Consider the following 57,671-nt stretch of genomic DNA (forward strand, 5'->3'; position numbering starts at 1 on the left):
GTCGCAACCGCGCTCGCCGTCGTGATCGCGTCGCTCGCGCTCGACCCGGCCACGCAGGCTGCGCCTCGGGCGGTGGCGGCGGCAACCACGGTGACGACGCCGACGACGTCGAATGTACGCGCATCGCACCCGCGGTTGATGGCCGACAGCGCTAGGCTCACGCAGCTGCGATCACAGGCGTCCATAGATCCGACGAGCAGGAAGCTGGTCGACCGGGTCCTGTCCGAAGCGTCCGGTCTCAAGACCGCGCCGCGGCTCACATACAAGATCTCGAGCGGACAGATGGACGGCTCCCCCGCTGAGCTCGTCGATCGTACGTACACGCTCATCACGGCGTGGACGCTCACGCAGGACAGGAGCTTCCTCGAGCTTCTGTGGAGAGATCTCGGGCCGGCGGCCACGCTGACTTCTTGGAACCCCGACAATATGCTTGACAGCGCCGAGCTGACCCACGCCATGGCCATCGCCTACGACTGGGCATACGCCGCCTGGACGACGACTCAGCGCTCACAGATGCGCGATGCCATCATCAGGCTCGGCCTCACCCCCGCCTTGACGATCTACGCGTTGACCGAGGAAGCCAAGAGCCCCTACGAGTTCCTCGGAAACTGGCGCCAGAAGCCCGTCAATGTGAACATCATCATCAACTCAGCGATGATCATCGGAGCTCTCGCCGTCGCAAAGGACTCGACGAGCACAACAGTCCAGAAAGTCCTCAGTGGCGCGACATCCAGCATCCGCTACGGCTTGTTGGAGTATGAAGCTGACGGCGGCTTCTCGGAAGGACCTTCATACTGGGCCTGGGCAACCCGCGCGGCGACCGCTGGGCTCATTTCGCTCAAGACCGCAACGGGGTCTGATTTCGGACTCTCTTCAGTCGGCGGCCTGTCGCGGACGGCGACGTTCGCGTTGGACTTGCGGGGCGCGGCCGACACAATCTACAACTTCGCAGACTCGAACTCGTTGCCGGGCGTCATCAACCTTCCATTGGCAGGGCTGGCGCGGCTTTACGACTCACCCGCCATCGGAGCAGCAGCTGCGGTAGATGTTCCCGGCGCGTACACTCGCGCGGCGCAACAATTGATCATGCGCGATCCAGCGTGGAGGAGCGCTGTCGCGTCGACCGGCGGGATGGATGCACGGTACGCCACAGGCATTGTCACGGCGCGCTCGTCGAGAACCAGTCCTGACGCCACCCACGTCGCCTTTCGATCTGCAAGCCGCTTCGACAACTTCCACCAGCACATCGACGCGGGCGACTTTCAGTTGTCGGCGCTCGGAGAGGAGTGGGCGACTGAGCTTGGGACGGAGAAGGCGACTTACGACATCCCAGATCGAGCGACATCGTCCGCGCGATGGACTTACTACCGAACCTCGACGATCGGCCACAACACGCTGACTATCGACCCTTCTCGGTCGGATGCGACGAAGCCCATCCCAACCAAAGCCGGCCTCTACTCCTCCAGCCCGGATGAGTTCTTCGCCACCACGGATGCATCAGCCGCCGTGACCGATACCGTAAGCAGTTGGAAGCGGGGAGTGCGCCTTTTCGATGGTCGGACTCAGGTGCTCGTGCAGGACGAGATAGCCAGCCAGCGAGCTACCGACGCTGTCTGGGCCATGCACACGACCGCCCTCATCGACATCGCCTCGGATGGCCGGTCCGCGATGCTGACCCAGAACGGCAAGCGTCTGCTGGCGCGCATCGTTTCAACGGCGGGCACGAGATTCACAGACATGGCGGCAACAGCTCTTCCGACGTCTCCGCAGCCTTCGCAGACGGCGAACGAGGGAGTGCGAAGGCTCTCGATCTGGTTCCCGGTGAACGCCGGCACGACCACTACGGTCGCGGTGCAATTCACTCCCCTGCCACTGAGTGCGGACGCCGCCACATTTACCCCAGCGACGAAGGTGACGCCGTTGTCGTCCTGGAAAACGTCGGGCCCTGCCGCGACACTGACGAGCATCACCGCTGGGGGGAAGGCGCTGACGAATTTTTCGAACAAGACAACGTCATATGACCTGATCGTTTCCGACCCGAATGCCCTTCCCACCATCGCTGCCAAGGGCACAGGAACGATCTCCGTCACGCAGGGGACCCGTTCCACGATGACCGCTCGCGTGACGGCGTCGCAGGATTCCGTGCGTCCAACGATCTACGTCATCAGATTCATCGTCACAGGCGACCCCGCTGTCGTCGATGGCAGGGTATCTGGCGACCCCCGCTCACGCACCGTCGACGGATCACCGGACACGGCGTGGGACCCCGCATCCGTGTCTTCTCGCTCTCTGGTGTGGCGGCTCGGCGAGCCCGTCGCGTTGCGTTCGGTGATGTTGACGATGTCGAGCACTACGTTCACCTCGACTGAGGTCCGCCTGGAGGTCTCAAAGGACCGCGCGTTGTGGTCAGCGCCAATCACGGGAATCTTCCAGGGCCCGACAGGTACGACTTCCTTCGCGGTGCCTGAAACTTCCGACGCGAGATACATCCGTATAACGGTTCCCCGAGGCGACGCCCAGATCGCCGAGGCTGTGTTCCTGAGGTACGACGCTTCAGAACAGAACGTCTCGCGCCCCGTCGCGGTCCCGAAGGCCGTGGCGCTGATGGGCTTCGCCCTCACCCCAAAGCTGGGTACAACGGGGCAGGCGAGCATCAGGACGATCTGGTCGACGGCCTCGAAAGTGAGCACGACACAGAAATGGGTCTCGAGCAACACGAAGGTTCTGTCAGTTAGTTCCTCCGGGGGTTGGCGTGCTGTTGCCCGTGGTTCCGCGCAGGTCGGCGTCATCGTGACGTCGTCGGACGGCATCTCCGTGACGGCGACAGCCTCGATCGAAGTGAGCGACCCGACGCGCATACGAATCCCGGTGAAGCAAGATACCTTCGCCTCAGGCTCCGCGCCCACCGCGGCGTCAGGTGGGCTGAAGTACCTCCTGAACAAGCCGACGACGTCAGCCGCCGTGGAGCGTATCGGCTACCTCGGCTTCGACCTGACGCCCATCTTGGGCCGGGAGGTGCGCTCCGCGGTGCTGACCGTTCCTGCCTTCATCCGACCCACCGAGGCTGGAACCACCGCTCGCGTCGATTTGCACGCCGTGACCGGCACGTGGTCCGAATCGACCCTGACCTACGCTAACCGTCCGAAGAGCGGTGCAACGGTCGCCAGCGTGCTCGCAACGAAGACTGAGCTAGCCCAATCGGCAGATCTCACAAAGAGTCTCAAAGCGCTCGTCAGCAGCAACTCCAAGACGGCTACCTATGCGCTGTCACAGGACAACGTGGGATCGAAGGGCTCCCTCGTTGAGATGGCATCAAAGGAGTCCGGCAGAGGCGCCTACATCGAGGTTGTCCTCGCCCCAGCGACCGCCGACCCCGTTCCGCCTCCACGGCTGGGGTCGGTGACGGCCAGCGGTGTCCCGTCGAGTCTCCCGGTCGGCAAGTCCGCGACCGCGACGGCGAAGCCGAAGGACAGCACAGGAGGCACGTTCACCCGTGCCCGCGTGACTTACAGCTCCTCGGATGCGTCCATCCTGAAGGTTTCGTCCACGGGCGTCGTCACAGGGATGAAGTCCGGCCGTGCCACGTTGAGCGTGACAGCCTCGGCCGACGGGATCTCTGTCACATGGACTCTGCGGATACACGTAACGACGTCCTAGCTCCGATCGGGCCAGCGTCAGTCACCCTGTGGCGCGGTGGCATCCGACGACGTGGTCGTCGACCATGCCCGACGACTGCATCAGCGCGTACATCGTCGTCGAGCCGACGAATCGGAACCCCCGCTTCCGCAGCCCCTTCGACATCGCGTCGGACTCGGGCGTCGTGGCGGGCACCTCCGCGAAGGACGTCGGTCGCCGATGAGATGCCGGGGCGAACGACCACATGAACGCGTCCAGCTCGCCCGGGGCCATCTCCGTGACGATCCGCGCGTTGCCGATCGTCGCGAGGATCTTCGCGCGGTTGCGGATGATGCCCGCATCCGCCATCAGACGCGCGACGTCGGTGTCGTCGAAGGCGGCGACGACGGCCGGCTCGAACCCGGCGAAGACCTCACGGAACCGCGGTCGCTTCCGCAGGATCGTGATCCACGACAGCCCCGCCTGGAAGCCCTCGAGACTCATCTTCTCGAAGAGGGCCCGGTCGCCATGGAGGGGCCGCCCCCATTCCTCGTCGTGATAGCGGCGGTACTCCGCATCGTCGCCGACCCAGCCGCAACGAAGGAGGCCGTCGGGCCCGGCACGCAGTTCCACGCGTGTCAGGCTACCGACGGCCTCCGACGCTCACTTCTTGTTCAGCGATTTCTCCGGCACAGGCGCCTCACCGCGCGCCGCGAGGTCGGCGTAGTGCGCCCGCGCCTCGTCCTGTCGCTGCCGCTCGATGCCGGAGGCGATGGGGGCCCGCACGTGCTCGGGAGCGAACCCGAACGCATCGACGATGTCCTGCGCGTGCGGGCGCAGCCGCGCACAGAGCCGGTCGATGTACTTCGACACCGCGGCGGCACGCTGCGTCGAGAGACGGCCGTTGATGAGGTGCCAGGCCAGGTGCTTCTCGATGAGGTGCAGCCCGAACAGGTCCCGCAGCCAGGTGAGCACCTGACGCGTGCCGTCATCGTCGGTCGACTTCACCGCGTCCGAGAACGCCTCCCACTGCAGCAGTTCGCCGTGCGCCCGTGCCGCCTCGATGAGCTCGGCCTGGTGCGTGTTGAACAGCGCTGCGGCCTCGGCCGAGGGGAGCTTGGATGCCGGACGCAGCGCACCGGCGATGTCGGCCACCATCTGCTCGACCCGGCCCGCCAGCAGTTCGTGCTGCTGCTCCGCCCGGAGGCCCAGCTCGACCGAGCGCGCGGTCGAACCGAAGTCCGCGACGGCCTGACCGAGTCTGCGCAGGCCGGCGCCGTGGAAGACCTTGCCCGCCGTCTGCCCGACGGCGAACTTCGCGAGGGTGGCGGCATCCGCTCCCTTGAACTGCTTGGCGAAATCGGCGAGGAGACGCTTGCCGACCAGCTGCAGGAGGACGTTGTTGTCGCCCTCGAAGGTCACGTAGACGTCGAGGTCCGAGCGCAGGCCGACGAGACGATTCTCGGCCATGAAGCCCGAACCGCCGCAGGCCTCCCGGGCCTCCTGGATCGTCTGCAACGCGTTCCAGGTGCTGAGGGGCTTGAGCGCGGCAGCGAGTGTCTCGAGGTTCTCTCGCTCGGCGGGGGTGTCGGCGGTCCCGCCGAAGACGCCGTCGAACGTCCGCAGCAGCTCGTCGTGCGCGAAATACTGCGCGACGTTCTGCGCGAGCAGCGGAAGGAGACGGCGCTGGTGCTTGCCGTAGTCGAGCAGGACGACCTCGTCGGTGCCGGCGCCGGAGTCGAACTGCCGGCGCTGGTTGCCGTAGGTGACGGCGATGTACAGCGCGAGGGACGAAGCGATGGTCGCGGCACCGTCGAGCGAGACGCGACCCTGCACAAGCGCGCCCAGCATCGTGAAGAAGCGACGGCCGGTGCTCGTGATCGGGCTCGAGTAGGTGCCGTCGGGGGCGACGTCGCCGTACCGGTTGAGGAGGTTCGTCCGCGGGACCCGGACGTGGTCGAAGGCGAGGCGGCCGTTGTCGATGCCGTTCAGGCCGCCCTTGACCCCGTCGTCCTCGCTCTGCACCCCCGGCAGCAGCTCGCCGTCGGCGGAGCGGATCGGCACGAAGAAGCAGTGCACGCCGTGATTCACGCCCTTGGTGATCAGCTGCGCGAAGACGGTCGCTGCCTGCCCGTGCACGGCGGCGTTGCCGAGGTAGTCCTTCCATGCCGCGCGGAACGGCGTGTGGATGACGAACTCCTCGGTCTCCGGGTCGTATGTCGCCGTGGTGCCGATCGCCGCGACATCCGATCCGTGCCCGATCTCGGTCATCGCGAAGGCGCCGGGCAGCTTCGCGTCGCGGATGTCGGGGAGCCAGCGGTCGTGATGCTCCTTCGTGCCGAGCTGCAGCACCGCCGAGCCGAAGAGACCCCACTGCACGCCCGACTTGATCTGCATGCTGGGGTCGGCGAGCACGAGCTCCTCGAAGCCCGCGAGGTTGGCGCCGTTGTCCTCCTCGCCGCCGTACTCCTTGGGCAGTGCTCTCGTCGAGCCGCCGTTCTTCGCGAGCAGACGCACCTGCTCCATGACGCGCTCGCGGTGCTCGGCGACGCTCTGCCCGTCGATCCGCCAGTAGGCGGGGTCTTTGATGAGCTCTCGCACGGTGAGGCGGGTCTCGCCCCACGTGCCGCGGAGCATCGCGCCCACCGCGTCGATGTCGATGCGGGGCTCGTGCGCCTCGTCGGCGGTGTGGGGCGCGGTCGGAGCGCCGCCGGCGGGGGTGCGCTTGTCGGCGGCGGGGGTGGAGGAGCGGACGACGGTGTCGGTCATCACTGGCCTTTCTAGGACGCCGGGCACGGCGGCGGGACAGGGAAGTTCGACCCCAACGGTAGGAGTCCTCCAACGGGGGACCAACTGCGTTGTCCGCCCAGGACAAAACGGGCAGGCGACGTGGCGAAGCGGGCTTGTGTCACGCCTACATCCGGCGATGTCCGAGCCCGACGGCAGACTCGGCACAGGAGGGCCGGATGATCACACTCGCTCGATGGGATGCCGCCGATCGCGGCCTGCTGACGCTGCTGAACACCCCCGCGATGACGGCCCACCTCGGCGGCCCGGAGACCGCAGCGCAGCTGGACGAACGGCAGGAGCGTTACCTGCGGACGTGGGATGACCGGCCCGGAGCGATGTACCGCATCGACGTCGACGGCGATGCCGCCGGCGGGATCGGATTCTGGCCGGTCGATGAGGGCGGAACGCCCGCCTTCGAGACCGGGTGGAGCGTCCTTCCCGAGTTCCAGGGACAGGGCGTCGCCACCGCAGCTCTGCGCCTGCTGATCGCCGAGGTGCGTCGCGACGGCAGCCGCACGCTCCTCATGGCCTACCCCGCCGTGGACAACGTGCCCTCGAACGCCCTGTGCGCACGAGCGGGATTCGAGGAGCGCGGCACCGGGTCGGAGCCGTGGCGCGGCGGCATCCTCACCTTCCGGAGGTGGGCGCTCGACATGTCACCGCTGGATCTGACCGGGCGCACCCCGGACGTCGACGAGCGCTTCGTCGGCGACGCGCTCGCCACCGAGCGGTGGTGGCCGCACTATCTGCCGCACTGGTCGTCGCGCGAGAGGACGGCGGCCGGGTACCGCCTCGGGAGCGGCCTCGAGCTGCGCGTCGATGCGGGGACCGAACCCTGGGCGCCGGAGTGGGACGGCGCCGTCCGCGTGTCGCACCTGCAGTCCGGGCAGGGCGCCGCGGAGGTCGGATCGGATGCCGGGCAACACCGCTTCCGCGACGGGCTCGTCGTGCGGGAAGCGCAGGAAGAGCGTCGATTGTGGCTGCCGCGCTTCGGCGTGATCGCGGCACGCATGTCGGCGGTGCGGCATCCGGACGCCCTGGTGGCGTTCTGGCCAATCGGTTTCGAGGATGCGCCCGAGGAGTCCGGGGAGATCTGCATCGCCGAGATCTTCGGTTCGGAGATGGACGACACCGGCGGATGGGTCGGCGTCGGCGTGAAGGCGCAGCACGATCCGCGGCTGCGCGACGATGTCGAGAAGGTACGGATCGACGGTGACCTCACCCTGCCGCACGACTACGCCGTGGAGTGGTCGCCCGACCGGCTGCGCTTCTTCATCGACGGCCGCTGGGTGAAGACCGTCGCGCAGCGGATCGACTACGCCGTGCAGCTCATGATCGATCTCTACGAGCTCCCTCGGCAGGACGGATCCCGCGATGTCCAGGCGCTGCCGCACGTTGCACGGATCGAACGTGTGTGCACGTTCCCAGAGGCCTGACACACTGGATGCATGCGCGCCCTTCCCGCTGCCGAGACCGTCGTCCACCTCCGCTCCGGCGGCACCAGTGTCGTCGTCGACCTGCAGCCCGGTTCGGTCCCGGCGGTCGTCCACTGGGGGGACGATCTGGGCGACGCGCCCCGGGAGACGCTCGTCTCCCTCGCGACGGCGTCGCGGCTGCAGCGCATCTCCGGCGGGCTCGACCGCACCGTGCGACACGGCATCGTGACGACAGCGGCGTCCGGATGGGCGGGCACCCCGTCGCTGGAAGGGCATCGTGACGGCGAGGGCGTAAGCGCCGTCCTCACCGTGTCCGACGCCCGCGCGTCGGACGACGCCATCGAGGTGGACCTCGCCGACGGCGAGGCCGGCCTTTCGGCGCGGTGGGAGCTGCGGGTGACGGCGTCGGGCCTGGTGCGGGTGCGGACGTCGGTGCGCAACGACGGCCCGGGTGCGTACACGGTGCAGGCGTTGCACACGACTCTCCCCCTGCCGTGGGAGGCCACGGAGATCCTCGGCACGACGGGGCGTCACCTGCGGGAGCGGTCGGCGCAGCGTCACGAGCTCACGTTCGGGACGCATCTGCGCGAGTCCCGGCGCGGGCGGCCGGGGGCGGATGCGACCCTGCTGCTCGCCGCGGGCGTCCCGGGGTTCGGTTTCGAGCGTGGGCGGGTGCACGGGGTGCACCTGGCGTGGAGCGGCAACTCACGCATCTTCGCGGAGCGGGTGCCGACAGGCGAGTCGTTCCTCGGAGCCGGCGAGCTCTACCTGCCGGGTGAGATCCGTCTCGCGCCCGGCGAGGAGGTCACCTCGCCGGAGCTGCTGGGCTCGTGGGGCGACGGGCTGGACGAGCTCGCGGTCCGGTTCCATGAGGAATGGCGTGCGCGGCCGCAGCATCCGGCCCGGCCTCGTCCGATCACGCTGAACACGTGGGAGGCGGTGTACTTCGACCATCGCCTGCCCAAGCTGATCGCCCTCGCCGACGCCGCGGCCGAGTTGGGTGTCGAGCGGTACGTGCTCGACGACGGCTGGTTCCGCCACCGTCGTGACGACACGGCGGGCCTCGGTGACTGGTACGTCGACGAGACCGTCTGGCCCGACGGCCTGCACCCCATCGCCGACCATGTGGTGGCGAAGGGGATGGAGTTCGGCCTCTGGTTCGAACCCGAGATGGTCAACCCCGACAGCGACCTCGCCCGGTCGCACCCCGACTGGATCCTCCGCGGTCGGACCGAGCTGCCGCCCTCCTCGCGGCAGCAACAGGTGCTGAACCTCGCCCACCCCGACGCGTACGCGTACATGTTCCGGGTGATCTCCGACATCCTGACGACCTACCCGATCGCGTACGTGAAGTGGGACCACAACCGTGACCTCGTCGACGCGGCCGCAGGTCCTGGCGGCGCGGCGCGCGTGCACGCGCAGACCCTCGCCGTGTACCGCCTCATCGACCAGCTGAAAGCCACGCATCCGGGCCTGGAGATCGAGAGCTGCGCCTCCGGCGGTGCCCGGGTGGACCTCGGCATCCTCGACCGCACCGACCGGATCTGGACCAGCGACTGCCTCGACCCGATCGAACGGCTCGAGAATCAGCGCTATACGGCCCTGGTCGTCCCGCCCGAGATGATGGGCATGCACCTGACCACCCCGCACGTGCACTCCACCGGCCGCACCGTCTCGCTCACCCTGAGCGGCGCCGTCGCCCTGTTCGGCCACTTCGGCATCGAATGGGACGTCACCACCCTCACCGACACGGATGCCGCCGCGGTCGGCGACTGGGTCGCGCTCGCGAAGCGGGTGCGCCCCCTCGTCGCGACCGGGCGGATCGTGAACGCCGACGTCGCCGACCCCGGGCTCGACGTCCGCGGCGTCGTCGCCGCAGATGCGGCATCCGCGTTCTTCACGATCACGCAGACGCAGACGCTGATCTCGTCGCCGACCGGACGGGTGCGACTGCCGGGACTGGACCCGGATCGGACGTACCGGATCCGGATCGTCACGCCCGGCGGGATCATCGAGACGCCCGCGCAGTCGCCCCTCGAATGGGCGCTCCATGACACGGTGCTGACCGGACGCCAGCTCGCCGTCGTCGGTGTCCGCCCGCCCGTGCAGAACCCGCAGCAGGCCGTCGTCATCGAGGTGACGGCGATCTGACGCCGGTCAGATCTCGGCGAGCAGCGCGAGGAACTCGTCGGCCATCTCGACCTGACGGCTGAGCTTCTCGCGCCGCGACGCCGCCTCGACGCGCAGCGCGTCGAGGCGGGCGCGGACCTGCTGATCGTCGGCATCCGCCGCGATCGCATCGACGACACCGAGGAGTTCGCGCATCTCTTCGAGAGAGAACCCCAGCGGCTTCATTCGGCGGATGAGGAGGATGCGGGTGACATCGTCCTCGGTGTACAGCCGAAAGCCGCCGCCGGTGCGGGCGGACGGAGTGACGAGGCCGATCTCGTCGTAGTGACGGAGGGTGCGGAACGAGAGCTCGGTCCGCTCGGCGACCTCGCCGATGCGCATCGTGCCGTCGGTCACGTGGCTCCCTCGAATGGACACAAAACCTCACGCAACGTTAGGTTTGATGGGATGCGCGATCTGCGCACCCCCATTCTCCCGCGTCGCCCGAGCGTACGCGCACTCTCTCTCGGAGTCCCATGACGATCACGCCCATGCGCTCGCGCATCGAACCGACGGTGCTGCAGGCACTGCGCAGCCCTCGCCTCCCCACCCGCGAGGTGCTCGCCGGACTCGTCGTCGCGATCGCGCTCATCCCGGAGGCGATCGCGTTCTCGATCATCGCGGGGGTCGACCCGCGCCTCGGGCTGTTCTCGTCCTTCATCATGGCGGTCGCGATCTCGTTCCTCGGGGGACGCCCCGCGATGATCACCGCGGCCACGGGCGCGATCGCCCTCGTCATCGCTCCGGTCGCCCGCGAGTACGGAATGGACTACTTCATCGCGACGGTGCTGCTCGGCGGGGTGATCCAGGTCGTGCTCGGCGCCGTCGGTGTCGCGAAGCTCATGAGATTCATCCCGCGCAGCGTCATGGTGGGCTTCGTCAACGCCCTCGCGATCCTCATCTTCCTCGCGCAGCTGCCCCAGCTGATCGGCGACGGCATTCCCTGGCTCGTCTGGCCGCTGGTCGCCGTCGGCCTGGTGATCCTGTACACGATCCCGAGGTTCACCAAGGCCGTCCCGGCGCCGCTCGTCGCCATCGTGCTGCTCACGGCCGCGGTCGTCGTCTTCGCCTGGAACGTCCCGACCGTGGGCGATCAGGGCGAACTCCCGAAGAGCCTGCCCGAACTCTTCATCCCGAACGTCCCCCTGACGATCGAGACGCTGCAGATCATCGGGCCCTTCGCCCTCGCGATGGCCGTCGTCGGTCTGCTCGAGTCGCTCATGACCGCCAAGCTCGTCGACGACATCACGGATACGCACTCCTCCAAGACCCGCGAGACCCTCGGGCAGGGTGCCGCGAACATCCTCTCGGGCGCGTTCGGCGGGATGGGGGGCTGCGCCATGATCGGGCAGACGATGATCAACGTGAAGGCGTCGGGCGCCCGCACGCGCATCTCGACCTTCCTTGCGGGCGTGTTCCTGCTGATCCTCGTCCTCGCGCTCGGCGACGTCGTCGCGATCATCCCGATGGCCGCCCTCGTCGCCGTCATGATCGTCGTCTGCATCGCCACGTTCGACTGGCACAGCGTGCGCCCGTCCACGCTGCGGCGGATGCCGAAGAGCGAGACCGCCGTGATGCTCATCACCGTCGTGGCCACCGTCTGGACCCACAACCTCGCGATCGGCGTCATCCTCGGCGTGCTCGCGGCGATGGTCATGTTCGCCCGGCGCGTCGCACACTTCGTGACCGTCACGCGGACCGTCGACGCGGCGGCATCCACCGCCCACTACGCGGTCGACGGTGAGCTGTTCTTCGCCTCGAGCAACGACCTGACGACGCAGTTCGCGTACGCCGAGGACCCCGCGAACGTCGTCATCGACATGTCGCGCTCGCACGTGTGGGATGCGTCGACCGTTGCCGCGCTGGATGCCGTCGTCAGCAAGTACGAGCGCCACGGCGCGACGGTGACGATCGTGGGGTTGAACGACGCGGCATCCGCCTTCCACGGCCGACTCAGCGGCCGTCTCGGCGCCGGCGAATGAGGGCACCGGGGTTGACCGCGCCGCCCGCTCCCTGAAGGATGCCGGGGGCGGCCCGCGTGGGACGTCAGGACGAAGGGGTCTCATGACGCAGCCGGCACGATTCGCGATCATCGGCACGGGCTGGCGGGCGGAGTTCTTCCTGCGCCTGGCGGCCGCCGCACCCGACCGCCTCGAGGTGACGGGTGTGCTGGCGCGCTCCGACGCGTCGGCGGCCCGGATCTCGCCGTGGGGCGCGCCGGTGCACCGTTCGCTCGATGATCTGCTCGCGGCGCGGCCCGACTTCGTGATCGCGTCGGTGTCGTGGGACGCCATGCCGGGCGTCATCACCGAGCTCGTCGGCCGCGGAGTGCGGGTGCTCGCCGAGACGCCTCCCGCGCCCGACGCGGACGGACTCCGCACGCTGTGGCACGACGTGGGGGCGAGCCGGCTCGTGCAGGTGGCGGAGCAGTACCTGCTCATGCCGGGCCACGCCGCGCGCCTGGAGGTCGTCCGCTCCGGCGCGCTCGGCACGATCGGCGCGGTGCAGGTGTCGTCGACGCACCTGTACCACGCGACCTCGATGATCCGCGCGTTCCTGAGTGCCGGTATGGCCGAAGCCACCGTGTCGGCCCGGACGTTCACCGCACCCCTCGTCGACCCGCTCTCCCCAGCCGGGTGGTCGGACGACCTCGACCCGAAGGAACGGACCACGACCATCGCGACGCTCGACTTCGGCGACGGTCGCATGGGGCTGTACGACTTCGTCGACAACCAGTGGTGGAATCCCATCCTGTCGCGTCGCATCGTCCTGCGCGGCTCGCACGGTGAGCTCGTCGACGACGCCGCGCGCCGGTTCGAGGGCACCGAGGTGATCACCTCGCCGATCACCTACCGACGCACGGGCGTCGACCTGAACCTCGAGGGCAACGACGTCGTGTCGGCCGCGTTCGAGGGACGGATCGTCTACCGCAATCCGTGGGCGGGCACCCGGCTGTCCGAGGACGACATCGCCGTCGCGTCGCTGCTCGCGCTCACCGGGCAGTGGGCGCGGGGTGACGGCCCCGAGCCCTACCCGCTCGCCGAGGCATGCCAGGACCACCTGCTCGGGCTCGCGATCGGCGAGTCGGCTCGCTCCGGCGTCGACGTCCGGGTCCCGCGGGAACCCTGGAGCTGACACCTGTCAGCGTGCGGCCGGCACCTCGGGCTCGCCGAGCGACAGCATGAGACGGTTCGCCCAGTTGAAGAACGCCGCGCCGCCGATGACGTCGACGATCGAGGCGTCGTCGAGCCCGGCATCCCGCAACCGATCGACGTCCGCGGTGTCGAACTCCAGCGGGGTGGTCGTGAGAGAGACGGATGCCGCGACGATCGCGTTCCAGCTCTCGTCGCCGAGGTCGGCCGTCGTCCCCTCGTCGAGGAGTCGCTGCACGTCCTCACGACGGCCGGACTCCCGCGTCGCCGCGGCGGAGTGCACGGACGCGCAGAAGACGCATCCGTTGGCACGGCTGGCTGCGGTGGCGGCGAGCTCCCGCTCCGCCCGGCCGACGCCCCCCTCGACGTTGAAGAAGATGTCGAGGTCGGTGAGGGTGCGCGCCTCGAGCGCGTCGGGGTCGCGGGCGAGCAGCCGGAAGTAGGGCATCTTCGCGCGGGCCGGTTCGATGAGGGCCTCCCGCTGCCGCTCGGTCAGCTGCGCCTCGAGGACGGGCGCGAGCCACGGCACCCACCCGAGCCCCTGCTGCGTGAAGCGGTCGGGACGAGCGAGGTCGGGGTACTCGGTGACGGTCATCGCGCGGCTCCTTCGAGGGCCTGGGAGGTGGTGGCGGAGGTCGACTGGCCGAGGACGCGCAGGCCCCAGGCGAGACGCAGCTGGAACGCGAGGAAGGCGACGAGCTGCGAGAGGCTCACGATTGCGTCGGCGGACCACCCGGCATCCGTCAATTGCCGCAGGTCCTGCGGCGACGCCTCACGCGGACGGAACACCAGCAGGTGCGTGTGGGCGAGAGCCGCGGCGAGACGGTCGTCGACGGCAGCGGATGCCGGGTGCCAAACGACGGCGGGTGCGCTCTCCCCGGCGAGGCCGGGCTCGCGGTAGGTGCCGACCGGACCGCGCTGCGCGGCGTCGGCCGCGAGATCCGCGATCGCGTCGGCGAGGGCGGCGTCCTCTTCGCGGAGCAGGTCGTCGTAGAACGCGGTGGCACCGTCGAAACCATGGAGGCGCGCGGTGAACGCGGCGATCGCGTACCGCTCGGCGACGGGGAAGTCCGCCGCGTCGGAGGGTTCGAGGAGCGCCTCGAAGCTCCGCTGCGCGTTCGTCCGGGCCTGCGGACGCAGCGCGCGGACTGCGGCGAGCGGGCTGCCCGGCGTGATGCCTGCGAGCAGGTCGATGATGTCGGCGGTCATGCGTACTCCTTCCGGGCCGCGGCCCGATGGTGGACTCGGAGGTCGTCGGCGGCGTCCGGACCGGTCGCCCACCCGAGTCGAGGCGCCACCTCCCGGCCGAGCAGTTCGATGGATCGGAGGGTGAGCTCGTGGCTCGCGGCGACGGAATGGACCTGGAAGGTGACGTCGGTCGCTTGCGCGATGATCGGGTCGGCCGCGAGCGAGGCCGCGACCTCATCGACCGTGCCGATGTGCGTGTCGGACAGGCGGATCAGATCGGCGAGGGGCAGGGCCGCCGCGTACCCGCCGATCAGCTGGGCCGCGACGACACGCAACCCTCGTTCGGCCAGCACGAAGGCGTGCTCGCGCTGATCGGCGTCGACGACGAACGCGGTGCGGGATGCCAGGATGCGGGGAACCGCACCGCCCGGCAGAGCGTCGAGGTACGCGTCGACGATGGGCTGCTGGATGTCGCCGATGGTCGCGTCGGGCGCCTCGGGCGTGCGCGGCTGCGTGCGGGAGAGGAGGAGTCCGTCCCCCGCCGCGCCGGCGCGGGCGCCCCCGCCGGCGGAGAAGGTCGCCTGCCAGATGCGGTCCGCGAGGTCGCCGGCGGGCGGGTAGGCGACCGAGTCCGTGCCGCGCACGCCATCGCCGCGCAGCGTGCCGCGGAACACCTCGAGGTGCTCCGCGTGGAGGGCGGCGCGGTCGGCGGCATCCCTCCCGAAGGCGGCGAACGACCCGGGCGTGCCGCCCGAGGCGACCCCGAGCTGCAGCCGTCCGCCGCTCAGTGCGTCGAGCACGGCGGCATCCTCCGCCGCTCGGACCGGATCCTCGATCGGGAGGGTCAGGACGGCCGTCCCGAGGCCGATCCGGCTCGTGCGCTCGGCAGCCGCGGCGAGGAAGACGAGCGGGGACGGCAGTCCGCCCTCGTGCTCGCCGAAGTGGTGCTGGGCCACCCAGGCCGAGGCGAAGCCGGACTGCTCGGCGCGCTGGATCTGCTCGAGCCCGAAACGGTACCTGTCGGCGGCGGGTGCATCCTCGAGCAATCGGCTGAAGAAGCCCAGGCGCGGCGTCGTCATGCGGTGTCCTTCCTGAGGGCGGATCCGGGGACGGCGTCGAGCAGCCCCCTGGTGTAGTCGTGTCGCGGTGCGCCGAAGACCTCGTCGACGGTGCCGTGCTCGACCTGGACGCCGCGGCGCAGGACCGACACCGTGTCGGAGATCTGCCGGACGACGGCGAGGTCGTGGGAGATGAAGACGTACGCGAGGCCGAGGTCCTGCTGCAGGCTCGCGAGGAGCCGAAGGATCTGCGCCTGCACCGTGACATCGAGCGCCGAGACCGCCTCGTCGAGGACCACCAGTCTCGGCTCGAGGATGAGCGCCCGCGCGATCGCGACGCGCTGACGCTGCCCGCCCGATAGCTCGCGGGGCCGACGCGCGGCGATCTCGGGAGCCAGCGCGACCTGCTCGAGCGCCCGCTCGGCCCGTTCGGCCCTCTCAGCGGCGGAGCCGAGACCGAAGTTCCGCAGCGGCTCCTCGAGGATCGCACCGATGCGCTGGCGCGGATCGAGCGACGCGTAGGGATTCTGATAGACCAGCTGCACCGTGCGGCGGTAGCCGCGGCGGTGACGACCCGGGCGGAGGGCGGTCACGTCGACACCGTCGACCGTGATCGTCCCGCGCTGCGGAGCACCGAAGCCGGCGAGCGCGCGACCGATCGTCGTCTTGCCCGACCCCGACTCCCCCACGATCGCGTGGGTGGATCCGGCCGCGACGGTGAACGAGACGTCGTCGACGGCCACGAACGGCGACCGCGCACCCGGGCGGGTGAACTCCTGTCGCAGCCCCGAGACCGTGACCAGAGGCTCGGCGGCGACGGATGCCGGTGGCCGACGCTCGACGACGTGCCCGAGCGACGGCGCGTCGGCGAGGAGCCGGCGGGTGTAGTCGGACGCGGGTGCGGCGAGCACGGATCGGGCGGGTCCGGACTCCTGCACCGCACCGTCCTTCATGACGACGATCGTGTCGGCGCGATCAGCGGCGACGGCGAGGTCGTGCGTGATGAACAGCACGCCGGTGCCGGTGTCGGCGCGCAGCCGGTCGAGCAGGTCGAGGACCGTGCGCTGGACGGTGACGTCGAGGGCGCTCGTCGGCTCGTCGGCGATGATCAGCTCGGGATCGAGGGCGAGCGCCGCGGCGATGAGCACGCGCTGGCGCATCCCACCCGAAAGCTCGTGGGGGTACTGGCGGTACCGCGTGGCCGGGTCGTCGATCTCCACCCGCTCGAGCAGGTCGAGCACGCGCGCGCGGATCTTCGCGGCATCCCGCCATCCGTGGATGCGCAGGACCTCGCCGATGCTCGCGCCGATCGTGGCGACGGGGTTGAGCGAGTTGCCGGGGTCCTGCGGGACGAGCGCGACGCGTGTGCCGCGGAGCGCGCGCCAGCGGCGGTCGGGGAGCCCGACGAGGCTCGTCTCACCCTCGGCGCCGTGGAGTGTGATCCCGCCGCCGTCGACGCGGCCGTTGCCGGCGAGCAGGCCGATGGTCGCCTGTGCGACCGTCGACTTGCCGGAGCCCGACTCGCCGACGAGCGCGGTGACCTGTCCGCGTGCGACGTCGAGCGAGACGCCGCGGACGGCGGCGACGTCACCGCGTTCGGTCCGGTAGCGGACGACGAGGTCGCGGATGCTCAGCAGCGGACCGGTCATGGGCGTTCCCCTCCCCGCAGGGCCTGGCTGAGGCGATTCGTGGCGAGCACGACCGCCACGACGACGAGGCCCGGGAGGACGGTGAGCCACCAGGCGGTCGCGACGTAGTTGCGCCCCTCGGAGATGAGCAGTCCCCACTCCGGGGTGGGCGGCGGCGCGCCGTATCCGAGGAACCCGAGCGTCGAGATCTGCAGGATCGCCGACCCCAGTTGCAGCGCGGCGAGTGCCAGGACCGGGGTGAGCGAGTTCGGCAGGATGTGGCGCCACAGGACGGATGCCGCCGTGCCCCCCGATCCGTACGCGGCCTCGACGTAGTCCGCCACCCGCACACTGACGACCTGCGCGCGGGCGAGCCGGGCGAAGACGGCGACGGAGGTCACGCCGACGGCGAGCGCCGCATTGGTCGTGCCGAAGCCGAGCAGGATGACCACGCTCAGCGACAGCAGCAGCGCGGGGATCGCCAGCAGCACGTCGACGACGCGCATGAGGATCTCGTCGACGACACCGCCGGTCGCGCCGGCGGTGACGCCGATGGCCGTGCCGGCGACGAGTCCGACGAGGACGGCGACGAGCGCGCCCGTGATGGAGTGGGACGCCCCGTGGATGACACGCGCGAAGACGTCACGACCCGTGGCATCCGTCCCGAACCAATGCGCAGGGCTCGGCGCCTGCAGGGCCGGCGCGATCGACTCGGTGGGGCTCGTCGCCGTGAACAGTCCCGGCACGACCGCCCACGCGACCGCGATGAGCAGGACGAGCGCGGGAATGACGGTGCCGATCCGCAGGAGGCGTCGCGGCGAGGCGGTGAGGGTGACCGGCCGCGGGAGGGTGAGGGTCATCGCGCGATCCCTTCGGTGAGCGGGGTCGCCGCCACGACACCGGGAAGCCGACCGCGGGAGGCGGCCGGTGTGCGGGAGCCTCGACGCAGACGCGGGTCGAGGAGCGGGTACAGCAGGTCGACCAGGAGGTTGATCAGAACGAATGCCACGGACGAGATGACGACGATCGCCAGGAGGACGGGGGTGTCACGGTTCGCGACCGCCTGAGCGGTGAGCTGACCGATGCCGGGACGTCCGAATACCGCTTCGGTGACGACGGCGCCGCCGACGAGCTCGCCGAAGAGGACTCCCGCCATCGTGAGGGTGGGAAGGAGCGCGTTGCGGGCGACGCCGCGCCAGAGCAGCCATGAGGTGCTCGCTCCGCGCGCGCGGACGACGGCGACGAACGGCTGCTCCGACACCTCGTCGATGCTGCGGGTCAGCACCTGTGCGAGCGGCGCGGCGATGGGGACGGCGAGCGTCAGGACGGGGAGGATCAGCGCCTCGACCGGGTCGGCCCCGATGAGCGGCACCCAGCCGAGCTGGAAGGAGAACACCTGGATGAGGATGATGCCGATCCAGAAGACGGGCATCGAGACGAACAGCGGCGGCAGCTGCCGGAAGATCGCGCGCAACGGCCGGAACGCCCCGTAGGTGGCGGTGAAGGCGATGACGACAGCGACGAAGACCGCGACCGCGAGGCCGAGCACGGCGAGGGTGAGGGTGGACGGCAGGGCGACGGCGACGAGGTCGGCGACCGCTGCGCCGCTCTGCACCGAGTAACCGAGGTCGCCGCGGACGAAGGACGCGACGGTGTCGACGTAACGCTCGAACAGGGGCCGATCGGCTCCGTAGGCGGCCCGGATCTCGTCCAGCTGAGCGGGTGTGAGGCCGAGCTCGGGGCTCCCGTAGCGCGCGAGCACGCCGTCGCCGGGCAATGCCGCGAGCAGGAGGTACGCGGCGGTGAAGGCGAGCAGCAGGACCAGGAGGGCGCCGCCGGCGCGCCGCAGGACGAAGAGCATGGTCACCTCTCGATGGGGAACGGGGTGGATGCGGGGAGGGGTCGCCTCCCCGCATCCGGGTCACGGACTCTGCGTCATCCGGCGAGCCACGTGCTGTAGAACGACGGGCGACCGATCGACTCGGTCGCGAAGCCGTGGACGGCGTCGACATATCCGTAGACCTGCGGCTCCTCGAAGAACGGAAGGATGTATGCCTGCTCGGCGAGACGCTGCTGAGCAGCGGCGGATGCCTCCTGGCGGGCCTCCTCGGTGGGGCTGGAGGCGATCGCGAGCAGCAGCTCGTCGAGCTCGGCGTCGGCGACAGTTCCGTCGGGGTAGCCGTTGAGGAGCGCGTTGCGGTTGCCGGAGTAGTACTGCGACTTCAGGACGTCGTAGTCGGCGCGACCGACCATGGAGTGGTAGATCTGCAGCTCGCCGGGGACGCCGCGCGCGGCATCCTGCGCTGCCTGGTCACCGGGGAGCAGGATGATCTCGACGCCGATGTCTTGCAGCTGGTCCTGGATGAGTGTGATGACCTCGCGGGAGCGCGGCTGCGGCAGGGCCTCGTTGACCGTGAGGGAGAGGCGCGTGCCGTCCTTCTCGCGGATGCCGTCGGCACCAGGAACCCAGCCTGCGTCGTCGAGGAGCTTCTTCGCCTGGTCGGGGTCGTAGACGTAGAACTTCGACGTGTCGGTGTAGCCGCGGGCGGTGGTCGCAAGCGCCCCGGTGGCGAGCGGGTAGCTGTCGCTGAAGAGGGTGTCGACGATGGCCTGGCGGTCGATGCCGGCGATGAGCGCCTGCCGCACCGCGAGTTCGGAGGTGACGGGGTCGCGCAGTCGGAAGCTCAGCCCGTTGTTCACGCCGTTCGTCGCGGAGGCGAGCAGCTGCAGGCCGTCGGCGGAGAACTGCGCCTCGTCAGGGGCTTCGATTCCGCGGGCGATGTGGGCCTGTCGCGAGACGACCGTGCCGACGCGGACGCTGTCCTCGGAGGCGACGACGTAGTCGATGCCGTCGAGGTAGGCACGGCCCTGGTGCTCGAGCGAGGGCGGCGCCCAGTCGTAGTCGTCGCGTGCCGTCAGGCTGATCTTCGTGCCGATCTCCTCTGCGGCGACGACGAACGGGCCGCTGCCGATGATCTCGGTCGCGTTGCCGGGGCCGAACTCCTCGCTCGTGCGGTCGAGGGTCTCGTCGGAGAGGAGACCCGCGTTGATGGCCGAGGTCGCCTGCGCGAACCCGGGCGCGGGAGCGCTGAAGTGGAAGCGCACGGTGTGGTCGTCGAGCACCTCGCTGCTCTCGTAGTTGGTCACCTGCTCCGAGACGGTGAACTTCCGGTCGGGGTCGCCGAGACCGAGGAGGTCGAAGTTCTTCGCGACGTTCTCCGCGTCGAGCGGGGTGCCGTCGGAGTAGGTGACGTCGTCGCGGAGCGTGAACGTGTACTCGGTGGCATCCGCGTTCACCTCGGGCAGCTCCGTCGCGATCCACGGCTCGAGTTCGAGGGTCTCGGGGTCCTGGTAGAGCAGACGGTCGGTGATGTTGTTGATGACACCGCCGTTCGGGTAGAAGCCGCCCGATCCCGGGTACAGGGTGTTCCAGGTCTGTGGCTCGAGGTAGGTGAGGGTGCCGCCGGTCTGCGGTTCGCCCGCGGCGGCGTTGGAGCTGGGGGTGGTGCCGGCGCCGGCGCAGCCGGCTATCGCGGCGACGAGGGCGGCGCCGAGGGTGACGGCCAGGGCGGCGCGGAGGGGACGGGTCATGAGGACTCCAGGACGGATGAGGACGGGTGCAGGCCTCATCCGAGCACGCCCGCTCCGCGGCCGCACGCCGGGCAGTCACGGGAGGTAAGAGTGTTACGTCACATGCCGATCACGCCTTGTCGTGGGAGGGGACGTGTCGACTCGGATGACCCGGGCGCTGCGGGACCGCTGATCGGGCGAGCGCTCAGGCGTTCGCAGCGATGACGGCGACGACCGCCTCACCGTAGGCCTCGCGCTTCTTGGCGCCGATGCCGGTGATCCCGTCGAGGGCGCCGATCGAGCGCGGTCGGTGCTCGGCGAGGGCGCGGAGGGTCGCGTCGCCGAACACGATGTAGGCGGGGACGCCCTGCTCCCGCGCCTGCTCGGCACGCCACGCGCGCAGCGCCTCGAAGAGGTCGCGATCGCCCTCGGGCAGCGAATCCGCCGTCGAGGCCTTCTTGGCGCGGGTCGCTCCTCCGCCGGTGCGCCCGAGGACGTCGCGCCGCAGCGGCACGGCCTCCTCTCCCCGCAGGACCGCTGCCCCGGTCTCGCCGACGGTGAGCACGCCGTACTCGCCCTGAGCGACGAGGATGCCGCGGGCGAGGAGCTGCCGGACGACCGAGCGCCAGTCCTGCTCGGAGAGGTCGTTCCCGATCCCGTAGGTCGAGAGCTTGTCGTGACCCTGCTGCCGGATGCGCTCGGTCGAGGCTCCGCGGAGGATGTCGATGAGGTGACCGGCGCCGAACGCCTGGTTGCGTTCGCGCTGCAGGCGGACGATCGTCGACAGGAGTTTCTGCGAGGCGATCAGCCCGTCCCAGGTGTCGGGCCGGGTGAGACAGGTGTCGCAGTTGCCGCAGGCATCCGACGACTGACCGAAGTAGTTCAGCAGGTTCTGTCGCCGGCACGAGACGGTCTCGCAGAGGGCGAGCATCGCGTCGAGGTGCTGCCCCATGCGCATCTTGTAGGTGCGGTCGCCGGGCGACTGGTCGATGAGCCGCCGCTGCTGAACGACGTCGCCGAGGCCGTACGCCATCCACGCGACCGCCGGCTCGCCGTCGCGACCGGCACGACCGGTCTCCTGGTAGTACCCCTCGACGGACTTCGGCAGGTCGATGTGGGCGACGAAGCGCACGTCGGGCTTGTCGATGCCCATGCCGAAGGCGATCGTCGCGACCATGACGACGCCGTCTTCGCGCAGGAACCTCGACTGGTGCCGGGCACGCATCGAGGCATCCAATCCCGCGTGGTACGGCAGCGCGTCGACACCCTGCGTGCGCAGGTACTCGGCCGTCTGCTCCACCGACTTGCGGCTGAGCGCGTAGACGATACCGGCGGCGCCCTCGGGCTGCGAGCGCACGAACTGCACCAGTTGGCGGCGCATGTCGACCTTGGGCTCGATGCGGTACTGGATGTTGGGTCGGTCGAAGCTCGCGACGAAGTGACGAGCGTCAGGCAGGTGCAGGCGCTCGGTGAGCTCGGTGTGCGTGGCCCTCGTCGCGGTGGCGGTCAGCGCCATGCGCGGGACGCCGGGGAACCGCTCAGCGAGGTCGCCCAGGGCGAGGTAGTCGGGGCGGAAGTCGTGGCCCCATTGCGACACGCAGTGGGCTTCGTCGATCGCGATGACACTGAGCTGCGCGCGCTGAAGGAGGGCGGTCGTCGCGGGGACCGACAGCCGCTCGGGCGCGACGTAGAGCAGGTCGAGCTCGCCGTCGAGGAGGGCCTGCTCGACTCCCGCACGCTCGGCAGGGGTCTGCGTCGAGTTCAGGTACGCCGCGCGGACGCCGTTGGCGATGAGCGCGTCGACCTGATCGTGCATGAGCGCGATGAGGGGGCTGACGACGAGTCCCGTTCCGGGACGGACGAGCGCCGGCACCTGGTAGGTGATCGACTTGCCGCCGCCGGTCGGCATGAGCACGACGGCATCGCCGCCCGCGATGACGTGGTGGACGATGTCGCCCTGGTCGCCGCGGAACGCGGTGTACCCGAAGACCTCGGTGAGCACCTTCACCGGGTCGTCGCCGACGTGGTCGCGGCGTTCGAGCCGCAGGACGGATGCCGGCGGTGCCGCGGCGCGCTGCGCCGACGGCCGTGCCGGTGCGGCGCGGGTCGGTTCGGCGCGCGTCGCGCGGGCGACGGACGCGGCGTAGTCGTCGTACCGCGGATCCGGCGGAGGCGGCGAGTCGAAGTCCTCGGGCGGCGCGACGTCGTCGGGATCCCACACGAGATCGGCGTAGGGGTCGTTCTGCCATCCGCCGTCACTCACCCGGTCCACCCTAGCCGCGGCATCCGACAGGGTCTGCGGGTGTGGAGGGTCTCGGCACGCTTGCGAGGATGGGGAGACCGATTCGCGAGACTGCACCCGGGCGACGAGGATGCGGCGCGCGAACGCAGTCTCGACTCGCTCGTGCAGTCTCGGCGCGGGGGGCGGCGCGGGAACGGGGAGGAGCGGGGATGGAACTGAGCAGGTGCATGACGGCGGATGCCGGTGAGGTCGAGGCGTTCCTGCGCGAGGTCGACCTGACGGTGACCGGGCTGGACGAGCCATCGGTGCGGCTGTGGGTCGAGCGGGACGAGTCGGGTCGGATCGTCGGTAGCACGGGCTACGAGCTGAGCCTCGACGGACGCCACGCGCTGATCCGGAGTGTGGCGGTGGTGTCTTCTTCGCGAGCGCGCGGGCGCGGGACCGATCTGGCGAGATTCGCACTCGATCGCGCCGCGGAAGAAGGTGCGACGACCGCGTGGCTGTTCAGCCGCCGATCGGGCGGGTTCTGGCAGTCGCTCGGGTTCGCCGGCGCGGATCTGTCGGAGCTCGCGCGGGTCCTGGCGGAAACGCACCAGGTGCGGACGTTCGTCGCGACGGGGCAGATCACGCGCGAAGTGGCGTGGATGCGGGGGCTCGGCGGGGTGTGAATGAGGCGCCCGGGTGGGGCGCCGAGAGCGGGCAGCGTGCCCGAGGCTGCGGCGGGATGACGGTGCCGGAGGGGATGTCGGAACCCCCTCCTAGTCTGGGACTATGTCCAGTTCGCCCGATGCTCGCGACGAGGTCCCGGAGGGGATCCCGACCGCGCTGGACTGGGTGGTGATGTGCGCCGACATGGCGACGGTGCATGCGGCGCAAAGGTATGCGTGCATCGTCGAGTTGTGGGATGACGCGATCGCCGATGCGCGGCGGCGGGAGGAACCGGTCGCGTTCGTGGAACGGTCGGTGCGGCTCGAGGTCGCGGCTGCGTTGCGGATCACGGAGCACGCCGCGGGACGGTTGATGGGTGTCGGGCATGCGTTGATGCGCCGGTACCCGCAGGTGTGGGAGGCGATGAGCCGCGCCGAGATCACCGAGACCCACGCGACGATCATCGTCGACGGGCTCGACCAACTCGAGAACGTGACCGCAGGGCTCGTCCACGAGGTGCTGAGCCTGGCGGAAGAACAATCGACGGGACCGTTCCGGCGGGCGGTGAAACGCATTATCGACCGGGAGCAGGAAGCGACCCTCGCGCAGCAGCACGCCGCGGCGGTCGCCCACCGGCACGTCCGGGTGGATGCGGGTGTGGATGGGATGGCGTGGTTGACCGCGCACCTGCCCGCGGTGGAAGCGCACGCGATCCTCGGCCGGATCACCGCGATCGCGAAAACCCTCGACGATGACCGGTCCCTGGATCAGAAGCGCGCGGACGTGTTCGGGGATCTCCTGATCGACGGGGAAACGGCGTCATTGCCCGACTCCGCACGAGGCATTCGGCCGACCGTCGCGGTCACCGTTCCCGCCCTCACCCTCCTCACCGGCGAGGGGCCCGCGGCGCAGCTCGACGGGATCGGACCGATCCCGCTCGACCGGGCGCGGGAACTCTGCGGGACGGCATCGGGGTGGATGCGGGTGCTCACCCACCCCGAGACCGGGGCCGTCCTCTCCGTCGGACGCGACACCTACCGGCCACCCGCGGATCTCCGCCGGCTGGTCGCCTGGCGGGCAGCACGGTGCATGGCCCCCGGCTGCGGGATCCCCGCCGACCGGTGCGACATCGACCACACCACCGACTGGCAGCACGGCGGAACCACCGCCGCGAACAACCTCGCCCCGCTGTGCCGCGGGCACCACACCCTCAAACACCAGACCGACTGGCAGGTCCGAGCCAGACCCAGCGGCGCACTCGAATGGACCTCACCCGCCGGACGCGTCTACCTCGTCCACCCCGAACGCCGCATCCCGACCTTCACCGTCCACCCACCCGGACCACCACCGTTCTAGGCGGTGTCGCCGAAGGCCGAGTCGGGTTGCGACCCGACGGCTGAGGCAGGATGGGGGCGTGAGTGTCACGCTTCGCCCGTGGGATGCCGGTGATGCCTCCGCGCTGAGCGAGGCATCACGCAGCGCCTCTGATCTGGCGAGGCAGTTCGGAGGCGTCGACCTGCCGAGCCGGGCAGCTGCTGCAGCGTTCATCGACCGATCCCTGCGCTTCGACGAGTACGTGAAGAACTGGGCCGTCGTCGAGGACGGTATCGCCGTCGGCAACGTCGGAGCGGCTGCGATCGAGTTCCGGCACGAGACGGCGTGGATGTCCTACTGGCTCGCACCCGCTGCGCGCGGCAAGGGCTACGCGGCGGGCGCGCTCATCGCGGTGAGCGAGTGGGCCTTCGCGAACGGGCTGTACCGGCTCGAGCTCGGACATCGGGTGAACAACCCTGCGTCATGCCGAGTGGCGACGGCGGCGGGATTCCTCGCCGAGGGGATCGAGCGGGAGAAGCTCCGCTACGGCAAGGTTCGCTATGACGTCGAGACCCACGCGCGACTCGTCACCGACCCCGCTCCTGCAGCGAGACTCGTGCTGCCGATCGCGCACTGATCGCAATCCCGCGTTCTCACCGCACCATCCGCGCTTCCACGATTCCCGCCGTTCCCGGGTCGCTCTGCTCGGCGCCGTCGAAAGCGAAGCCGTTGCGGCGGTAGAACGCGATGGCCCGAGGATTCTCTTTCGCGACCCACAGCACCGCCGGACCCGGCGGGAGCACTCCGTCGAACAGCCTCTGCCCGATCCCGGCGCCGTGCTGCGCCGCCAGGACGTAGAGCATGTACAGCTGCGGGATTCCCTCATCGGAGATCCCCGACATCGCGAAACCGATCAGCTCGCCGTCGGCCTCCGCCACCCGTACGACATGCTCCGGGCGGGAATCGGTGAGGATCCGCGTCCACATGCGACGCCGCCAGTCCAGGAGCTCTCCGGTGAAGAAATCGTCGGGGAGCAGATGCCCATACGTCTCACGCCACGTCGCGACATGCAACGCGGCGATCGTCTCGGCATCCGTCAGCCGAGGCTCGCGGATCACCGCATCCACGCGCTGCACCACTTATCGGCCAGAGCCAGGACCACACTCGCGTTCCGGTTCGTCGCGACGCCCAGCCGCGACGCCGCCCCGAGTGGGTCGACGGTGCCGTCCTGATACCCCGGCTCGAGCAACGCGTGCGCCGCCCTGCCGCGGACGACCATCCGACCCTTGTCGGACGCCCTCGCCTCGACGTCCGCGACCTGCGAGGTCGTCAACTCGTCCTTCAGCAGGTAGACGTAATGCCGCGCGAGCCCGGGGTTCTCCTCGTCCAGCTGCCGCGTCTCCGCGGCGAGCGCCGCGAACTCCTTCGCGGCGAAGACGACGGTCGGCACCTCGAATCCGCGATCCGCGGCGAACGCGGTCTCCAGCGTGCGCTCGATGCGCTCGCGCGAGCGCATTCGCGACTCGAAGCGCACGTTCCCCGTGTTGATGTGGGTCACGACCTCCTCGAACCCGACGCTCTCGACGACGCGCCGGATGTCGTCCTTCGGGAAGACCCGCTTCGCCCCCAGGTTGATCGCGCGCAGGAATGCCAGGTAGGTCGCCACGAGGTCAGTCTGCCCGCCCGCGCCGACATCACGACAGCCGGGAGCAGGATGGGAGTATGAACGAGCTCACGCGGTGGCTCCGCGCCCAACCTTCCCTCATCGGGTCGCCCCCACCTCTCGAGCTCTCCGACCTGCCGTCAGACCCCGTCACCCTGTTCGAGACGTGGATACGTCACGTCGCCCGGACCGGCGTCGCCGAACCGCGCGCGATGACCCTCGCGACAGCGGATGCCGCGGGCCTCCCCGACGCGCGCACCCTCATCCTCAAGGGAGTCGACACCGAAGGCTGGGCCTTCGCAGGACCACGCCGCTCCGAGAAGGGACGGCAGCTCGCGGACAACCCCGCCGCCGCGCTGAACTTCTGGTGGCAACCCCTCATGCGCGCCGTGCGGGTCCGCGGCCCCGTACGCGAGGCCGACCCCGAAGAGAGCGCGGCGGACGTCGCCGGCAGCCCGGCCGCAGCCCTCCACCAGGCCGGCGGTTGGGTGCTGTGGCGCCTCGTCCCCGACCGCATCGAGTTCTGGCAGGGCTCACCCGACCGCCGTCACGTCCGCATCGTCTACACCCACGACGGCGACGGCTGGACCCGCCAGGCCTAGAGCCGCACGACCTCGGTCACCCGCACGACCGCGGCGCCCTCGTCGACGGATGCCTCCAGGTCGACCTCTGCACGGATCCGCCAGTCGTGGTCGCCCGCCGGGTCGTCGATGATCTGCTCCACCCGCCACACACCCTCGGACGCCGACGACTCGTCGATGACGCACAACGCGGGGCTCCGAGCGGCGCCGCCGGTGAGGATCTCGTCATGATCGTCGAAGTACCGGTCCAGGACGTCGGGCCACGCGGCATCCGGATCCAGCTCGACCAGCGCATCGTCGTCCTGCAGCGCGGCCAGCTGCACCCGGCGGAACATCTCGTTGCGCACCAGCACGACGAACGCGCGACGGTTGGTGAGGATCGACGGCGGCGCCGGCGGCACGACCGGTGCTTCCGGGTCGTCCGCTGGATTCACCAGCGCGTTCCACTCGTCGACGAGACTCGAGTCCACCTGCCGCACCAGCTCGCCGAGCCACTCGATCAGGTCGAGCAGCTCGTCGGTGCGGGCCTCAGCGGGCACCGTCTGCCGGATCGCGCGGTACGCGTCGGACAGGTACCGCAGCACCAGGCCCTCGCTCCGCCCGAGCCCGTAGAACGAGACGAACTCGCCGAATGACATCGCCCGCTCGAACATGTCCCGCACGACCGACTTCGGCGACAGCTCGAAGTCGCGCACCCACGGCTGACTCGACGCGAACGTCTCATACGCCTGCGCCAGCAGCTCGGCCAGCGGCTTCGGCCACGTCACCGCCTCGAGCAGCTCCATGCGCTCGTCGTACTCGATGCCGTCGCGCTTCATCGCCGCGACCGCCTCGCCGCGCGCCTTGTACTCCTGCTGCGACAGGATCGCGCGCGGGTCGTCGAGCGTCGCCTCGATCACGCTCACCACGTCGAGCGCGTGATGACCGCTGCCGACGCCGGCGTCACCGGCATCCGGGTCGAGCAGATCGATCGCGGCGAGCGCGAACGGCGACAGCGGCTGGTTGAGCGCGAAGTTCGGCTGCAGGTCGACGGTGAGGCGGATGCCGTCGGCATCGGCCACGACGATGTCGGCCGCCACGAGGGTCCGGAACAGCGCAATCGCCCGGCGGGCCAGCTCGTACTTCCGGGCGCGCGGCTCGTGATTGTCGAAGACGAGCGACCGCACGTTCTCGAACACGTCGCCCCCACGGCCGATGACGTTGATGAGCATCGCGGAGGTCAGCTGCAACTGCGGCGAGAGCGGCTCGGGCTCGGCCGCGACCAGTCGCTCGAATGACCCCTCGCCCCAGTTCACGACGCCCGTCGGCGCCTTCTTGCGGACGATCTTCTTGCGCTTCGCGGCGTCGTCCCCCGCCTTCGCGAGCGCGACCGCGTTCTCGATCTCCCACTCGGGGGCCATCACGACGACGCTGCCGTGCGTGTCGAACCCGGCGCGCCCCGCACGACCGGCGATCTGATGGAACTCACGCGCCGACAGCTGACGCATCTTCGTGCCGTCGTACTTCGACAGCGCCGTGATCAGCACGGTCCGGATCGGGACGTTGATGCCGACGCCCAACGTGTCGGTGCCGCAGATGACGCGGAGCAGGCCGCGCTGCGCGAGCGTCTCGACGAGTCGGCGGTAGCGCGGCAGCATCCCCGCGTGATGCACGCCGATGCCCGCGCGCACCAGTCGGGACAGCGTCTTGCCGAAGCCGGTCGTGAAGCGGAAGCCGCCGATGGCGTCCGCGATCGCATCGCGCTGCTCGCGCGTCGTGACCTTCACGCTCGACAGCGCCTGCGCCCGCTCGAGGGCTGCCGCCTGCGAGAAGTGGACGATGTAGACCGGCGCCTCGCCGTTCTCGAGCAGCCCTTCGAGCACCTCATGGACCGGGCGGCGGGCGTAGGAGAAGTCGAGTGGGACCGGTCGCTCCGCGCCCGCGACGAGGGCGACCGGCCTCCCGGTGCGTCGCTCGAGATCGGTGGAGATCGCCGACACGTCGCCGAGGGTCGCCGACATGAGCAGGAACTGCGCCTTCGGCAGGAGCAGGAGCGGCACCTGCCACGCCCACCCCCGGTCGGGATCGCCGTAGTAGTGGAACTCGTCCATCACGACCTGGTCGATCTCCGCGTCGGGACCCAGCCGGAGCGCGGTGTTCGCCAGGATCTCGGCGGTGCAGCAGATGATCGGCGCGTCGGGGTTCACCGATGAATCGCCCGTGACCATGCCCACGGCATCCGGTCCGAAGATGTCCACGAGTGCGAAGAACTTCTCGCTGACGAGGGCTTTGATGGGCGCCGTGTAGTACGTGCGGCCCCCGCGAGCCAGGGATGCCGCGTGTGCCGCGACCGCGACGAGCGACTTTCCCGTGCCGGTGGGGGTCGCGAGGATCACGTTCGATCCGGACGCGAGCTCGATGATCGCCTCGTCCTGCGCCGGGTAGAGCTCGATGCCGCGCTCGAGCGTCCACTCGAGGAAGCCCTCGTAGACGGCGTCCGGGGTCGCCCCGACGGGGATGCGGTCCCGGAGCGTCGAGGTCATCCCTCGAGTCTGCCGCACGGGGCCGGGTGGTCAGGGCATGTCGGCCTTCGCGGCGAGCACACGGGCTGCGGCCGCGTCGACCTGCGCGGCGAACTGCGGGTCGCTCTCCGCCTCGGCGAGCACGGCGTCGTACATCGCCGGGAACACCGACGGTTTCGCCGAGACCAGCACCACGTCGACGCCCGCGGAGATCGCGTCGACGGCGCGCTCCGCGGGCGTCCACGCCGACACCGCGACGGCCGCGGAGAGGTCGTCGGAGAACACCGCACCGTCGAACCCGACCTGGTCGCGCAGCACCTTCAGCACCTTCGGCGAGAACACCGCCGGACCCGACCCGTCGATGCGGTCGTAGATCGCCGACGAGACCATCACCGCGCTCGGTCCGGCCTCGACCAGCGGCCGATAGACGTCGACGTCGGCACCGTCGGCGGTCACGGTCGTGTCGACGACGTCCGCGGTGGTGTCGGTGTTGGCCGTGACGTGCCCGAGGCCCGGGAAGTGCTTGAAGGTGGGAAGGATGCCGGCAGCCCGCATCCCCTCGGCGAACGCCCCCGCCTTCGCCGTGACCGTCGCCGCGTCGTACCCGTACTGCCGGCCGTAGCCGCCGACGGGTGGGTTGTCGAAGCGGGTCGCCTCGCTTGTGACGATGTCGGCGACGGGTGCGAGGTCGAGGGTGACACCCGCGTCGGCGAGCTCGCGACCCCACCGCTCGGCCGACGCGCGGAGCTGGTCGGCCGACAGATCGGCCTGTCGGATGCCGTACGGCATCGCATCGAAGCCCCGACCCTGCAGCACCTGCACCTCGCCGCCCTCCTGGTCCGTCGCGACCCACAGCGGTGCGCCCTCGGGATGGTCGAGCGCCGTGAAGTCCGCCACGACGTCCGCGGTGGCGGCGACTCCTGCCCGTGACCGGCCGCTGAGGAAGACGCCGCCCGCATGACGATCCTCGACGGCGGCGAGAGTCGCGGGCGAAGCGGCGGTCGCCCGCGTTCCGACCATGAACAGCTGTCCGACACGCTCCTCGAGGGTGAGAGCGGCCACCGGGTCGGGGGTCGGGGACGGCGTGGGGCTCGCGGACGGGGTCGGCGTGGGGCTCGCGGACGGGGACGACGCCGACGGCGACGGCGACGCGGGCGTGGATGCGGAGGGCGGTGGCGCTGCGGCGCACCCGCCGAGCAGGGACACGACCAGGACCGCGCCGAGGACGCACCACCTCAGAGACCGACGCATGCGCACATTCTCCCTCGCCACGGAACGCGGAAGACGACGACGTCGGCGCGCCTCAGCCCCGGCCGGGGGTGTGCAGCCGCGCCAGGTAGGCGCCCGCGCGCACGGGCGCGCCCGCGCGGTCGGTGAGCGAGACGACGACGGTGACGGCGGTCGCGAGCGGGATGGTCCACGCCGCCGGCTGGGCGAGCAGCGGCGCGGCGAGCCCCACGCCGCCCACCGCCGCGTGGACGGCGAAGGCGGCTCCGCAGGCGACGCCACCGGTCACCATGCCCGACACGGCGCCGCGCGCCGTGAGCCTCGGCCACCAGATCGACAGCAGCAGCACGGGAGACAGAGCGGATGCCGCGAACACGAACACGACTCCGACGGAGGCGACCAGCCCCGCCGGCACGGTGAGCAGCGCGATCGCGAGCGGCACGAGGGCGACGACGACCGCCGACAGCCGGAAGGATCGGACCGAGCCGGAGAACACGTCCTGGCTGATGACGCCGGCGAGCGAGACGGTGAGCCCGGCCGAGGTCGCGAGGAACGCGGCGAACGCACCGGCGACGACGAGCGCCGTCAGCAGCTCGCCCGCCAGGCCCGGGAACACCCGCGCCGGCAGTACGAGCGCGACCGTGTCGGCGACCCCCGGCTGCGCGAGCTCGGGCGCCACCACTCTCGCGAGCAGCCCGATGACGCTCGAGACGGCGTAGAAGACGCTCACCATGACGATCACGAGGACCGTCGTCCGACGCCCGGACCCGCCGGTCGGGCTCGTGTAGAACCGCACGAGCACGTGCGGAAGCCCCATCGTGCCGAGCAGCAGCGCCAGCAGCAGCGAGCCGGCGGCATACGCATCGATGCCCGCCGGCCCTGCTTCGGCGGGAAAGACGACGAGCGGGTCGATCTCTCGAGCGCGGCCGTTCACGGCGAACACGATGAGCACCGCCGGGACGAGCAGCGCGGTCAGCTTCAGCCAGTACTGGAACGCCTGCACGTAGGTGATCGCCCGCATGCCTCCCGCGGCGGCCGCCGCCGCGACGAGCACGGCGACGAGGACGGCGCCCACCCAGGGCGGGATGTCCGCGACGACCTGCAGCGTGATCCCGGCGCCGTGCAGCTGCGGCACGATGTACAGCCATCCGATGAGCAGGCACGCGGCACTCGTCACCCGCCGTGCGAGGCGGGAATCCAGCCGCGCCTCCATGAAATCGGGGATCGTGTAGGCGCCGCTGCGCCGCAGCGGCGCCGCGACGAACAGCAGGACGAGCAGGTATCCGGCCGCGTACCCGATCGGGAACCAGAAGCCTTCCGCACCGCTGAGCAGGACGAGCCCGGACAGCCCCAGGAAGGTCCCCGCCGAGAGGTATTCGCCGCTGATCGCCGACGCGTTCCACACGGGGCGGACGGTGCGGGATGCCACGAAGAAGTCGCTCGTCGTGCGCGAGACCCGCAGGCCGTACGCGCCGATGAGGACGGTCGCGCCCACGACGGCGGCGACCGCGACGAGGTCGAGCAGCGCGTTCATGCGCCCTCGTCGCGCAGCGCCCGCCAGCGGCGCTCGTTGCGGTTCGCGCCGCGGACGTAGAGCACCGCGAACCCGGCGATCACCGGATAGAACCCGAACGCGTGCAGCAGCCACGACAGCGGCACGCCGAGCAGGACGATCTCGTCGAGCTCGGGGATGAGGGTGATGGCCAGCAGCAGCGCGACCGTGACGGTCACGAACCCGAGCAGCGTCCCGAGCGCGAGCCGCAGCTGCGACCGCCGCAGCGCACGGGCGTACGCCGCCTCGGCGTCGTCGACCGGCGCGCCCGGGAGGGCGATCCCCCGGGTCGGCGCGCCGGGACGTCCCGACCCCGCCGTCACCCGCACCCGTTCGCGTGTCACGACCCCGCCCGCCCGACGAGCGCCTCGCGGACGGCGGGAAGCAGTCGCCGACTGACCGGCAGGGCCGTCCCGTCCAGCCACACGGTCGGTTCCGCGCCCGAGAGCCGGACCTCGGTGACGGATGCCGCCCGCACGAGGAACGAGCGATGGATGCGGACGAAGCCGGCATCCGCCCACCTCGCCTCGAGGTCCGAGATGGGGATGCGGACCAGGTGCCCGGAGTCGCCGTCGGTGTGGAGCCGCGTGTAGTCGCCCTCGGCCCGCACCCAGCGCACGTCGCGCCGGTGCACGAACCGCACCGCCGACCCGACCGAGACGGGCAGGACTTCGTCGCTCTCGGCGGGACGGTCGTTCTCGGCGATGCGGTCGACGGCGCGACGGAGCCGCTCGACCCGCACGGGCTTGAGCAGGTAGTCGAGCGCCTGGAGTTCGAAGGCGTCGACGGCGTGCGCGTCGTCGGCGGTCACGAAGACGACCGCGGGTGGCGATGCGAGCGCTCGCAGGGCGGTGGCCAGGTCGAGTCCCGACAGACCGGGCATGTGGATGTCGAGGAACGCCGCCGCGACCGGTCGCTCGGTGAGCAGCCGCAGCGCCTCCGCGCCCGACGACGCCGTGAGCACCTCCCCGATCCGGTCGTCGGCGCGCAGCAGGAACGCCAGCTCGTCGAGGGCGGGCTTCTCGTCGTCGGCGACGAGGACGTCGATCACGACGCTCACTCCCCACCGCGCGTGAGGTGGTGCGGCTGCGACTTCGGGATCCGCATGCGGACGAGGGTACCGGCGCCGGGCGCCGTCTCGACGACCAGCCCGCCGTCGTCGCCGTAGAGCTGACGGAGCCGGGTGTCGACGTTCCGCAGTCCCACGTTGGTACCGTCGGCGGCACTCGTGAGGAGCGCGTGCAGGTTTTCGGGGTCCATCCCCGCACCGTCGTCCTCGACGGTGATCTCCGTATGCGTCGCGGCATCCTCCGAAGCGATGAGGATCGTGCCGCCGCCCTCCCCCGGTTCGAGTCCGTGCCGGACGGCGTTCTCGACGAGGGGCTGCACGGACAGGAACGGGATGACGGTCGCCAGCGTCTCGGGCGAGATCCGCAGCGTCACCGAGAGCCGTCCTCCGAAGCGAGCGTGCTCGAGCTCGAGGTAGGAGTGGATGCTGCGCAGTTCCTCTGCGAGCGTCGTGAACTCGCCCTGGCGTCGGAACGAGTACCGGGTGAAATCGGCGAACTCCAGGACCAGCTCGCGCGCCCGCGGCGGGTCGGTGGTGATGAACGAGGCGATCGCGGTCAAGGCGTTGTAGATGAAGTGCGGCGAGATCTGCGCGCGCAGGGAGCGCAGATCGGCCTCGGCCAGGGCCGCCCGCGACGCGTCGAGCTCGCCGAGGGTCGCCTGCGCGGCGCACCAGTCCGCCACCTCGCCGGCGGCGCGCACGAGCGCCGCCCGCACGGGCGCGGCGAAGGCGACGAGCACGCCGACGACCTCACCGTCCACGCGGATCGGCGCGCCGACGGCCTCGAGCCCGTCGCCGCCGTCCGCTCGGGGGAAGACGCGGCGCTTGCCCGTCTCGGTGACCTGCGCCGCGACGCGGCGGGCGGCGGCATCCAATCCTTCGGTCTGCCCGTCTCGCGCGACGATCACGTCGCCGACGACGAGGACGACGGCAGGACTGCCGAGCACCGCCCGCAGGTGTTTCGCGGCGCGGGCGACGTCGGGGGTGCCGAGACCGCCGCGCAGATAGGGGGCGGCGAGGCTCGCCTGGTGCAGGGCGCGATAGGTCGCCTCCTCCGCCTCGCTGCCGAGGCCGCCGGGTCCGCGGGCGTAGCGGCGCGCGAGCAGGAGCAGGGCGGACAGCACGATGCCGCCGACCACGCCGAGCAGGGCGGCGAGGACGACGGCATCGGTCATGCGACGAGCCTAGATCGCGGGCGTCAGCAGCAGCGGGCGCCCGGGTTGCGGTCCTGGTCGTCCATCTTCTGGCGCCAGAACTGCCGCTCGGTCATCGGCTCCTCCCCCGGGTGCACGCGCCGATGGTGCGCGACATACGTCGCGTAGGCCGTGTCGCCCATGAGGGTGGTCATGTACCAGCGGATGCCGCGGCCCGCCCGCACGACGAGGTCGAGCATCGCCCGCATCGGCGAGACCGCGGCATCCGTCCGAGTACTCATGTCAGTGCCGGTTCGTCGCGCGCTCGTCGGCGAGGATGGGGTCCCACCGCTTCTCGAGCTCACGCTCGGAGGGGGTGGCGAGGAACCCGGCGGGTGCGAAGCGGCGCGAGGGCACCGGCTCGTCCTCGTGGTTCTCACCGCCGCCGCGGCGGATCGCCGTGATGGTGACGATGACGGCGGCCACGATCACGATGATGGCGAGCGTCACGAACACGATCGACAGGGTGCCCTGCACGAAGGTGTTGCGGATGACGGCGCCCATGACCTCGGGGGTGCCGAGGGTCGTGTCGCCGGCGGCCAGCGCGTCGCGGTAGCGGAAGTGGTTCGACCAGTATCCGATCGCCGGGTTCGGCGAGAAGATCTTGTACGCCGACGCGGTGATCGTGACGACCGCCGCGAACGCGAGCGGCAGGGCCACGATCCACAGCCAGCGCACGAACGACGGACCCCGCTTCGCGATGATCGCGAGCACCACGGCGAGTGCGATCGCGGCGAGCAGCTGGTTCGCGATGCCGAACAGCGGGAAGAACGTGTTGATGCCGCCGAGCGGGTCGGTGACGCCGAGGATGAGGATCGCTCCCCAGCCGGCGACCATGATCGCCGTCGTGATCCACACGCCCGGGCGCCACGAGACGTCGCGGAACTTCGGGACCCAGTGGCCGATCGAGTCCTGCAGCATGAAGCGCGCGACGCGGGTACCGGCATCCACCGCCGTGAGGATGAACAGAGCCTCGAACATGATCGCGAAGTGGTACCAGAACGCCATCATCGCGGGGCCGCCGAGGGCCTGCTGCATGATGTGCGCGAGACCGAGCGCGAGGGTCGGCGCACCGCCGGTGCGCGAGACGATCGACTCCTCGCCCACCGCGGCCGCCGTGCTCGTGAGCATCTCGGGCGTGAGGTTCACCCCGGTGATGCCGAGCGAGTTCACGAACGCGACCGCACCCTCCACGGTGCCCTGCGTGGCCGCGGCCGACGCGTTCATCGCGTAGTAGATGCCCTGGTCGATCGAGATCGCGGCGACGAGGGCCATGATCGCGACGAACGACTCCATGATCATCCCGCCGTAGCCGATGAAGCGCGTCTGGCGCTCCTTCTCGACGAGCTTGGGGGTCGTGCCCGACGAGATCAGCGCATGGAAGCCCGAGAGAGCACCGCACGCGATGGTCACGAACAGGAAGGGGAAGAGCGGACCTGCGAACACCGGCCCGGTGCCCTCGAGAGCGAAGTCGGTGACGGCCGGGACGGTGATCTCGGGGCGCACCAGGACGATCGCGCCGGCGAGCATGACGATGACGCCGATCTTCATGAACGTCGACAGGTAGTCGCGAGGGGCGAGCAGCAGCCATACGGGGAGGACCGCCGCGATGAAGCCGTAGATGATGATGCCCCACGCGATGACGGTGCGGTCGAGGTGCAGGAACTCCTGACCCCACGCGGTCTCGGCGACCCAGCCGCCGGCGACGATCGCGGCGATCAGCAGGACGAAGCCGATGATGGAGACCTCGGTCACCTTGCCGGGGCGCAGGTAGCGCAGGTACAGACCCATGAACAGGGCGATCGGGATCGTCATCGACACCGAGAAGACACCCCAGGGGCTCTCGCCGAGCGCGTTGACGACGACGAGGGCGAGGATCGCGACGATGATCAGCATGATCAGCAGCGAGGCGACGATCGCGGCGGTGCCGCCGATGCGGCCGAGCTCCTGACGGGCCATCTGACCGATCGTGCGGCCGCCGCGGCGCATGGAGAAGAAGAGGACGGTGTAGTCCTGCACGGCGCCCGCGAGGACGACGCCCACGATGATCCAGATGGTGCCGGGGAGGAAGCCCATCTGCGCCGCGAGAACGGGGCCGACGAGCGGGCCGGCGCCGGCGATGGCGGCGAAGTGGTGACCGTAGAGGACTCGGCGGTCGGTCGGGACGTAGTCCTTGCCGTCCTGCTTGACCTCGGCGGGGGTGGCGCGCCGGTCGTCGGGACGCAGCAGGTGCTTCTCGATGACCTTCGAGTAGAAGCGATAGCCGATGAGATAGGTGGCGACGGCCGCGAACACGAACCAGATCGCGTTGACGGTCTCACCGCGGACGATCGCGAGCATCGTCCAGCCGAGACCGCCGGCGAGGGCGATGGCGGCCCAGATGACGATCTTCAGCGGCGTCCAGCGGCCGTCCTTGGTCTTCTGCTCCTCGGTGAGGGCGACGGGGGGAAGCGAGGGATCGGGTTCGAGCGTGGCGGCCTTGCCACGGCGCGACGGTGCAGACATGGGCGACTCCTTCAGGGCGCGTCTTTGCGTACGAGCCAGGGTAGGAAGACGGATGCCGCGGCCACGGCCGCTCCGCCGCATCGCTGCGACGAGCGGCGCGACCCGCGCGACGAACGGCAGGGCGGACCGGCTCGGTCCTGGCGGGAAGACGGACGGGCCGCATACGGTTGACCCACACGACAGAGGGGGTCCCCGTGGCACACGACGCCGCACCGACGGTCACGCGCAACGACGAGAGGAACCGCTATGAGATCCACGTCGACGGCGCGGTGGCCGGGTACACGCTCATCACCACCGACGACGCCGGCCGCACCGTGATGCCCCACACCAAGATCGATCCCGCCTACAAGGGCCAGGGACTGGGCAGGATCCTCGTCTCCGAGGCCCTTGCCGACCTCGCGGGGCGCGACGCGGAGGTCGTGCCCACGTGTCCCTTCGTGGCCGGCTACCTCGCGGAGAACGACGTGCCCGGCCTGACCGTCGCCTCACCCGACACGGAGTGACCCGATGACCCGCCTCGACGCCGACCCCACCGAGACCGTCGATGCCCCGGCATCCTGCGACGGACCCCGGTCACTGCTGCTGGCTCCCCGGGAGGTGCCGCTCGGCGGAGTGCGCGGCATGCAGGTGTACCGCACGCTGCCGCAACGCGAGCTGCCGATGGTGGGCGCCTGGTGCTTCCTCGACCGGTTCGGCCCGCAGGTGACCACGATGCGCGTCGAGCCCCATCCGCACATCGGACTGCAGACGGTCACCTGGCCGTTCGCCGGCGAGACGCGCCACCGCGACACGATCGGCTCCGACGTCGTCATCAAGCGCGGTCAGCTGAACATCATGACCAGCGGCGCCGGCATCGCGCACTCCGAGTACTCCGTCGGGGATGAGCCCACCGTCACCGACGCGCTCCAGCTCTGGGTCGCCCTGCCCGAGTCGCGCCGACACGGCGAGCCGGACTTCGAGCGGCACACCGAGCTCCCGATCGTCGAACTGGGCGAGGGCGCGGCGGCCGTCGTCGTGGTCGGCGAGCTCGCCGGCATCCGCTCCCCCGCCACCATGTACACACCCATCGTCGGCGCGGAGGTCTTCATCCCGGCCGGAGCGCGCATCCGGATCCCCCTCGACCCCGCGTGGGAACACGCGATCGTGGGCGTCGACGGTGCGCCGATCGTCCACTCCGCCGATGAACCGGTCACGCTGGGCGACAACGACCTGCTCTACCTCGGCATCGACCGCGAGGAGATCGAGATCGGCGCACCCACCGACGTGACGGTCTTCGTGCTCGGCGGCGAGCCGTTCGAGAGCGACATCGTGATGTGGTGGAACTTCGTCGGACGCAGCCACGACGAGATCGTCGCCGCACGCGAGGAGTGGGAGGCCGACACCCCTCGGTTCGGGCACGTCGTCAGCCACGGCGACGAGCGCATCCCGGCGCCGCCGCTGCCCACGGTCCGACTCACGAAACGGCGTCGCCGCACCTGATTTTGCACGGCCCGGCAGGCTCTTCCCCGCGGATAGCCTTGAATCCGTGACCCGCACACTCCTCTCGACACGCGTGCTGCTGGTGTGCGCCGCGCTCGGAGTCGCGACGGGTCTGCTGGGCGGCGTGGCCGGGGCGATCACCCCGCTCGTGCTCGCCGCCGCACCGTGGGCCTACGGCCTCGTGCTCGGGTCGCACGTGCTGCCCGGGATCATCGCGCAGCAGGTGTTCCGACTGCCCCTGGTCGCCGTCACGACACACGTGCTCGCCGCCCTCGTCGCGAGCGCCGTCAACCCGGCGTGGATCGGCCGGTTCCTGGGCACAGCGCTGCTGTTCGGCGCGATCCAGGAGGGTGTCGCCGCTCTCACCCGCTACCGCGCCTGGGGCGTGTGGCGCTTCTTCGCCGCCGCGCTCCTGATCGGGGTCGTCGTCGCGGGCGTCGTGTTCTTCGCCGCCGATCTCGCGGCGCTCCCGCTGTGGGCGCAGATCGCCTACCTGGTCATCGCGCTCGCCGGCCCCGTCGTGTGGACGGCAGCGGGACTCGGGGTGGGCGAGAGGCTCCGCCGGGCCGGCGTGGCGCGTGGAGTTAGGGCAGGCTAAGCTCAGCCGCGACCCGCCCCCTCGGTTTGGACCTCCCGTGAGCTCTGCCGCCTCCGGCCCCACCACGGCGCAGGCGGCCCGCGACGACGGGGCGCCGACGCCGGTGCTGCGCGTGCGCGGAGTCTCGATCACCCACGAGGGAGCGGATGCCGCCGTTCCGGCATCCGTCACCTTCGACATCGCCCCCGGCGAGGTCGTGCTCCTGCTCGGCCCGAGCGGATCGGGCAAGTCCACCCTCGCGCTCGCGACCAACGGGCTCATCCCGCAGTCGGTGCCCGCCGAGCTGACCGGTACCGTCGCCGTCCGAGGGATGTCGACGGTCGACACCCCCGTCGCACGCCTGGCCGGTCACGTCGGCATGGTGTTCCAGGATCCCGACGCGCAGCTGATCACCGGCACCGTCTTCGACGATGTCGCCTTCGGTCCCGAGAACCTGCGGATGCCGGTGGCCGACGTGCTCGCCCGCACCGAACGCGCGCTGCGCCAGGTCGGGCTGTGGGAGCGGCGCGGCGAGAACCCCGACCGGCTCTCGGGCGGCGGCAAGCAGCGCCTCGCGATCGCGTGTGCGCTCGCGATGGGATCGGAGCTGCTCGTCCTCGACGAGCCCACCGCGAACCTCGACCCCGCCGGGATCGAGGACGTCTACGACGCCCTGCGCGGCGTGGCCGCCCAGGGGCGCTCGATCCTGCTCGTCGAGCACAACCTCGACGCCGCGGTCGGCCTCACCGACCGCGTCGTCGTGCTCGACGCGACGGGACGGTCCGTCGCCGACGGCACCGTCGATGACGTGCTGCGCGGACGCGCCGAGGAGCTCGACACGCTCGGCGTATGGCTCCCGGTCTCGACGATGGCCGCGCTCGCGCTGCGACGGGCGGGGTGGGACCTGCCCCGCACGCCGCTCATCCCCGCGGAGCTGGCGGAGTCGCTCGAGGCCGCCGAGGCGCCGGTTCCGAGTCCCGTCTCCGCGCCCCCGAGCGGGGCTCCGAGCATCGGCGGCGGCGAGAGCACGGCGATCGAGGTGCGGGGGCTCACGCTGTGGCGTGGGCGCCGGACCGTGCTGCACGACATCGACCTGACCGTTCGGACGGGCGAGTTCGTCGCCGTCGTCGGTTCGAACGGGGCGGGCAAGACGACACTCGTGCAGACGATGGCCGGGGTCATCCCGCCGCCGCGCGGCGCGGTGCGGGTGGACGGCGCGGACCCTGCGCGGACGAGCCTGCGCGACCTGTCCCGCCGCATCGGCTTCGTCTTCCAGAACCCCGAACACCAGTTCATCGCGCACACCGTCTTCGACGAGCTCGCCCACGGGCTCCGGGGGCGGGGGATGTCCGACGACGAGGTCCGGGAGCGGACGACCGCGATGCTCGAGCGGTTCGGCCTGGAGGGCAAGGGCGAGGTGCACCCGTTCCTCCTGTCGGGCGGACAGAAGCGTCGACTCTCGGTCGGGACCGCGCTCATCGCGGGTGCGCCGATCCTCGCCCTCGACGAGCCGACCTTCGGGCAGGACCGCGCCCGTGCCGACGAGCTGCTGCGCCTGCTGCGGGACCTCAACGAGACGGGCACGACGATCGTCGTCGTCACGCACGACATGCAGCTCGTCGCCGAGTACGCCCACCGCACGGTCGTCGTCCACGACGGTCGGATCCGGGCGGATGCCGCCACCGCCGACGTCTTCTCCGACGAGACGCTCCTGCGCGAGAGCGGGTTGCGCCGCCCGACGCTGCAGTCGGCGCTGCGAGGCGTGACGCGGCATCCCGAGCTCGCCTCCGTCACCGCGCTCCGCGCGCTCGGTGGAGGTGCGACGTGACCGCCGTCGCGGATCCGTACGCCGACGCCGCGGCCCGGGGTCTGCTCGCGCGCATCGGTCCGCTGGCGAAGCTCGCGGCGCCGCTCCCGGCGATGGCCGTGCTGGTCTTCGCGCGCGACCTGGTCACCCCGCTCGCCTTCCTCGCGGTCGCCTATCTGGTCATCTTCGTCGGAGCTCGCGTGTCGGCGCGGGTTGCCGCGCTGCTGCTCCTCGGCATCCCGACCGGGGCGGCGGTGATCGGCCTGTCGCTGGGACTCTGGGTCGACAGCGACCTGGTCGACGGCACCGATCCAGTCCTCTCGGTCGGCGCGTGGTCGCTCTACTCCGGCGCCGTCGACGTCGGCCTCGCCACAGGGGCGCGCCTCGCGGCGATCCTCGCGCTCGGACTCATCGCGGGGCTCACGACCTCGGGCCCCGACCTCGTGCGTGCGACGGTGCAGCAGCTGCGCGTGCCGTACCGCATCGGCTACGCCGCCCTCGCGGCGATCCGGTTCGTGCCGCGATTCGGGTACGAGCTCGAGGTGATCCGGCAGGCGCACCGGGTGCGGGGCGCGCACGGTGGGCGCGGTCCGTTCGCCGCCGTCGCGCGCTGGTGGGGTTACCTCGTCCCGCTCCTGGCCGGTGCGATCCGGCACGCCGAACGGGTCGCCCTCGCGATGGATGCCCGCGCCTTCGGCGCCCACCCCGACCGCACCGAGCGGCACCTGCTGCCCTGGCGGCCGCGCGACACCGTGTTCGTACTCGTCTTCTGGGCGGTCTCCGCCGCCCTTCTGACCGCCCTGTTCCCCTGGGGCCTCTGACCCTCGACGGAAGGATGCCGATGGCCCGCGCCAGCGCACTCGTGAAGCCCCCGCACCAGGAACTGCTGCACCTCAGGGTGCTGCGCACCGAGCGGCTCGCGCCGCACTGGATGCGCGTGACCCTCGGCGGCGGTGACATCGACCGGTTCACCGCCCGCGGCTTCGACCAATGGTTCCGCCTGTTCCTGCCGGTCGGCGGCGAAGCGGGGCTGGAGCGCATCCCGGCGAAGGCGAACACCCTCTTCGGCTACCTGCGCTACCTGCGCATCCCCGAGGGCGAGCGGCCCGTCATGCGCAACTACACGGTCCGCGCGTATCGGCCCGCGACGACGGATGCCGGTGCCGAGATCGACGTCGACTTCGTCCTGCACGGGCACGGCGACACGGCCGGGCCGGCCAGCGGATGGGCGGCGCGCGCAGAGGCCGGCGAGAGTGTCGTCATCCTCGACGAAGGACTCGGGTTCAACCCCGATCGCGGAGTCGAGGACGTGGTTCTCGTCGCCGACGAGACCGGCGTTCCCGCCGTCGCGGGGGTCCTCGCCTCTCTGCCCCCGACCGCCACGGGTGTCGCGATCCTCGAGGCGCCGACCGCCGACGACGTCCTCCCGCTCGAGGGGCCGGCAGGAGTCGAGATCCGCTGGCTCGTGCGCGAGGGCGGTGCTGAGCCGGGCACGATCGCTCTCGCAGAGCTCATGCGGCTGCCGGCGACATCCGGGGCGCACCACTTCATCGTGGGCGAGCAGACCCTGCCCACGGCCGGCCGGCGCCATCTCGTCTCGCAGGGCGTCGACAAGGCCGCGATCAGCTTCGTCGGGTACTGGCGCAGCGCGGGCGCCACGGAGAAGGTGGCTCGCTGACACCGAGTCTCGTGCGGCGTGGAACGCCGGTGCTAGGGTGAGGCCACTTCCCGCTCAGGACGGCGACGGCGCCGCCCGCGAACCCGGCCGCGGGAAGGCGGATCGCTTTCTCTGAGGAGGTCGTCGTGACCACGACGCCTGTGCATCTGACCCGTCCGGACGGCAAGGGCCTCGCCCGCGGCACTCTGGGCCTGTGGGGGTCGACCGTCATCGGCCTCGCCTCGACCGCCCCGGTCTACTCGCTCGTCGCGACACTCGGGTACGTCGTCCTCGCCGTCGGCGGGCAGGCGCCCATCGCGTTCGTGATCGCCTTCATCCCGATGCTCCTCATCGCCTTCGCCTATCGCGAGCTCAACAATGACGTGCCCGACTGCGGCACGACCTTCACCTGGGGCACGAAGGCGTTCGGGCCGTGGGTGGGTTGGATGGGCGGCTGGGGCGTCGCGATCGCCGGGATGATCGTGCTCGCGAATCTCGCCCAGGTCGCATCGATCTACTTCTGGGCCCTCCTCGGCCAGGAGTTCGAGGAGCCCAACGACTGGCGGATCGTCCTCGTCGCCGTCGCCTTCATCGCCGCGATGACCTACGTCTCCTGGCGCGGCGTCGAGATCGGCGAGCGCATCCAGAACGTGCTGCTCGGCATCCAGTACCTCGCGCTCATCGTCTTCGTGATCGCCGCTCTCAGTCAGTTCTTCTCCGGCTCGGCGCCGGGCCCGACCGCGTTCGACTGGCAGTGGCTGAACCCGTTCGCGTTCGGCGAGTGGGGCGGGTTCATCGAGGCGATCCTGCTCGCGATCTTCATCTACTGGGGCTGGGACACGTGCCTCGCGCTCAACGAGGAGACGAAGGACCCCAAGCGCATCCCGGGCCTCGCAGCCCTGCTGACCTGCGTGCTGCTGCTCGTCACCTACGTCTCGGTGACGATCGCGGCGATGATGTACGCCGGCATCGGCGAGGACGGCACGGGCCTCGGCAACGCCGACAACGCCGACGACTTCTTCCTGGCGATCAAGGACGGACTGCTGGGGCCCTGGGGCTGGCTGCTGGTGGTCGCCGTCCTCATCTCGGCCGTCTCCTCGACGCAGACGACGATCCTCCCGACCGCGCGCGGCACCCTCGCGATGGGTGTCTACCGGGCTCTCCCGGCGAGGTTCAAGGACGTCCACCCCCGCTACAAGACGCCCTCGTTCTCGACCCTCGTCATGGGCATCGTCGCGAGCGTCTACTACGTCGTGATGACCTCGCTCAGCGACGCGATCCTGCAGGACACGATCCTCTCGCTCGGCCTCGCGATCGCCTTCTACTACGCGATCACCGGCTACGCGTGCGTCTGGTACTTCCGGAAGGATCTGTTCCGCTCGGCGCGCGACACCTGGTTCAAGGGGGTGTTCCCCCTCGTCGGCGCCCTCATGCTGACCTACGCCTTCATCCAGTCGGCGATCGACATGCTGAACCCCGACTACGGCTACTCGGGCACCCTGCTCGGCGTCGGGTCGACCTTCGTCGTCGGCATCGGCGCCCTCGCCCTCGGCGTCGTGCTGATGTTCGTGTGGTTCCTCTTCCCGCGCTCGAAGCGGTTCTTCCGCGGCGAGAGCCTCAACCGGGAAACCCCGGTCCTCGTCCCCGACGACGCCGGCACGCTTCCCCGCTCCATCGACGGCGGCATCTGACCGCCCCCGAAAGGACCGTCATGCGCATCCTCATCATCGGCGCTGGCGGCGTCGGCAGCGCCGCCGCTCGCATCCTCCGCCGCCGCGACTTCTACGAGGCGGTGGTCGTCGCCGACTACGACCCTGCCCGCCCGCAGGCGCTCGTGGACGAGCTCGGCGACGAGCGGTTCACCGCGGCGCAGGTGGATGCCTCGAGCGCCCAGTCCGTGGCATCCCTGCTGCGCGAGCACTCCGCCACTCACGTGCTCAACGCCGTCGACCCCCGCTTCGTCATGCCGATCTTCGACGGCGCGTTCGCGGCCGGGGCGACGTACCTCGACATGGCGATGAGCCTGTCGCAGCGGCATCCGGAACGCCCCTACGAGAAGGTCGGTGTGAAGCTCGGCGACGAGCAGTTCGCCCAGGAACAGGAGTGGCAGGACGCCGGGCGACTCGCACTCGTCGGCATCGGCGTCGAGCCGGGGCTCTCGGACGTGTTCGCCCGGTACGCCGAGGATGAGCTCTTCGACGAGATCGACGAGCTGGGCGTCCGCGACGGCGCGAACCTCGTCGTCGCCGGCTACGACTTCGCACCCTCGTTCTCGATCTGGACGACGATCGAGGAGTGCCTGAACCCGCCCGTCATCTACGAGGAGGACAAGGGCTGGTACGTCACCGAGCCGTTCAGCGAGCCGGAGGTGTTCGACTTCCCCGAGGGCATCGGTCCCGTGGAGTGCGTCAACGTCGAGCACGAGGAGGTGCTCCTCATGCCGCGCTGGACGAAGGCGAAGCGCGTCACGTTCAAGTACGGCCTCGGTGACGAGTTCATCGAGGTGCTGCGCGTGCTCAACAAGCTCGGCCTCGACAAGACCGAGCCGCTGTCGGTGAAAGGGGTGCAGGTCTCACCGCGCGATGTCGTGGCGGCGGCCCTCCCCGACCCCGCCACCATCGGCGACAGGATGAGCGGCAAGACCTGCGCGGGCGTGTGGGTGACCGGCACCGGCAAGGACGGGAAGCCCCGCTCGACGTACCTGTACCACGTGGCCGACAACGCGGAGACGATGCGCGAGGACAACTCGCAGGCCGTCGTCTGGCAGACCGCGATCAATCCGGTCATCGCGCTCGAGCTGCTGGCCCGCGGCATCTGGTCGGGAACGGGCGTCCTCGGCCCCGAGGCGTTCGATGCGAAGCCGTTCCTCGAGCTGCTCGCGGCTCCGAAGCCCGAGGGCTACGGCTCGCCGTGGGGCATGCGGGAGCAGCCGCATCCGGTCGCGTCCTGACGGTCACACGTCGAGGTCCCGACCGGCCGGGGAAGATCGGCGGATCTCCGGCTCGGTCGGGACCTCGACGCGGGTCAGGAGAGGTCGACCTCGACCGTGACACCCTCGGTCGCCGAACGCTGCGCGGCGTTCGCCAGCAGGAGGGCCGCGCGACCGTCGTCGAAGGTCGGGCTCGCGGATTCCTCGCCTCGCACGAGGGCGATGAACTCCGCGAGTTCGGCGCGGTACGAAGGGGTGTAGCGGGTGACCATGGATGCCTCGAACGGCGCACCGGCCGCGACACCGTTCGCGTTCGACAGACTGACGAGGCTCGTGCCCTGGTTGGCGACGGTCAGGTCGCCGTCGCTGCCGTACGCCTCGATGCGCTGGTCGTAGCCGGTCGTGCTGTGCCGCGAGTTGATGATCGTGACGAGCGCCCCGGACGCCGACTTGAGGATCGCCGTGGTCGTGTCGAAGTCGCCGTGCCGGCGCGCACCCTCGTCGAACGTGGTCGTGCCGAACGCGGTCACCGCGACGATGTCGGGCAGGAAGTAGCGTGCCATGTCGAAGTCGTGGATCGTCATGTCGCGGAAGATCCCGCCCGAGACGGCGACGTACTCCGCCGGCGGGGCGGCGGGGTCGCGGCTGATGATGGTCAGCTGCTCGAGACGGCCGATCTCGCCCGCCGCGACCCGGGCCCGGGCGGTGTGGAAGCCGGGGTCGAAGCGGCGGTTGAAGCCGAGCGCGACGGGCACACCGGCGGCGGCGACGACGGGACGCAGCGCCTCGACGCGGTCGATGTCGAGGTCGATCGGCTTCTCGCACAGGACCGGGATGCCGGCCTCCACCGCGGCGCGGATCAGGTCGACGTGCGTGGGCGTCGGCGAGGCGACGAGCACGGCGTCGACCTCGCCCGAGGCGAACACCTCGGCGGGGTCGGTCGTCGTCTTCCCGCCGTACTGCGCAGCGAGGCGCTCGGCGCCGTCGACGAACGGGTCGGCGATCCACGCGAGTTCGGCGTCGGGGGATGCCGCGATGCTCGCGGCGTGCACCTGGCCGATGCGTCCGGAGCCGAAGAGTCCGAAGCGGACGGGGGTGGCGGTCATGTCGTTCCTGTTCGTCGAGAGAGGGAGAGGGGTCACACCCACGCGCGCAGCGCGTCGCGGTTCGTGATCTGGTCGGCGGAGCGGGCCGTGACGAAGGCGTCGAGCGCGACGTCGGGTCCGTTGAGGACATCCTGCTCGACGACGACCCACCCCTCGTAGCCGCGAGCATCGAGGGCGGACATCACGGCGCCGAGGTCGATGTCGCCCTGGCCGAAGGCGACGAAGGATCCACCCGACCAGACCTCCGGCATCCCGCCGCCGGCCGCCAGCACTCGCCGCAGGGCGGCGAGGTCGACGTCCTTGAGGTGCAGGTGGTTGATGCGGTCGCCCCAGCGCTCGACGGCGGCGAGCGGGTCACCACCGGCGATGAACAGGTGCCCGGTGTCGAGGGTGAGATCGACGTCGGTGTCGGCGAGGAAGCGGTCGATCTCGTCGGGGGACTCGACGAAGGTCCCCGCGTGGTGGTGGAACGTCGGCTCGAAACCGGCGTCCCGCACGATGCCCGCGGCACGCGCGACGTTGTCGGTCAGGCGGCCCCAGGCATCCGCGTCGAGAGCGTCGACCTCGGCGCCGCGACCGGGGGCACCGCGGCGGAGCGACGACCCGTCGTCTGCGAGCGTCGGCAGCGGCAACGGGCCTGTGCCCGCATCGGCGCCGACCGAGAACTGACGGAGCGCGGCGCGCAGGTCGGGAAGAGCCGCCGCGAAGGCCTCGTCATCCGAGAACGGCAGCTGCACCCAGCCGCCGGCGAGGCCCAGGCCGAAGCGCTCGAGCCGGGCACGCAGCGCCGCGTCCTGACCGAGGAAGCCGAGCGGCCCGAGGTCGATCCCGGCGTAGTCCGTCTCGGCGAGGACCTCCATCATCGCGTCGGGCGAGATCGTCTCGGCGCCCTCCGGGGTCAGCTCGAACACACCGAAGCTGACGGGCGCGCCGGCGACCGCCGCCCTCATCGGGCGCCACCGCCCAGGAGCGGGCGCTGTGCGGCGCGTTCGCCGACGTAGGCGTCGCGGGCCTGCTGCGTGGATTCGATGGTCGACACCTCCGGGACGGGCACGTCCCACCACCCGGCATTGTCGGGGGCGTAGACGAGGGGATCGCTGTTGATGTGGATGAACGTCGACCGATCGGAGGCCTTCGCGGCGGCGACCGCAGCGGTCAGGTCAGCCGCGGCATCCGGTCCCTCCGCGATCTCGACGACGTCGAGACCGTAGCTGCGGGCGTTCATGGCGAGGTCGACGGGGAGGACGTCGCCGCCCTGGAAGTTCTTCGCAGCGGGGTCGTAGGCGCGGTACTGCGTGCCGAAGCGCTGCGAGCCGACCGTTTCGGAGAGGTGGCCGATCGAGGCGAAGCCGTGGTTCTGGATCAGCACGACGATGATCTTGATGCCCTCGGCGACCGCGGTGACGAGCTCGCTGTTGAGCATGAGGTACGACCCGTCGCCGACCATCACGACGACGTCGCGGTCGTCGCCGGCCGCCTCGAGACCGCGCTTGGCGCCGAGACCGCCGGCGATCTCGTAGCCCATGCACGAGAAGGCGTACTCGACGTGGTACCCGAGCGGGTCGCGCACGCGCCACAGCTTGTGGAGGTCGCCCGGGAGCGATCCCGCCGCCTGCACGATGACGTCACGCGGGTCGGTGGCGGCGTGCACGGCGTGGATGATCTCGGGCTGGCCCGGTCGGTCCGCGCCCGACGGGGCGAAGGCGCGGTCGACGATCTCGTCCCACTCCGCCTTCTGCCGGGCGATCTGCTCGGCGTGGTCGGCCGCGACGCGGAAACCCTCGAGCTCCCGGCTCAGCGCGACGAGCGCCTCGCGCGCATCGGCGATCACCGGCAGCTCGGAGCCGTGCTTGTAGGCGTCGAAGGCGGCGACGTTGATGTTGACGAAGACGACGTCCGGGTTCTGGAACGCGGTCCGCGACGCCGTCGTGAAGTCGCTGTACCGGGTGCCGATCCCGATGACGACGTCGGCCTCGGCTGCGAGACGGTTGGCCGCGAGCGACCCGGTCGCCCCGACGCCGCCGAGGTACTGCGGGTGGTCCCAGGCGAGGGATCCGCCGCCCGCCTGCGTCGTGCCGACGGGGATGCCGGTGGCCTCCACGAACGCGCGGAGCTGCTCCTCGGCCTCGGAGTAGATGACCCCGCCACCGGCGACGATGAAGGGCCGCTTCGCCGAACGGATCGCGGCGACCGCGCGCTCGAGCGGCCCGCGCTCCGGCAGCGGACGGCGGATGTGCCACTCGCGGTCCTGCAGGAACTCGATCGGGACGTCAAGCGCCTCGGCCTGCACGTCCTCGGGGAGGGCGATCGTGACGGCGCCGGTCTCGGCCGGGTCGGTGAGCACGCGCATCGCCGCGAGGGCGATGGAGTAGAGCTGCTCCGGGCGCTGCACGCGATCGAAGAACTTCGAGAGCGGGCGGAACGCGTCGTTGACGGTGAGTCCGATGTCCCACGGCTGCTCGAGCTGCTGCAGCACGGGGTCGGCGACGCGCGTCGCGAACGTATCGCTCGGCAGGAGCAGGGCGGGAAGGCGGTTCGTCGTCGCGAGCGCTGCTCCCGTGAGCATGTTGGCCGCGCCGGGACCGACGGACGCCGCGGCCGCATACGTGCCACGACGGCGGTGCATCCGCGCGTAGCCGACGGCCTGGTGCACCATCGCCTGCTCGTTGCGGGCCTGGTGATACGGCATGAGGTCGGGGTCGTGCACGTTCAGCTGCGTGAGCGCCTGACCGATGCCGGCGACGTTGCCATGACCGAAGATGCCGAAGACACCGGGGATCGTGCGCTCACGCACGTCGCCGTCGACGGTCCACTGATGGGCCAGGAACTCGATGAGCGCCTGGCTGACCGTCATCCGCTTCGTCTCTGCCATCAGGATCGGCCTTCCTCGGTCGGGTACGGAAGTCGCGGATCGGTGCCCTGATCCGCCCAGGTGTCACGGACCCACGCGTGGGCGGGGTCGTCGCTGATGAGCCATGCCCGGTCGGGGTCGGGCCCGGCCATGACGTTCAGGTAGTAGAGGTCGTACCCGGGCGCGGCGACGGCGGGCCCGTGGTACCCGTAGGGCACGAGGGCGATGTCGCCCGTGCGCACCATCGCGGTGATGTCGATCTCACCCGCGGGCGACGAGTAGGTGCTGAACATGCCGAACGCCCCGTCGGGGGATGCCGTGGACCCTGCCACCGGCGCGGACTCGAAGTAGTAGATCTCCTCGAGGCGCGACTCGTGTCCCGGGACGTGCTCGTCGTGCTTGTGCGGCGGGTACGACGACCAGTTGTCAGCGGGCGTGATGACCTCGCAGACGATCAGGCGGTCGGCATCCAGGGCCTGCGGCGTCCCGAAGTTGTGCACCTGACGGCTCGACGATCCTGCTCCGCGGAGCTCGACCGGCGTCTCCGCGGCGGCGATGTGGCGCCAGGGGTGACGGACGGATGCCGGGGCCTCCGCGACGGCCACGCGGCCGAGGCCCGTGAGGGTCGCCGTGCGACCGACCGGCAGGTAGAGCACGTCCGTCGGGCCGTCGAAGACCGACCGCCGGCCCCGCAGCGTCGTCCGCTCGCGATCGCCCCCCTCGGCGTGGTCGACCTGGAACGAGCCCGCCAGCGGCACGATGATGCGCTCGACGTCGGTCTCGGTCAGCTCGACGACGTCGTCCTGCGCGAGGTCCGCGACGCGGATGCCCGTGTGCTGCCAGCCGGGGGTGTCACGGCCGACGACGCTCTCCCAGCCGTCCGCGGCGAGGTCGCCGCGGCGGTGGAACCAGGTGTTCTCGATGCTCATCTTCGTGCTCTCGGAGGACCGCCGCCCGGCGGCGTGCGATCAGGTGTTCTGGGGGAAGCCGAGGTTGATGCCGCCGTGTTCGCCGGAGGCGCGTGTGGCGGGGTCGAGCCAGCGGCTGGTGATCGCCTTCTCGCGGGTGAAGAAGTCGAACCCGTGGACACCGTACGCTTTCGCGTCGCCGAACAGCGACTTCTTCCACCCGCCGAACGAGTGGTACGCAACGGGGACGGGGATGGGGACGTTGATCCCGATCATCCCGACCTGCACCTCGGTCTGGAACCGGCGCGCGGCGCCGCCGTCGTTCGTGAAGATGGCGGTGCCGTTGCCGAACTCGCCCGAGTTGATGAGGGCGAGGCCCTCGTCGTAGCTGGCGACGCGGACGACGGACAGCACGGGTCCGAAGATCTCCTCCGTGTACGCCTTCGACGTGGTCGGGACGTGGTCCAGGAGGGTGGGGCCGAAGAAGAACCCGTCCTCGTGGCCGGCGACCGTGAAGCCGCGGCCGTCGACGACGACCGTCGCCCCGTCGGCCTCGGCGATGTCGACGTAGGAGGCCACCTTGTCTCGGTGGACGTCGGTGATCAGCGGTCCCATGTCGGGCTCGACGCCGTCCTGACCTGCGCCGTTGCCGATGCGCAGCTTCGCGATGCGCTCGGTGACCTTCGCGATCAGCTCATCCGCGACCGGCTCGACCGCCAGGACCACGCTGATGGCCATGCACCGCTCCCCCGCCGCCCCGAACCCGGCGTTGACGGCCTGGTCGGCGACGAGGTCGAGGTCGGCGTCGGGGAGGACGAGCATGTGGTTCTTCGCCCCACCGAGGGCCTGCACCCGCTTCCCGTTCCGGGAGGCGGTCTCGTAGATGTACTGAGCGATCGGAGTGGACCCGACGAACGAGATCGACTGCACCACCGGGGAGTGCAGCAACCCGTCCACGGCGAGCTTGTCGCCCTGCAACACCGTGAACACCCCCGCCGGCAGGCCCGCCTCCGCCCACAACTCGGCCAGCCACAACGCGGCCGACGGGTCCTTCTCACTCGGCTTCAGCACCACCGCGTTACCCGCGGCGATCGCGATCGGCGCGAACCACAAGGGCACCATCACCGGGAAGTTGAACGGGGAGATGACCCCCACCACGCCGAGAGGCTGCTTGATGGAGAACACATCGACACCGGTCGACGCATTCTCCGAGTACGCACCCTTGATCAGATGCGGGAACCCGGTCGCCAGCTCGACGACCTCCTGACCGCGCAGGATCTCCCCCATCGCATCCGAAACGACCTTGCCGTGCTCGCTCGTGATGAGCTCCGCCAGTTCGGTCTTCCGCGAGTTCAGCAGCTCACGGAACGCGAACAACACACCCTGTCGCTTCGCGATCGAGAACCCCGACCAGACCCGGAAACCGTCTTCCGCGGCGGCGATCGCCTCGTCGATCTCGGCCTGGTCGGCCAGAGCGACCTCGGCCTGCACCGCCCCCGTCGCCGGGTTGTAGACGGGAGCGGTCCGACCACTCCTCGACGCGCGGTGCGCGCCGCCGATCCAGTGGCCGATGACGCGGGTCTGGGTGGAGGGAGTGCTCATGACGGGTCCTTCGTGAGGAGGGAGGAGTGGACGAGTCCGGCGGCGATGTCGACCGCCGCAGCGGTGTCGCCGTCCGGCGGGTAGAGGAGAGTGCGACCGACCGTGAGGCCGCGGACACCGGGGAGGGCGAGCGCGTCCTGCCACGAGGCGAAGGTCTCGTCGGGATCGTCGCCGGAGTCGCCGCCGAGAAGCAGCGTCGGAAGCGTCGTGGCCGCCATGACGCGTTCCATGTCGGGCACGACGGGGAGCTTCATCCACGTGTACGCGCTCGATCCGCCGAGACCCGAGGCGATCGCGACGGAGAGGATGACGGCGTCCGTCGAGAGATCGTTCACGATCCGACTGTCGCTCCACGAGCTCATGAATGGCTCGAGCATGATCGGGATGCCGGCGCCCGCCGCCGCGGTGACCGCCCGCGCCGTCGCCTCGAGGGTCGCCGCGGTCGCCGGATCGGCTAGGTTGATGCGGACGAGAGCCTTCGCGAAGTCGAGATTGGCCGCGACCATCGAGGGGACGTCGTACGCGCCGAAGCGGTCGTCCATCTCGAAGTCCGCGCCGCGGAGTCCGCCGCGATTCATCGACCCGACGACGATCTTGTCGTCGAGCAGACCGAGGGCCGCGAGGTCGTCGATGATGTCGGGCGTGCCGAGGACGCCGTCGACACCCGGCCGGCTGAGTGCGATGGCGAGACGCTCGAGCAGTTCGTGACGGTCGGCCATGGCCGTGGCATCCGCTCCGACAGCCAGAGCTCCGCGGGCGGGATGATCGGCGGCGACGATGAACAGCCGCCCGTCGCCGGAATCGAGGTGCCGACGAGTGCGGCTCGCGACGGCGTGCCGGATCGCCTCGGGGTCGAAGGCGCGCAGCTCCCGCAGTCGCGCGAACGCCTCCTCGGTGATGATCCGATCGCTCATGCCGCGCCCCCCGCGTCCAGAATCGCCTCGACCTCTGCGGTCGTCGGCATCGCCGTCGAACATTCCAGCCGCGATGCGACGATGGCGCCGGCCACGTTCGCGAAGCGCAGGATGCGCTCCAGGTCCCATCCGCTCAGCAGACCGTGGCAGAGCGCTCCGCCGAAGGCGTCCCCCGCCCCGAGCCCGTTGACGACGTCGACGAGGTGCGGCGGAGCCACGACGGTCTCATCACGGGTCTTCGCGAGCACCCCGTCGGGGCCCTGCTTCACGATGGCGAGCTCGATCCCGCGCTCGAGGAGCGCATCCGCGGCGCGCATCGGCTCGGTCTCGCCGACCGCCACCTCGCACTCCTCGCGGTTGCCGACCGCGATGGTGACGTGCTCGAGCGCGGCGGCGACCTGCGCCGTCGCCTCGCCGGGGTCGGGCCAGAACATGGGCCGGTAGTCGAGGTCGAGGATCGTGTGGCGCGCGCGCCCGCGGCGACGCAGCGCGTCGAGCTGCGTGGACCGGCTCGGCTCCTGGCTGAGGCCCGTGACGGTGGACCAGAAGATGGATGCCTCCGTCAGCACGGCATCGGGAAGCTGATCCGGCGTCACCTCCAGGTCGGGGGCCTTCGGCTCGCGGTAGAAGTACAGCGGGAAGTCGTCCGGCGGGAAGATCTCGCACAGGGTGATCGGCGTCTTGTAGGTTCCGTCGACGGTGACGAGGCTCGGGTCGACGTCCAGCCGGTCGAGTTCCGCGCGGAGGTAGCGACCGAACGGGTCGTCACCGACGCGGGACACGAGGGCGACGTCGTGTCCGTACCGCGCCGCGGCGACGGCGACGTTGGCCGCGCTCCCGCCGAGGAACTTGCCGAACGTCGAGACCTCCTCGAGCCCGACACCCGTCTGCAGCGGGTAGATGTCGACGCCGAGTCGTCCGATGGAGAGGACGTCGGGGGCAGCGGCGCGAACGGTCATTCGGCCGAGGTGTCTCGGGTCGCAAACATGTCCTAACAATATCACATAGACAAATCGCGGCACAGGCTCTGCGAGCCGTTAGCCTGGCACGTGATGTTGTCGGTACAAATACCGGCGACACCCGTCATCCATGAGAAGGAGCGTGAGGGCTGTGGTCGATGCCGACACCTATTGGCCCGCCGAACTCTTCGCCGATCTCGATCGGACCGGTCCCGTCCCGCTCTACTTCCAGGTCTCCAGCCGACTCGAGGCCGCGATCCACTCGGGCGCCATCCCCCCGGGCGGGCGGCTCGAGAACGAGATCGCGATCGGACAGCGGTTGGGTCTGTCACGTCCGACGATCCGTCGCGCGATCCAGGAGCTGGTGGACAAGGGCCTGCTCGTGCGGCGTCGGGGCATCGGCACCCAGGTCGTCCAGGGCCAGGTGACCCGTGCGGTCGAGCTGACGAGCCTGTATGAGGACCTGAAGAACACCTCGCACGTGCCCGCGACCCGGGTCCTCGGTCATGAGGTCGTCCCCGCCTCCGAGATCGTCGCGAAGAGCCTCGGCCTCACCCCCGGCGACGAGGTCCTCTTCGTCCGTCGGCAGCGCAGCACCGACGGCGTGCCCGTCGCGGTCCTGGAGAACTACCTGCCGCCCGAGTTCGCGGACATCACCCGCGAACAGCTCGAGGAGCACGGGCTGTACGAGATCTTGCGCGCCCGCGGCGTCACCATCCGCGTCGCGAAGCAGAAGATCGGTGCGCGCAGCGCGCGAGGCGATGAGGGCGAACTGCTCGACATCGACTCCGGCGGCCCCGTCCTCACCATGGAGCGGGTGGCATTCGACGATTCCGGCCGTGCGTTCGAGTATGGTCACCACTGCTACCGCCCCGACCTGTACAGCTTCGAGACGACCCTCGTCGCCAAGTAGTCCGGCGCGCCTCGTCAGGACGATGCCTGGCCGTCGGCGATGGTGTCGAAGGATGCCGAGAGCTCCTCTGCCTCGGCGGTGATGGTGTCGGCGTCCACGAGATCGGTGGCCTGCTCGAGCAGGGTGTCCGCCCAGGTCCGGAGGATCTCCTCCGCCTCACCCGAGCCGTAGAACACCTCGCTGAGCCGTTCGAGCTCGCTCTCGTAGAGGGCGTGGAGATCGTCGTCTGCGAGGAAGCGCGTCGCGAGGATGTTCGAGCCGCCCGGGCCGCCCTGCCCGCGCCTGTCCTCGGGCGCTGGCTCGCCGTCGCGATCCGGCATCGCGCCGTCGCCCGGCATCGCGCCTCCCCCGCCTCCGCCGGCCACCTGCCCACCGGCGCCGCCGCCGTTCGGTGACGCGCCGAACGCGAGGTTCAGATCCCAGTTCACGACGGTCATGAGTCCGGTGTCGGCGTCGTACGCGAGGTAGGAGTTGTTCCCGGGACCGTCGATGTCGTCGAAGTTGTCCACGAGGTCCTGGAAGGCGAGGTACGTCGCGAAGGCGTCTACGTCGAGGTGCTCCGACAGCTCGTCGGCGAACGTCGCGTCATCCGATTCGTTGATGAACTCGAGGAAGTCGATGAGGGGCGTGAGGTCATCCTCGCCCGCCTCCTGGTCGAAGACATCGGTGTAGGAGTCCGGGTCGTCACCTCGATAGGAGTAGTCTCCGCCGGACTCCGCCTTGTAGAGCGCCGTGGCGCCGACCGTCGATTCGTTCCAGCTGTCGCTCGGATTCTCGATGACCAGTCGCAGCGACGTGGAGCCGCCGATCGTGAACCGTGTGGCGGCGGCCTGCTCGCTGGCGAGGCCCGTCAGGTCCAGCAGATCCAGCGCGACCGCTTCGTTCAGCGACGCCTCCGAGCTGTTGCCGCGGACGACGAACTCCGTGATGCCCTCGTGCTCCTGACCGTCGACGAACTTGTCGAGCCGGATGACCCACGGGATCGTGCTGGGGTCGTCGTCGCTCGAGACGCCCCGCAGCGACGAGTTGCCCTTCAGTTTCAGACCGGAACCCTCGTAGACCTCGCCGTCGATCGAGACGGAGACCTCGATCCACTCCTTCTCGCCCGTGCTCTCGTAGGTGTCGAGCAGTCCCGCGAGCACGTCGGGATCCACGTCGACCGAGATCTCGTGCACCTCGGTGGCGTCCCAGAAGCTCACCGTCGACGCCGACGCAGCGGATGTGTCGGAGGTCGCCCCGTCATCCTCTGCGGACGGGGCGACGCAGCCCGCGAGGACGACGGCGCCGATGGAGACGAGGGCGAGGGAGAGCGTGAGGCGGAAGTGTCGAGTGCGCATCCGCCGATCACACCCGGCGGTCATTAACCGCGGCTAAGGCGCGGGTAGGGACAGCCTTCGCGTCAGCGCTTGCCGGCGATCCGGCGCGACACGATGTCGCGCATGATCTCGTTCGTGCCCCCGTAGATGCGGTGCACGCGGGCGTCGAGGAAGGCGCGCGCGATCGGGTACTCCATGATGTAGCCGTAGCCGCCGTGGAGCTGCACGCATGCGTCGAGCACCTCCCACTCGCGCTCGGTGGCCCAGAACTTCACCTGCGCGGCATCCTCGGCGGACAGCTTGTTCTCGCCGTAGAGCGTGATCGCGCGGTCGACGTAGGCCCACAGGGCGTCGACCGTGGTCACGAGGTCGGCCATCGTGAAGCGCGTGTTCTGGAAGTCGATGATCCGCTGGCCGAACGCCTCGCGGTCCTTCGTGTAGGCGATGGTCCACTCCACGCCCGCCTGCGCGGCGGCCGCGCCGGCGACACCGATCGACAGCCGCTCGAGCGGCAGGTTCAGCATGAGCTGGACGAAGCCCTTGCCCTCCTCGCCGCCGATGAGGTTCTCGTCGGGCACGAAGACGTCGGTGAAGCTGAGCTCGGCGGTGTCGTGGCCGTGGAAGCCCATCTTGTGCAGTTTCTTGCCGTGATCGAAGCCGGCCATCTCCGCTTCGAGCAGGAGGAGCGAGAAGGCGTCGGGGCGGTTCCCTTCCCCGGTCTTCACGAACACGACGAAGATGTCGGCCGTCGCTCCCGATGAGATGAAGGTCTTCGCGCCGTTGACGATGTAGCCGCCGTCGGTCTTCTTCGCCGTCGTCGAGATGCCCCGAAGGTCGGACCCTGCGCCGGGCTCGGTCATGGCGAGCGCACCGATGATCTCACCGGTGGCCATCCGCGGCAGCCACTTCTGCTTCTGCTCCTGAGTGCCCATGTGCACGAGGTACGGCACCGCGAGGTCGTCCTGGATGCCGAAGGCACCGGCGAGCGAGCCGGCACCGGCGCGGATGACCTCCTCGTTCACGATCGTGCGGAACCGGTAGTCCTGCAGCATCCCCGCGCCGCCGAACTCCTCGGGAACGCTCAGCCCGATGACACCCGCGTCACCGGCGGCGCGCATCGTCGCGCGGTCGATCTCGCCGGCGGCATCCCACTGTTCGCGCTTCTCGTTCGTGACGTAGCGCTTGATGAACTCCTTGACGACGTCGCGGAATGCTTCGTGGTCCTCGTCGTAGATGTTCCGCTCCATGTGCGGACCCCCTTCGTGTCGGCGCGACGCTGCGCTCGTGGGCGGCGTCGCCACGATCCACTGTACGCGCGCCGTGGGATCGGATGCCAGGGCGAGTGCGACTGAGTTCCGCCGAGCGTCAGCCGACTTTTCCGGTCCGGAGAAGTCGGGCGCCGGATCGGCGACAGGATGAGGGTGGATGCCGGAGGGAGAACCGTGATCACCGCACTCACCCGTCTCGTCGAACACATCGAGGCGCATCTCGGCGAAGAGCTCGACGTCGCCGCCGTGGCCCGCGCGCACGGCACGACCGAGTACCACCTGCG

General features: G+C 70.3%; 49 protein-coding genes (2 of these 49 running past the window's edge). 19 read left to right on the forward strand and 30 right to left on the reverse strand.

Annotated features, from left to right (window positions below; genetic code table 11):
* Positions 1-3,657 carry the 3' portion of a DNRLRE domain-containing protein gene (locus AB0259_RS09265; RefSeq protein WP_366222116.1) on the forward strand. The gene continues 9 nt to the left of window position 1, outside the view, so only the last 3,657 of its 3,666 coding nucleotides appear in the window; its start codon lies off the left edge, out of view; it ends in the stop codon at positions 3,655-3,657.
* 21 nt (positions 3,658-3,678) lie between these two features.
* Here the strand turns inward: AB0259_RS09265 and AB0259_RS09270 are convergent, their stop codons facing one another.
* Both AB0259_RS09270 and AB0259_RS09275 read right to left on the reverse strand, forming a co-directional pair.
* Positions 3,679-4,248 carry a DNA-3-methyladenine glycosylase I gene (locus AB0259_RS09270; RefSeq protein WP_366222113.1) on the reverse strand — a complete coding sequence of 190 codons (570 nt, stop codon included), beginning with the start codon at positions 4,246-4,248 and terminating at the stop codon, positions 3,679-3,681.
* Positions 4,249-4,278: 30 nt separating this feature from the next.
* Positions 4,279-6,384, reverse strand: a complete 2,106-nt coding sequence (locus tag AB0259_RS09275; protein ID WP_366222109.1) for an acyl-CoA dehydrogenase — start codon at positions 6,382-6,384, stop codon at positions 4,279-4,281.
* A gap of 197 nt (positions 6,385-6,581) precedes the next feature.
* Between AB0259_RS09275 and AB0259_RS09280 the strand changes: the two genes are divergently transcribed.
* Together AB0259_RS09280 and AB0259_RS09285 are read left to right on the forward strand one after the other, a co-directional pair.
* The gene (locus AB0259_RS09280) at positions 6,582-7,841 is read left to right on the forward strand and encodes a GNAT family N-acetyltransferase (protein ID WP_366222107.1); all 1,260 of its coding nucleotides are present in this window, start codon (positions 6,582-6,584) and stop codon (positions 7,839-7,841) included.
* A 12-nt stretch (positions 7,842-7,853) separates the two neighbouring features.
* Positions 7,854-9,992: an alpha-galactosidase gene (locus tag AB0259_RS09285; RefSeq protein WP_366222105.1), complete on the forward strand. Its 2,139-nt coding sequence runs from the start codon at positions 7,854-7,856 to the stop codon at positions 9,990-9,992.
* A gap of 6 nt (positions 9,993-9,998) precedes the next feature.
* Here AB0259_RS09285 and AB0259_RS09290 read toward each other — a convergent pair whose 3' ends face one another.
* Positions 9,999-10,367 (reverse strand): MerR family transcriptional regulator, encoded by a 369-nt coding sequence (locus AB0259_RS09290; RefSeq protein WP_366222103.1) that lies wholly within the window; start codon positions 10,365-10,367, stop codon positions 9,999-10,001.
* A 119-nt stretch (positions 10,368-10,486) separates the two neighbouring features.
* On the opposite strand from AB0259_RS09290, the gene AB0259_RS09295 reads away from it, so the two are divergent.
* Entirely contained in the window at positions 10,487-11,992 is a 1,506-nt protein-coding gene (locus AB0259_RS09295; protein WP_366222102.1) for a SulP family inorganic anion transporter, read from the forward strand.
* An 82-nt stretch (positions 11,993-12,074) separates the two neighbouring features.
* Positions 12,075-13,145, forward strand: coding sequence for a Gfo/Idh/MocA family oxidoreductase (locus tag AB0259_RS09300; protein ID WP_366222100.1), 1,071 nt, complete (start codon positions 12,075-12,077; stop codon positions 13,143-13,145).
* Between the two features lie 6 nt (positions 13,146-13,151).
* Here AB0259_RS09300 and AB0259_RS09305 read toward each other — a convergent pair whose 3' ends face one another.
* From AB0259_RS09305 to recQ, 8 genes are all read right to left on the reverse strand, one after another.
* Positions 13,152-13,757, reverse strand: a complete 606-nt coding sequence (locus tag AB0259_RS09305) for an alkylhydroperoxidase domain protein (protein ID WP_366222099.1) — start codon at positions 13,755-13,757, stop codon at positions 13,152-13,154.
* Positions 13,754-14,371 carry a CMD domain protein gene (locus AB0259_RS09310; RefSeq protein ID WP_366222098.1) on the reverse strand — a complete coding sequence of 206 codons (618 nt, stop codon included), beginning with the start codon at positions 14,369-14,371 and terminating at the stop codon, positions 13,754-13,756. The genes AB0259_RS09305 and AB0259_RS09310 overlap by 4 nt, the downstream gene beginning before the upstream one ends.
* On the reverse strand, positions 14,368-15,429 hold the full coding sequence (locus AB0259_RS09315; RefSeq protein WP_366222097.1) for a putative FMN-dependent luciferase-like monooxygenase: 1,062 nt from the start codon (positions 15,427-15,429) through the stop codon (positions 14,368-14,370). The genes AB0259_RS09310 and AB0259_RS09315 overlap by 4 nt, the downstream gene beginning before the upstream one ends.
* Positions 15,426-17,057, reverse strand: a complete 1,632-nt coding sequence (locus AB0259_RS09320) for an ABC transporter ATP-binding protein (RefSeq protein ID WP_366222094.1) — start codon at positions 17,055-17,057, stop codon at positions 15,426-15,428. The genes AB0259_RS09315 and AB0259_RS09320 overlap by 4 nt, the downstream gene beginning before the upstream one ends.
* On the reverse strand, positions 17,054-17,896 hold the full coding sequence (locus tag AB0259_RS09325; RefSeq protein WP_366222092.1) for an ABC transporter permease: 843 nt from the start codon (positions 17,894-17,896) through the stop codon (positions 17,054-17,056). The genes AB0259_RS09320 and AB0259_RS09325 overlap by 4 nt, the downstream gene beginning before the upstream one ends.
* Positions 17,893-18,897, reverse strand: coding sequence for an ABC transporter permease (locus AB0259_RS09330; RefSeq protein WP_251578973.1), 1,005 nt, complete (start codon positions 18,895-18,897; stop codon positions 17,893-17,895). The genes AB0259_RS09325 and AB0259_RS09330 overlap by 4 nt, the downstream gene beginning before the upstream one ends.
* 74 nt (positions 18,898-18,971) lie before the next feature.
* Positions 18,972-20,627, reverse strand: coding sequence for a TIGR04028 family ABC transporter substrate-binding protein (locus AB0259_RS09335; RefSeq protein ID WP_366222090.1), 1,656 nt, complete (start codon positions 20,625-20,627; stop codon positions 18,972-18,974).
* 184 nt (positions 20,628-20,811) lie between these two features.
* Positions 20,812-22,869: a DNA helicase RecQ gene (recQ, locus tag AB0259_RS09340; protein ID WP_366222089.1), complete on the reverse strand. Its 2,058-nt coding sequence runs from the start codon at positions 22,867-22,869 to the stop codon at positions 20,812-20,814.
* Positions 22,870-23,057: 188 nt separating this feature from the next.
* On the opposite strand from recQ, the gene AB0259_RS09345 reads away from it, so the two are divergent.
* The 3 genes from AB0259_RS09345 to AB0259_RS09355 all read left to right on the forward strand — a co-directional run bounded on the left by AB0259_RS09345 (position 23,058) and on the right by AB0259_RS09355 (position 25,447).
* Complete coding sequence (locus tag AB0259_RS09345; RefSeq protein ID WP_251577717.1) at positions 23,058-23,516, forward strand: GNAT family N-acetyltransferase; 459 nt, start codon at positions 23,058-23,060, stop codon at positions 23,514-23,516.
* 103 nt (positions 23,517-23,619) lie between these two features.
* Entirely contained in the window at positions 23,620-24,852 is a 1,233-nt protein-coding gene (locus AB0259_RS09350; RefSeq protein WP_366222086.1) for a DUF222 domain-containing protein, read from the forward strand.
* Between the two features lie 58 nt (positions 24,853-24,910).
* The gene (locus tag AB0259_RS09355; protein WP_366222085.1) at positions 24,911-25,447 is read left to right on the forward strand and encodes a GNAT family N-acetyltransferase; all 537 of its coding nucleotides are present in this window, start codon (positions 24,911-24,913) and stop codon (positions 25,445-25,447) included.
* A 16-nt stretch (positions 25,448-25,463) separates the two neighbouring features.
* Here AB0259_RS09355 and AB0259_RS09360 read toward each other — a convergent pair whose 3' ends face one another.
* On the reverse strand, positions 25,464-25,937 hold the full coding sequence (locus AB0259_RS09360) for a GNAT family N-acetyltransferase (protein ID WP_366222084.1): 474 nt from the start codon (positions 25,935-25,937) through the stop codon (positions 25,464-25,466).
* Complete coding sequence (locus AB0259_RS09365; protein ID WP_366222082.1) at positions 25,925-26,476, reverse strand: DUF1697 domain-containing protein; 552 nt, start codon at positions 26,474-26,476, stop codon at positions 25,925-25,927. Before AB0259_RS09365 ends, AB0259_RS09360 begins: the two co-directional genes overlap by 13 nt.
* A gap of 56 nt (positions 26,477-26,532) precedes the next feature.
* Here AB0259_RS09365 and AB0259_RS09370 point away from each other — a divergent pair, with 56 nt between their 5' ends.
* A complete protein-coding gene (locus AB0259_RS09370) occupies positions 26,533-27,075 on the forward strand; it encodes a pyridoxamine 5'-phosphate oxidase family protein (protein ID WP_366222080.1) in 543 nt (180 codons plus the stop codon).
* Here the strand turns inward: AB0259_RS09370 and AB0259_RS09375 are convergent.
* The 8 genes from AB0259_RS09375 to AB0259_RS09410 are packed head-to-tail and all read right to left on the reverse strand — an operon-like array spanning position 27,072 to position 37,101.
* Positions 27,072-29,576 carry a DUF3516 domain-containing protein gene (locus AB0259_RS09375; protein WP_366222079.1) on the reverse strand — a complete coding sequence of 835 codons (2,505 nt, stop codon included), beginning with the start codon at positions 29,574-29,576 and terminating at the stop codon, positions 27,072-27,074. The genes AB0259_RS09370 and AB0259_RS09375 overlap by 4 nt on opposite strands.
* A 30-nt stretch (positions 29,577-29,606) precedes the next feature.
* A complete protein-coding gene (locus AB0259_RS09380) occupies positions 29,607-30,806 on the reverse strand; it encodes a glycoside hydrolase family 3 N-terminal domain-containing protein (RefSeq protein WP_366222078.1) in 1,200 nt (399 codons plus the stop codon).
* A gap of 52 nt (positions 30,807-30,858) precedes the next feature.
* Positions 30,859-32,316 (reverse strand): cation acetate symporter, encoded by a 1,458-nt coding sequence (locus AB0259_RS09385; protein WP_366222076.1) that lies wholly within the window; start codon positions 32,314-32,316, stop codon positions 30,859-30,861.
* Positions 32,313-32,678: a heavy metal transporter gene (locus tag AB0259_RS09390; protein WP_366222074.1), complete on the reverse strand. Its 366-nt coding sequence runs from the start codon at positions 32,676-32,678 to the stop codon at positions 32,313-32,315. Before AB0259_RS09390 ends, AB0259_RS09385 begins: the two co-directional genes overlap by 4 nt.
* A complete protein-coding gene (locus tag AB0259_RS09395; RefSeq protein ID WP_366222072.1) occupies positions 32,675-33,394 on the reverse strand; it encodes a LytTR family DNA-binding domain-containing protein in 720 nt (239 codons plus the stop codon). Before AB0259_RS09395 ends, AB0259_RS09390 begins: the two co-directional genes overlap by 4 nt.
* Positions 33,391-34,578 carry a histidine kinase gene (locus AB0259_RS09400; protein WP_366222070.1) on the reverse strand — a complete coding sequence of 396 codons (1,188 nt, stop codon included), beginning with the start codon at positions 34,576-34,578 and terminating at the stop codon, positions 33,391-33,393. The genes AB0259_RS09395 and AB0259_RS09400 overlap by 4 nt, the downstream gene beginning before the upstream one ends.
* A gap of 23 nt (positions 34,579-34,601) precedes the next feature.
* Complete coding sequence (locus tag AB0259_RS09405; RefSeq protein WP_311286512.1) at positions 34,602-34,838, reverse strand: YbdD/YjiX family protein; 237 nt, start codon at positions 34,836-34,838, stop codon at positions 34,602-34,604.
* Between the two features lies 1 nt (position 34,839).
* A complete protein-coding gene (locus AB0259_RS09410; protein WP_251577683.1) occupies positions 34,840-37,101 on the reverse strand; it encodes a carbon starvation CstA family protein in 2,262 nt (753 codons plus the stop codon).
* Positions 37,102-37,295: 194 nt separating this feature from the next.
* Here AB0259_RS09410 and AB0259_RS09415 point away from each other — a divergent pair, with 194 nt between their 5' ends.
* The 8 genes from AB0259_RS09415 (at position 37,296) to AB0259_RS09450 (ending at position 45,571) form a co-directional block, all read left to right on the forward strand.
* Positions 37,296-37,604: a GNAT family N-acetyltransferase gene (locus AB0259_RS09415; protein ID WP_366222067.1), complete on the forward strand. Its 309-nt coding sequence runs from the start codon at positions 37,296-37,298 to the stop codon at positions 37,602-37,604.
* Between the two features lie 4 nt (positions 37,605-37,608).
* On the forward strand, positions 37,609-38,580 hold the full coding sequence (locus AB0259_RS09420; protein WP_366222065.1) for a pirin family protein: 972 nt from the start codon (positions 37,609-37,611) through the stop codon (positions 38,578-38,580).
* Positions 38,581-38,626: 46 nt separating this feature from the next.
* Entirely contained in the window at positions 38,627-39,178 is a 552-nt protein-coding gene (locus tag AB0259_RS09425) for an ECF transporter S component (protein WP_366222064.1), read from the forward strand.
* Positions 39,179-39,215: 37 nt separating this feature from the next.
* The gene (locus tag AB0259_RS09430; RefSeq protein WP_366222063.1) at positions 39,216-40,985 is read left to right on the forward strand and encodes an ABC transporter ATP-binding protein; all 1,770 of its coding nucleotides are present in this window, start codon (positions 39,216-39,218) and stop codon (positions 40,983-40,985) included.
* Positions 40,982-41,785, forward strand: a complete 804-nt coding sequence (locus tag AB0259_RS09435; RefSeq protein WP_251577673.1) for an energy-coupling factor transporter transmembrane component T — start codon at positions 40,982-40,984, stop codon at positions 41,783-41,785. Before AB0259_RS09430 ends, AB0259_RS09435 begins: the two co-directional genes overlap by 4 nt.
* 20 nt (positions 41,786-41,805) lie before the next feature.
* Positions 41,806-42,642 (forward strand): siderophore-interacting protein, encoded by an 837-nt coding sequence (locus AB0259_RS09440; RefSeq protein ID WP_366222062.1) that lies wholly within the window; start codon positions 41,806-41,808, stop codon positions 42,640-42,642.
* Between the two features lie 125 nt (positions 42,643-42,767).
* On the forward strand, positions 42,768-44,312 hold the full coding sequence (locus tag AB0259_RS09445) for an APC family permease (protein WP_366222061.1): 1,545 nt from the start codon (positions 42,768-42,770) through the stop codon (positions 44,310-44,312).
* A 20-nt stretch (positions 44,313-44,332) separates the two neighbouring features.
* Complete coding sequence (locus tag AB0259_RS09450) at positions 44,333-45,571, forward strand: saccharopine dehydrogenase C-terminal domain-containing protein (RefSeq protein WP_366222060.1); 1,239 nt, start codon at positions 44,333-44,335, stop codon at positions 45,569-45,571.
* A 74-nt stretch (positions 45,572-45,645) separates the two neighbouring features.
* Here AB0259_RS09450 and iolG read toward each other — a convergent pair whose 3' ends face one another.
* The 7 genes from iolG to iolC are packed head-to-tail and all read right to left on the reverse strand — an operon-like array spanning position 45,646 to position 53,890.
* Positions 45,646-46,656: an inositol 2-dehydrogenase gene (gene iolG / locus AB0259_RS09455; protein WP_366222058.1), complete on the reverse strand. Its 1,011-nt coding sequence runs from the start codon at positions 46,654-46,656 to the stop codon at positions 45,646-45,648.
* Positions 46,657-46,688: 32 nt separating this feature from the next.
* Entirely contained in the window at positions 46,689-47,606 is a 918-nt protein-coding gene (locus tag AB0259_RS09460; RefSeq protein ID WP_366222056.1) for a sugar phosphate isomerase/epimerase, read from the reverse strand.
* Complete coding sequence (gene iolD / locus AB0259_RS09465) at positions 47,603-49,528, reverse strand: 3D-(3,5/4)-trihydroxycyclohexane-1,2-dione acylhydrolase (decyclizing) (RefSeq protein ID WP_366222054.1); 1,926 nt, start codon at positions 49,526-49,528, stop codon at positions 47,603-47,605. The genes AB0259_RS09460 and iolD overlap by 4 nt, the downstream gene beginning before the upstream one ends.
* A complete protein-coding gene (gene iolB, locus AB0259_RS09470; protein ID WP_366222053.1) occupies positions 49,528-50,436 on the reverse strand; it encodes a 5-deoxy-glucuronate isomerase in 909 nt (302 codons plus the stop codon). The genes iolD and iolB overlap by 1 nt, the downstream gene beginning before the upstream one ends.
* A 39-nt stretch (positions 50,437-50,475) precedes the next feature.
* Positions 50,476-52,017 carry a CoA-acylating methylmalonate-semialdehyde dehydrogenase gene (locus AB0259_RS09475; protein WP_366222051.1) on the reverse strand — a complete coding sequence of 514 codons (1,542 nt, stop codon included), beginning with the start codon at positions 52,015-52,017 and terminating at the stop codon, positions 50,476-50,478.
* Positions 52,014-52,931 (reverse strand): deoxyribose-phosphate aldolase, encoded by a 918-nt coding sequence (locus AB0259_RS09480; protein ID WP_366222050.1) that lies wholly within the window; start codon positions 52,929-52,931, stop codon positions 52,014-52,016. Before AB0259_RS09480 ends, AB0259_RS09475 begins: the two co-directional genes overlap by 4 nt.
* Entirely contained in the window at positions 52,928-53,890 is a 963-nt protein-coding gene (gene iolC, locus AB0259_RS09485) for a 5-dehydro-2-deoxygluconokinase (RefSeq protein WP_251577618.1), read from the reverse strand. The genes AB0259_RS09480 and iolC overlap by 4 nt, the downstream gene beginning before the upstream one ends.
* Before the next feature lie 151 nt (positions 53,891-54,041).
* Here iolC and AB0259_RS09490 point away from each other — a divergent pair, with 151 nt between their 5' ends.
* A complete protein-coding gene (locus AB0259_RS09490; protein ID WP_251578971.1) occupies positions 54,042-54,803 on the forward strand; it encodes a GntR family transcriptional regulator in 762 nt (253 codons plus the stop codon).
* Positions 54,804-54,817: 14 nt separating this feature from the next.
* Here AB0259_RS09490 and AB0259_RS09495 read toward each other — a convergent pair whose 3' ends face one another.
* Both AB0259_RS09495 and AB0259_RS09500 read right to left on the reverse strand, forming a co-directional pair.
* A complete protein-coding gene (locus tag AB0259_RS09495) occupies positions 54,818-56,140 on the reverse strand; it encodes a CotH kinase family protein (RefSeq protein ID WP_366222049.1) in 1,323 nt (440 codons plus the stop codon).
* 62 nt (positions 56,141-56,202) lie between these two features.
* Entirely contained in the window at positions 56,203-57,366 is a 1,164-nt protein-coding gene (locus AB0259_RS09500; RefSeq protein ID WP_251577614.1) for an acyl-CoA dehydrogenase family protein, read from the reverse strand.
* Between the two features lie 195 nt (positions 57,367-57,561).
* Between AB0259_RS09500 and AB0259_RS09505 the strand changes: the two genes are divergently transcribed.
* A protein-coding gene (locus AB0259_RS09505) for an AraC family transcriptional regulator (protein ID WP_366222048.1) crosses the window boundary here: on the forward strand, positions 57,562-57,671 show its 5' portion. The gene runs 766 nt beyond the window's last position; only the first 110 of its 876 coding nucleotides appear in the window; it begins with the start codon at positions 57,562-57,564; the stop codon falls past the right edge of the window.

This window comes from Microbacterium sp. NPDC080005, from assembly GCF_040702445.1.
GTDB lineage: Bacteria > Actinomycetota > Actinomycetes > Actinomycetales > Microbacteriaceae > Microbacterium > Microbacterium oleivorans_D.

Bases quoted from the DNA above. Each gene is read 5' to 3' on its own strand.
- iolG (WP_366222058.1), bottom strand. From the start codon at position 46,656: ATGACCGCCACCCCCGTCCGCTTCGGACTCTTCGGCTCCGGACGCATC.
- AB0259_RS09380 (WP_366222078.1), bottom strand. From the start codon at position 30,806: ATGCGTCGGTCTCTGAGGTGGTGCGTCCTCGGCGCGGTCCTGGTCGTG.
- AB0259_RS09320 (WP_366222094.1), bottom strand. From the start codon at position 17,057: ATGACCGGTCCGCTGCTGAGCATCCGCGACCTCGTCGTCCGCTACCGG.
- AB0259_RS09405 (WP_311286512.1), bottom strand. From the start codon at position 34,838: ATGAGTACTCGGACGGATGCCGCGGTCTCGCCGATGCGGGCGATGCTC.
- iolB (WP_366222053.1), bottom strand. From the start codon at position 50,436: ATGAGCATCGAGAACACCTGGTTCCACCGCCGCGGCGACCTCGCCGCG.
- AB0259_RS09450 (WP_366222060.1), top strand. From the start codon at position 44,333: ATGCGCATCCTCATCATCGGCGCTGGCGGCGTCGGCAGCGCCGCCGCT.
- AB0259_RS09305 (WP_366222099.1), bottom strand. From the start codon at position 13,757: ATGACCGTCACCGAGTACCCCGACCTCGCTCGTCCCGACCGCTTCACG.
- AB0259_RS09310 (WP_366222098.1), bottom strand. From the start codon at position 14,371: ATGACCGCCGACATCATCGACCTGCTCGCAGGCATCACGCCGGGCAGC.
- AB0259_RS09500 (WP_251577614.1), bottom strand. From the start codon at position 57,366: ATGGAGCGGAACATCTACGACGAGGACCACGAAGCATTCCGCGACGTC.
- AB0259_RS09295 (WP_366222102.1), top strand. From the start codon at position 10,487: ATGACGATCACGCCCATGCGCTCGCGCATCGAACCGACGGTGCTGCAG.
- AB0259_RS09495 (WP_366222049.1), bottom strand. From the start codon at position 56,140: ATGCGCACTCGACACTTCCGCCTCACGCTCTCCCTCGCCCTCGTCTCC.
- AB0259_RS09410 (WP_251577683.1), bottom strand. From the start codon at position 37,101: ATGTCTGCACCGTCGCGCCGTGGCAAGGCCGCCACGCTCGAACCCGAT.
- AB0259_RS09475 (WP_366222051.1), bottom strand. From the start codon at position 52,017: ATGAGCACTCCCTCCACCCAGACCCGCGTCATCGGCCACTGGATCGGC.
- AB0259_RS09300 (WP_366222100.1), top strand. From the start codon at position 12,075: ATGACGCAGCCGGCACGATTCGCGATCATCGGCACGGGCTGGCGGGCG.
- AB0259_RS09315 (WP_366222097.1), bottom strand. From the start codon at position 15,429: ATGACGACGCCGCGCCTGGGCTTCTTCAGCCGATTGCTCGAGGATGCA.
- iolC (WP_251577618.1), bottom strand. From the start codon at position 53,890: ATGACCGTTCGCGCCGCTGCCCCCGACGTCCTCTCCATCGGACGACTC.
- AB0259_RS09350 (WP_366222086.1), top strand. From the start codon at position 23,620: ATGTCCAGTTCGCCCGATGCTCGCGACGAGGTCCCGGAGGGGATCCCG.
- AB0259_RS09325 (WP_366222092.1), bottom strand. From the start codon at position 17,896: ATGACCCTCACCCTCCCGCGGCCGGTCACCCTCACCGCCTCGCCGCGA.
- AB0259_RS09420 (WP_366222065.1), top strand. From the start codon at position 37,609: ATGACCCGCCTCGACGCCGACCCCACCGAGACCGTCGATGCCCCGGCA.
- iolD (WP_366222054.1), bottom strand. From the start codon at position 49,528: ATGGCAGAGACGAAGCGGATGACGGTCAGCCAGGCGCTCATCGAGTTC.
- AB0259_RS09385 (WP_366222076.1), bottom strand. From the start codon at position 32,316: ATGAACGCGCTGCTCGACCTCGTCGCGGTCGCCGCCGTCGTGGGCGCG.
- AB0259_RS09440 (WP_366222062.1), top strand. From the start codon at position 41,806: ATGGCCCGCGCCAGCGCACTCGTGAAGCCCCCGCACCAGGAACTGCTG.
- AB0259_RS09400 (WP_366222070.1), bottom strand. From the start codon at position 34,578: ATGACCGATGCCGTCGTCCTCGCCGCCCTGCTCGGCGTGGTCGGCGGC.
- AB0259_RS09280 (WP_366222107.1), top strand. From the start codon at position 6,582: ATGATCACACTCGCTCGATGGGATGCCGCCGATCGCGGCCTGCTGACG.
- AB0259_RS09375 (WP_366222079.1), bottom strand. From the start codon at position 29,576: ATGACCTCGACGCTCCGGGACCGCATCCCCGTCGGGGCGACCCCGGAC.
- AB0259_RS09285 (WP_366222105.1), top strand. From the start codon at position 7,854: ATGCGCGCCCTTCCCGCTGCCGAGACCGTCGTCCACCTCCGCTCCGGC.
- AB0259_RS09480 (WP_366222050.1), bottom strand. From the start codon at position 52,931: ATGAGCGATCGGATCATCACCGAGGAGGCGTTCGCGCGACTGCGGGAG.
- AB0259_RS09345 (WP_251577717.1), top strand. From the start codon at position 23,058: ATGGAACTGAGCAGGTGCATGACGGCGGATGCCGGTGAGGTCGAGGCG.
- AB0259_RS09335 (WP_366222090.1), bottom strand. From the start codon at position 20,627: ATGACCCGTCCCCTCCGCGCCGCCCTGGCCGTCACCCTCGGCGCCGCC.
- AB0259_RS09370 (WP_366222080.1), top strand. From the start codon at position 26,533: ATGAACGAGCTCACGCGGTGGCTCCGCGCCCAACCTTCCCTCATCGGG.
- AB0259_RS09330 (WP_251578973.1), bottom strand. From the start codon at position 18,897: ATGCTCTTCGTCCTGCGGCGCGCCGGCGGCGCCCTCCTGGTCCTGCTG.
- AB0259_RS09275 (WP_366222109.1), bottom strand. From the start codon at position 6,384: ATGACCGACACCGTCGTCCGCTCCTCCACCCCCGCCGCCGACAAGCGC.
- AB0259_RS09460 (WP_366222056.1), bottom strand. From the start codon at position 47,606: ATGAGGGCGGCGGTCGCCGGCGCGCCCGTCAGCTTCGGTGTGTTCGAG.